Origin of the sequence: Endozoicomonas sp. Mp262 (genome assembly GCF_025643335.1) — a bacterium.
Lineage (GTDB): Bacteria > Pseudomonadota > Gammaproteobacteria > Pseudomonadales > Endozoicomonadaceae > Endonucleibacter.
Genome location: NZ_CP092489.1, coordinates 1,042,501 through 1,100,171 on the forward strand (window position 1 = coordinate 1,042,501; position 57,671 = coordinate 1,100,171).

Sequence of the window (57,671 nt, forward strand, 5' to 3'; positions counted from 1 at the left end):
ATCGGCTTAAAGATATGATCATCAGAGGGGGCTTTAATATTTATCCAAGAGAAGTTGAAGAAGTATTAATTACACACCCGGCTATTCAGATGGTTGCAGTGATTGGTGTGCCCGATGATCACTATGTAGAAGAAATTATGGCCTGCATAGTCTTGAATGACGGAGCTAAAGCCTCTCCTGACAGCATTAAAGAGTGGTCACAAAAACAGCTAGGAAGCTACAAATATCCCCGCCATATCAAAATTTTAGAACAACTCCCCCTGACCTCAACGGGAAAAATATTAAAACGGGAACTGCGTTCCCAGATAATCCCGGAACAGCTATAAACCCAATAAAAAAAAGCCCGGAAATTATCCAGGCTTTTTTATCACTTAATAGCTATCAGGCATTGGTGGCAACAAAGTACCGTGGATCCTCAATCACATTCACTTCAACCAGATTTCCAGCTTTACTCAGAAGCTGCTGACAGTCAAAACTCAGGTGGCGTAAATGCACTCTACGGCCACTGTTCATATAGCGCTCTGCCAACGCATCTATAGCCTCAAGGCCAGAGTGGTCACAAACCCTGGAGTCTGCAAAATCCACAATCACATCCTGGTTATCATCCCTGGGGCTGAATTGCTTAAGGAAATGACTGGTGGCACCAAAAAACAGAGGGCCATGGACTTTATACACAGTAGATCCCTTATCATCTTCAAGCTTTTCTACCCGAATCTGTTTGGCATGCTTCCAGGCAAAAACCAGAGCAGACACAATGACACCGATTAGCACAGCTACAGCCAGATCCGTTACCACTGTTACCGCAGAAACCAGGATAAGCACAAAAGCATCTCCTTTGGGAACCTTGCGAATAATACGGAAGCTGGCCCACTCAAAGGTACCGAGTACAACAATAAACATGACTCCCACCAGTGCCGCAACAGGAATCTTTTCAATCAGAGTGGAACCTACCAGAATAAATACCAGTAAGAACAGTGCCGCAGCAATACCAGAGAGACGACCACGACCACCGGAGTTCACATTAATCATACTCTGGCCGATCATGGCACAGCCGCCCATCCCACCAAAGAATCCGGTAACAATATTGGCAACACCCTGCCCTACACATTCACGGTTACTGCTACCATGGGTTTCAGTGATTTCATCTACCATGCGTAGCGTCAATAGCGATTCAATCAGGCCAATGGCTGCAAGAATCAGGGAGTAAGGAAGAATGATGGTTAAAGTCTCCAGATTGAAGGGCACTAAAGGTATATGAAAGCTGGGTAATCCTCCCGCAATCTTTGCAACATCACCCACATTCCGGGTATCCAGTCCCAGGAAGATGACCAGGCCACTTACAGTAACGATGGCTACCAGAGATGATGGGATAGCTGTCGTCAGTTTTGGCAGGAAGTGAATAATAGCCATGGTCAACGCCACCAGCCCCAGCATCATATAAAGGGACTCACCCTGCATCCAAGCAACATCAATAACACTGCCTTCCATAAGGGTGCCCGTTAACCAGCCGGCTTCCCCGTGGATACCAAACTGTCCCAGCTGGGCCAGGAAGATAACGATTGCCAGGCCGTTAACAAATCCAAGCATGACCGGATGGGGTACCATTCGGATAAACTTCCCCAGCTTTAATAGGCCTGCGAGAATCTGAAAGAGTCCCATGAGGACAACAGCAGAAAAAAGATACTCAACGCCATGGTTAGCCACCAGAGAGACCATAACCACCGCCAGGGCCCCGGTTGCACCGGATATCATTCCCGGACGACCACCAATGGCAGCGGTAATAAGCCCAACCATAAAAGCAGCATAGAGTCCAACCAGGGGTTCTACACCTGCCACAAATGCAAAAGCTACAGCCTCAGGCACTAGAGCCAGGGCAACTGTCAGCCCCGACAATAAGTCATTCTTGAGACTGGCAACCTTACTTGCCTGTAAATCGAACAATGCAGTCCTCCAAAAGACGCTAATATCAATGCAGCGGTGCCTTGTCAGACTATTTATTCACTTGCTCGAAAGCAAAAACGTACAGTCCTCCCGGCAGAGCCCCGCATAGAAATATATATAAAAAGGGATAAATATATGGATACAGGCGTACCCAGCGAATATCTGTCGGCTACATGCTCAATATCTGGTTATCATTATGCTCATGCTAAATGCAGTGACAGCTGAACCCGGATTCAGCTTTGTTGCAAACCAACGACTGAATTCAGGTTAAATAAGGGCGCGGATTCTAATGAACTCCCCAGTTAAAGACAACCAGTGGAATCGCCTAAAATAGAGAAACTGGGAGTAAGATAGGCAGTGAAAAACCTGCAAAAAAAAACAAAAATCTGCGTCAATTAAGCGTTGATGTACTGTAAGTACTCTTCATAAACATCTTTATCGATTTCAACGCCCTTGTTCCCCCCATAAAGACGATCATTTTGATCTTTACGTGGTCCTGAAATCCAATAGTGGTGACCAGACTCGACATCAAAGTAGTTTGCCTTAAACCCACTGCCTTTTAAGCTTTGAAATTTCTTCCCACGGTAGTAAAGCGTTTTTCCTGACTTTGAAGAATAAACCCTACCAATGCGGGCATCACCTTCCAACCCTTCAGACTTATCTTCGATATACATTATTCTAGATCGAGATAATTTAAATTCTGACGGAACTGCTTCTTCGCCGTCGAATTCCTGATCCTGCTGATAATTGCCCATGAAAATATTTAACGGTCAACAGAGCGTAGACTAGATATCTTCCCAGTAGTCATCGCCACACAAAGAACTGAGTCGCTTGGTTTCTTCCCGATCTTCCAAAGCACGTCGAATTTGAAGAGCTCGCTTGGAGCCTTTCTCATGAAGCTCTTCTTTTTGAATCCCCTGATCCAGAAGGAATTCTTTTTCGATTTTACTGTCCTTCGCCATAGCAGCATCCTCTTGTTATATTTTGTCGTATGATGCCTCTCGACGGTTCCAATTTTATTAAATCCAACCTGTACGTACAAGTACTAACTTTGTAGCGAAGTGTAAACCAATAATTACTTTCATGTATCTTTTACTTTTTTAATACCCATTGAGAAGACCCCCTAAAAGCTGCTTTACTGGCAATCAATGATTTCAAGCCTGAACCAAACTTATGGATGTAACACCAATTCTTGACTCCCTGAATGACGCCCAGCGCGAGGCGGTCACTTCACCTGTATCCTCCATGCTGGTTCTGGCCGGCGCCGGCAGTGGCAAGACCCGTGTACTTGTTCACCGTATCGCCTGGCTGGTACAAGCTGAGGCTATGTCCCCCTATTCCATTATGGCAGTAACCTTTACCAATAAAGCGGCAGCAGAAATGCGCTCGCGCATTGAATCGCTACTGGGTATTCCCCCCCGGGGAATGTGGGTAGGCACCTTCCACGGCCTGTCACATCGGTTGCTACGGTCTCACTGGAAAGATGCACGGCTCCCGGAAAGCTTCCAGATTCTCGACAGTGATGATCAGCTAAGGATTATCAAGCGAATTATGCGTTCCATGCAGCTGGATGAGCAGAAGTGGCCTCCCCGGCAGGCCCAGTGGTATATCAATAGTAAAAAGGATGAAGGGCTGAGGCCTGACTACATCGAGCCAGGCTATGATCCCTTTGAAAAGACCATGCTCACCGTTTACCGGGCATACCATGAATACTGTGAACAAGCCGGTGTGGTGGACTTTGGAGAGCTACTGCTCAGGGCTCATGAATTGATGCTGAAACGTTCTGATATTCTCCAGCATTACCAGCAACGCTTTCGCTATGTTCTGGTGGATGAGTTTCAGGATACTAACGCGGTGCAATACGCCTGGCTGAGGCTATTAACCGGTGACCAGGATAAACTGATGGTTGTGGGTGATGATGATCAGTCTATCTATGGCTGGCGAGGCGCCCGGATAGAAAATATACGTCAGTTTTCTGCTGATTTCTCCAAAGCAAAAACCATTCGACTTGAACAGAATTACCGGTCAACTGGCGCTATTCTGAAAGCAGCCAATGCTGTGATAGCCAATAACCCGGACCGCCTGGGCAAAGAACTGTGGACTGACGGCAATGATGGCGATCCCATCAATTTATACGCTGGCTTTAATGAAATGGATGAAGCCCGTTTTATTACCGATCGTATAAAGGACGCCATCAAGAAAGGGACAAGCCGTTCAGACATCGCCATTCTTTACCGCTCAAATGCCCAATCACGTATTCTTGAAGAAGCTATGCTGAAAGCCGCCATTCCCTACCGGATTTATGGTGGACAGCGCTTCTTCGAGCGGGCAGAAATCAAAAATGCCCTCGCCTATCTTCGTCTTACTAGCAACCCCCACGACAACACCTCCATTGAGCGAGTCATCAATATTCCCACCCGGGGCATTGGTGAAAAGACGGTGGAGAAGCTAAGGGAAGTGGCGCGAAGTCAGGATGTATCACTCTGGTCAGCAATTAACCATCTCACAAAACACTCACAAATAGGAGGTAAAGCGGGTCGCTCTTTAGCCAGCTTCGTTGAACTCATCCAATCCCTCAGCAATTCTGGTGATGAGCTGGAGCTGGGAGAGCTGGCAGACAATGTAGTGACCATGACCGGCCTGATAGACCACCACGGTAAAGAAAAAGGGGAAAAAGGAAGGGCCAGAATTGAGAACCTGGAAGAACTGGTCACTGCCTGTCGACAATTCGATATGGATGATATGGATCTGGAGGAAAGCGACGCTCCCATGTCCCCTCTGGATGCATTCCTGGCTCATGCCGCACTGGAGTCAGGGGAAAGCCAGGCCGATCAGTTCTCAGACAGTGTCCAGATGATGACCCTGCACTCAGCTAAGGGACTTGAATTTTCCACCGTATTTCTTGCCGGTGTGGAAGAAGGCCTGTTTCCTCACAAGATGTCTCTGGATGAGGGCAACCTTGAAGAAGAGCGCCGGCTTTGTTACGTAGGTATTACCCGGGCCATGGAGCAACTGTATCTGACCTACGCTGAAACCCGGCGGCTCTACGGCTCAGAAAGCCGTAACCGGCCATCCCGGTTTATTAAGGAAATTCCCGGAGAGCTGATTCAGGAAGTCAGACTAGGTGGCAGAATCACCCGGCCTGTTGCTGTTCGTAAGAACCCCGCATCACCGGATCATGGACTATCCCTTGGCCAGAGGGTTCACCATGATGTTTTTGGAGAAGGCGTAGTAGTCAACTATGAAGGGGAAGGCAAACAAGCCAGAATCCAGATTAACTTTGATACTGAAGGTAGCAAGTGGCTGATGATGGCTTACGCTAACTTGCAGGCGGTTTAATACTAAACCGCGCCCAGTTAGAAAACCACAGGCACACTTAACCAACCTCGGTTTTCTAACTGGACGCGGCTTAGCTCCCCGGTTCTATAATCAATCAATTCCTCTCTCACAGAGCAAGCCATCTATTATGTATAACCTGAATCCGTGATTTCTTGATTTGCCCGGCAGTTTTGAAAATGTGCTGATTAATTTTTTCCTTTGAAAATAACTCGGGTTATTGATTGAAGTGTTTTTATGTCGTTTTTAAGCATAAATGCTGATCAAAATATCATCAAACTTGAAGACAGGTTGAAAGAAGCCCTACCGTTATCAATACAGTACTTTCTCATTTATGGCATTTTTTTCTATCTCGCTATTCAATCAACAAAGTGCATGCTGGCTTATTAATTGATGGAAAGACCTGAAACCAGGACAGTAACGACCAAAGCGTAGCCGGTATTGATGTCCTTTTTTCAGAAGACGGGCAGCCAGGTAGATGAGTTCCTGTATCACGGTTTTTAACCGGCGTCGTTTGGCTTTATGACGTACCGGCGCATCTGGCCCGAGCAAGCAACTCTGCCCCATGTAGCGCAGAATGTTATAGACCAGTGCACCCAAACACATCACCAGGTCGTTGGTGTCAAACTTGCCTGAAGGCAGGCGCTCTAAATCCATATCAGTCTTCAACTCACTGTGAAACTGCTCGCTGGTCGCATGATCCTCATAAAGATTAATGATCTGATCATCGCTGTAGTCAGCTTCGCTGAGTGTTGTCCACCATCCTTCCAGCTCATAATCGGGTGTCAGAAATCTCTGCCCTACAGTATCAGTGGTACGCTTGATAATGCGAATAATCAGACGCTGGTTACCATAGTTGGTTTCATAGACGGTTGAGAGTGTCGCATAACTCTTTCCTGGACGCGACTCCTCCCATTTGACTTGCTTTTCTTCAAAAATGGGGAGCCAGTGTTCCTTGGTGTGATACTTTCTTGGGTTGAGCTTGATAATGTGATTCACACCTTTGAACCCGGCGATTTCCCGGCGCGATTCCTCAGCATCGTGGCCACTATCAAGGCGAACCAGAATAGGCGCTCGGGTCAAACGTCGGCTGCGGTGCAGCACTGCTTGTAAAAAGCCAATAAAATCATTCTGGGAGTGCTGAGAGCCTGGGCGTAATTCACATCCCAGGCACCAGCCTTCGCAGCCAAAGTAAGCGGCAATAGGGGCATAACCAAAGAATTTTTTATACGTGTACTCGACCCCCTCCTTTTTGGTATTGCTGTTATCCATAGGGAATACGTCGATATCCAGTGGTATGTGCTGCTTCTTATCGAGTTTTTTCGGAAGGGGTGTGACGGGCACCTGAAGATTAACCAGGACATCGGTAAGGCTGTCCTCGATGAAAGGAATCAGTTGGGCGGCATCTTCATTGAAACGCTGTCTTAAGCGGCTGGCTGAAGGCATTTGTTTAATGCCCATTGCCAACCGGAACCAGTCGTTATCCCGGTTATTATCAACATTATCAAAATCACTTTTACCCTGAGCCAGTTGGCCGCAGTAAGCTCTGATCAGGTCGATATGAGTGATACGGTGCCTTTTTTTTATTTTGCGCAGGGATTTGCTTAACGCTGTCTTTTTGTTGAGTGCATGACCAACGAAATAAAGCCCTGCGACCGGTGTATAAAATTCCGTCTGTGATTGTTCAATTTTCAGTTTCACAAAAATGCACCCAGGTGGTGAAAATTAGAGTGGGTGCATTTTAACTTGGAACTTACGTTTTGTGGTTGATCCAGAGGAGTTGGGCTACAGTGAACTCACGGATTCAGGTATAAAAAATTAAAATCACTAAGAATTATTATTTTGTTCAGCCTATTTACTTTTTCCAATAACCTCCAGGCTCTAACCTATGATGTTTTTCTACATACAGATAAGATTGGAATAATTGATCTGACTTCAGGCGAATTCATAGATAAAAAACATGATCCCAGAGATAATTCAATGCCCTATCTTGAGCTATACAGAGATCAAATCAATACAGCATTAGAATTAATCCATGCTATTTCTTCTTGTTTTAATAATAAACAATACTCTTATTATGGTTCTCTTAGAGAAGGAAGCGAAAATACAACGCTTACATTTCCTCCCCCATTTCAAAACCTTACTTATTCAATAAAAGATAGATTAGTTACAACTATTGTAGAGGGCTTATCCTTAGACATGATGATATTGCATCCATCAATGGAGGAATGTTCAGGCATATTCTTTCACTTAATCCTGGGATTCAATAGTATCCTTATGGAAAGAGGAGTCCCAATAGCAATCAGCGCTATAGCATCAGAAGAAAAACAACCAATAACTCCAGCAATGAGGGCCATACCCCCAAAGGCCATTACCATTATTCATGAAAAGCTGGAAGGAGCCTTTATTCATACCCAATCAATAACGCAACAGGTTAAAATAGAAATAATTCATAAAATGAGAAAGCTATTATCCCAACATCACAGCATGAATCCCGCACCACAAAATTCCCCGAAGGAAGAACAGACTAAGCCTCCCCTCCAATTTAATGAGCTTCAACAACGACTCGAGCAAATAAGTTTAACGCAGCAGGAAAATAGTGGAGAGGATAGAGTATTTAAAAGCCAAGGCAGAACAAGGCATTACTCAGAACCCTGCACAAAAAGAAAGAAATTTTATAGTGATAGCCCTAAACAAAGTCCTAATTTATCAAAAAAACGACATCATTCAGCATCAGGCTATGACGAAAAATAAGATGCCGCCTTTGCATCAGAATACTTTTAAAACAAACCCTATCTTTAGCAGCAAGGTTTATAAGCTATTTTGGTTCGCCAGGCACCAGCGTGCCCGTTTTAAAATAGCACTCTTTTCATCCTTACCCAACTTGTCCCAATTTTTATACACAAGGGCCACCCTTGGGTTTTTCTCAAGCCGCTTTCGATGCAGGGACATAAAATGCCAATAAAGGCTATTCAAAGGGCAGGACTTAGCCGAGGTTTTATCTTTTACCTGATAATAACAGCCACTACAGTAATCACTCATCTTGTTAATATAATTCCCACTGGCGGCATAAGGCTTAGAAGCCACCAGCCCTCCATCAGCAAACTGGCTCATTCCCCGGGTATTGGGCAGCTCCACCCATTCAATGGCATCTACATAAATACCCAAATACCACTGATCCACCTGGTCAGGGTTGATTCCTGCAAGTAAACAGTAATTACCAGTCACCATCAATCGTTGAATATGGTGGGCATAAGCAAATTCCAACGACTGGGAAATAGCCTGCTTCATACACGCCATACGGGTATTGCCCGTCCAGAAAAAATCAGGCAGATCACCACTGGCCTGCAACGCATTACAATTGCTATAAGCCGGCATATTAGACCAATAAACGCCCCGTATATACTCACGCCAGCCCAGAATCTGACGAATAAATCCTTCCACCTGGGCAAGGGATATGGTTTCTTTTGAACTCTGCCAGGCAGATAACACTGCCTGAATAACCTGCATGGGGTGCAGCATTTTAGTATTTAAGGCAAAAGACAGCCGGGAGTGATAAAGGCTCCATTGGTGGCGACTATTGCCCGTCATGGCATCCTGATACCGGCCAAAACAGGGAAGGCAGTGCTGACAAAAATACTGAAGTAACTGAAGTCCTTGCTTTCTGGTAACAGGCCAAAGAATGGATTCCGCAGTATGGCCGAATGAACGGATATGGTGCCGATGAACCCTCTCCAGAACCTCTTTAACCTTATTTGTGAACAACAGGGGTTCCGGTATATCTTCCAGTGCATCCGCTTTAAGCTTCTGCCGATTATCTGCATCGAAGTTCCAGCGCTCACCAACAGGCTTGCCGTCTTCTATCAATATATCGAAACGCTTTCGCATTTTTCGATAGAAGCTTTCCATCCTGCCGGGCTTGCCCGCTGGAAAATAGTGGGCAAGCTCTGAAAAAGGAACAAGGAAGTGTTCGGTATCACAAGCAGTCACAGTGACATCTTTGCCCAATGTTAACTGCTCCAGCTGTGTTTTTAGTCTGTACTCATCAGGGTGTTGATACTCAAATCGGGCAACACCGTATTTTGCCACAAAGTGCTGAATTAATTCAGGCAAGTCCTTAAAGGCCGCCGTGTCATCCAGAGTCATATGATGAACATGGTGACCCGACTTGGCCAAAGCATCAGCAAACTGTTTCATTGCCAGAAAAAATGAGCAGATTTTCTGTATATGGTGACAGACATAATCTGTCTCTTGCTTCAGTTCAGCAACAAGGTAGAGACAACGCTTATCTTTTTTGGAAAACCAACTGTGGCTGGCATTAAGCTGATCTCCCAGGATTAACCGAAGGGTTTTATAATTTTTCATGAATCCTTCCGGGTTTTCGATTTCTGCGACAGCATTCAGAGCAATATTTCACGCTCTCCCAATAGGGTTAAACCAGCTTAGTGCCAAGTGGGTCGCTTAAACAACCCCGGATATTGGTCGATACAGAATTGACATAATCCTCCATCGACACAGGCTGACAACATGGCAAAACACACCATCCAGCAGGCTATGGTATTGACCGGCAGGGGGCGAAAAACCCTTTACCGTTATATGGAAAAAGGTAAGCTTTCATACAGGGTTGGAGAGGATAACCGGCGCTATTTTGAGTCATCAGAATTACAGCGGGTCTTTGGCCAACTTCACTCCATTGACACACTGGAGGCATCCAGGCGCAAGAACAAAACCGACACACAGATTGACCTGCTCGTTATGCTGGTTGAGGAGCTAAAGCAGCTCACCGAAATGACCCAAAGCCAAATCACGCATTTGGAAGCCATTCAGAAAGCTGTCACACCTTCTGTATCACCAGCTCAGGAAGCACAAATAGAGGATAAACAGGCTGATACTGAAAAACACCACTATTCCGATATTATTCAGCGAATGAAGGAAGGTGTAGTTACCTCTTAAATCAAAGCGCCCTGATAATCAAAACTAATTAGCCTGGCAAAGCCCATAGTTTCCAGGGCCGGGGCTATTTTCCCATTATCAGACAATTCCCCGGTGTGGATGAAGATATCCCTGATCGCTCCCGCTTTTTCCTCAGGAGCCATCCCCAGCAAATAAGAGACCCTGCGAGCAATCGCAGCGCCTGAGTCCACCCAATCCACCGGGCATGGAACCACAGACTGCAGGAGATCCCTGAGCAGAGGAAAGTGGGTACAGCCCAGCACAATGACATCCGGCCGGAGTTTCCCTGCAAAAAAAGGCGCAACAATGGCTTTCAGGACTTCTTGAGCAATGGATTCACCCCGCAAATACTGTTCGGCAAGATGAACCAGTTCACTGGAGCCCACCCTGATCACCTGGCAATCACTGGCAAAATCATGAATCAGCTGATCTGTATACTCCCTGCGAACAGTACCTGGTGTCGCCAGCAGACCTATACACCGTTTTTCTGAACGTTCACTGGCGGTTTTAATAGCCGGTACAACGCCAACTACAGGAATATCGAGGATTTGCCTTACTCGAGGCAAAGAAACGGTACTGGCTGTATTACAGGCAATCACCACCAATGAGGGGTCATATCGACGGGTGAGTTCTGCCAGGTAGTGACAGGTTCGGTCAACCACCTCACTCTCAGAGCGTGAACCGTAGGGAAAACCTGCGCTATCTGAGCAGTAAATCACTTTCAGGGAAGGCAGCATTTGCTTAACCTCCTGATAGATAGTCAATCCTCCCACCCCGGAGTCAAAGATGATAATGGGTTGTGTCTGCTTCTGCATTAAGACTCAGTCATTATTTGTAAATCACTAAACCGCCTAGACTAGATCCTGGGGCATCATTTGCAAATAAGTATTATGAGCGGCTCCCTTCTTCCCTCTGACTTTGACACTTTAGACAATAAGCCGCTTCTGGCCGGGCTTTCAGTCGCGAATAGCCAATGTCTTCGTCACAATCCAGACAATAGCCATAGTCTCCGGTTTCCACCCTTGCTAATGCCGCCAGTACTTTCCTCAACTGCGCCTGATGCTGCTCCTTGTTTGCCAAAGCCATACTCTGCTGCTGAAGCGCATCCACCCTGGAGACCCGGCCATAGGCCTGCTGGTCAAGAACAACCGTCTGGGTTGAGTCTGCTGATACCTCTAAAGCCACCTTCAGCTCATGACGTAAGGTATCCAGAGTCTCCTTAAGTTCTTTCAGCTGTAACTCACTTAGCTCTTCCACTTCTTATTTCCCTTCTGCATAAATAAACCTTATCCGTAGAACTAACATAAATTCATACTGGACAAGTTTGTGAAGTCATGGCAGTTTTCTATGCCCATACACCAGCCGCCCTTGCGAGCCAGAGATCTGTCATGATCGCACCTGCATTTCACGAACAACTTTCCCAATACCCGGCAAACGCTGTTGCTATCCTCAATAATCTCAAAAACCAACAGGGTCGACTTGATCCCGACCAACTTCAGAAGTTGATGGTATGCCTTGACTTGTCTTGGGAACCCTTACTAAAAACATTGCTTACCCTGGCTGCATCCTTGAGCACTAACCCTGTTTCCAGGTTTGCTGTGGGTGCGATTGTTGAAGGCTATAGAGAACATGGACACGGGCCTTTATATTTTGGCGCTAATCTGGAGATGGCAGGCCATCCCCTGAAATATGCGATCCATGCAGAACAAGCTGCCGTCTGTAATGCCTGGCATCAGGGTGAAACCCGAATCCGCCGCCTTATTGTCAATGAAACCCCATGCGGCCACTGCCGCCAGTTCCTCAACGAATTGAATGAAGTGGATAAGACTGAATTTATCGTTAGCCATATTGGTAGCGAGAAAAAATCAGCCTATGGTATTTCAGACCTTCTTCCTGATTCCTTTGGACCAGCGGATCTTGGCCAGGAAGACCGTCTTCTTTCATCAACACCCGTCAAGATTGAGCTACCCTCACAATTGATCGAGGATGAACTGGCTGTTGCCGCTGCCAGGGCTGCATCAGCCAGCTATGCCCCCTATTCCGGATGCAACTCTGGTATTGCGCTTAGACTGAAAGATGGCCGTATAATAACCGGTCGTTATGCTGCTAATGCCGCATTTAATCCGGGAATGCCCGCTATAGAGTCAGCGCTGGTGAACTGGCGCCTTGCTAATCTTACTGCCACTGAAACTGAACTAACAGATGCCGTTCTAGTGGAAAAAAATGATGTCATTTCCCACAAGGCGATGACAGAGGCAGTACTGGCCGATCATGGCATCCGGTTGAGGTACATCGCTGTATAATTGCCAAGGGCTGTTGAGGTTCTTCTCGTTCCCGGCGTCTCGCTGGGAACAAGGGGCACACCTGTACAAGCATTAACGCCTGGTTGCACCAGAGAAGTTCACCCCTTCTTGCAAGATCGGCATATTTGCATAGTACCCTCAACTGGAAAAAGCACCTATAACAGGGTAGTCTGACCCGTTTCTTTCAACGCTCCCTAACTATCGAGACAGGATCATGGTCATAACACGACACTAAGCCACAACATCCTCCAATACGATGTTGTGGCATGATAGCGATAAGACATGCCACAGGTTGATAGCAAACAATCTTATGGTGAAATTGTGTCGTTAAAAAATAGATGGCGCCTTTCTCTTCAGCAGTCCCTGTTGTTAATGGTTCCTTTTGACCTTCTTGCTTCTTTAGGTATGGATGCTTACCTGCCAGCCATACCGGATATTACAGATACATTTTCAGCACCAGCCAGTACCGTTCAGCTAACCCTGTCTCTGTATATGCTAGTGCTTGGCTTAGGACAGCTTTTTTTTGGCCCTCTCTCCGATAGATACGGACGTCGTCCAATATTGCTTGGAGGTAATCTGCTGTTTATTTTCAGCTCCATTGGCCTGACTCTAGCACCCGGTATCGAAGCATTTATTATATTGCGTGTCTTTCAGGGTATCGGGGCTTCCGCCACTCTGGTAGCAACCTTTGCAGCCGTTCGTGATGCATTTGGCCACCAGAAAGAAAGCACTACGATTTATGCGCTACTGGGTGCAATGCTTGCATTTGTCCCAGCCTTCGGTCCAATGATTGGTGCAATCATTATTACCCTTTCTCACTGGAAAGTTATTTTCCTTATTCTGGCCGGTATTGCTATTTGTGCAGGCATACACGCTTTTTTCCGGTGGCCTGAAACCAGTGGAAACCATATCAGGGAACCACTGTTACCTATCTTTAAAAGCGTTATATCATCCCCGAAATTCTGGTTATTCACGCTGGCCTTTTCAGTGGCCATGGGGTCTTTCTTTGTTTATTTTTCCATAGCTCCTTACATTCTGATAGAACGACTGGGTTATTCACCCGCCAGTTTCAGCCTTCTCTTTGCTTGCGCAGCATTGGCAATGATTGTCACAAGCCGTTTTGTAGGACAAGTTGTCGAGCATCTTGGAACCAATAACACATTAAAACTGGGTATGAGCTGTATCCTTTCCGGGGCTATTGCAATGGCAATAGCCGGATATTTCTTAAATACAAGTGCAGCTTCTTTTATTATTCCCATGCTTCTTGTGGCTGTTGGCATCAGTTGTACCTGTGCTGTATCGGCTAACGGCGCTCTGTCTGATTTCCCAAAAACTGCTGGAACTGCGGTAGCTTTCTATTACTGTATTGAGGCAGTGATTGTCAGTGTATTCGGCTCCCTGGTTGTTACCCTGCTTCCTCCCAACACGGTATGGCCTTTGGTTGTATTTTGTGTATTGGGAGTAACCATCGTATTGGCGGCTATACATTTCATTAATGATTAAGCAGCAATTCCCGCAAACCAGATTCCGGCTGGCACATTTTCAGTTAATTAAAAATGATTTTATCGCGGATGAACAGAGCCAGACTGCTGCTATATCGGCAGTCGGTTTTAATGACAGGTAACACAGGTCACAGGGCTAACATCAACGCTCTATGTCGTATCGACAGTCAGCAACTTCAAGCTCACACTTCGCCCTTCAATGATAGCTGTAAATACGTCTGTCCAGTTATCAATGCAGAACCAGTCAAACAGCCCTCGTATGGCATGCCAGAATGCCTTTTTAGACTTTTTTATCTTGAGCGCTTCCTGGAAGAGCTTGCAAGACAGTTGTTCTATCTGGTTGATGAGGAAGGCCGTAAAAGTCAGGCATGCCAGATTGCTGGCCAGATGCTGCTTTCCGTGCCCGTAATTGTGTTCGAGATGGTAGCCCTGTGTTTTCAGTGTATTGAACGTTTCGTTTTCAATTTTCCATTTAGCGCGTGCTCCTCGCATGAATTTATTCACGTTCTCGGCTGAAAGCTCAATGTCCGTGACCCAGGTGTTGACGTACTTCTTGTTGCCCTCTGGATCAATTTCTATATATTCGAGAAAGTTAACCAGCACATCCGGGTGTGACTTGTTAATGGGGGCACCATTCACAAACCGGAACCAGTGCGTAAACCCTTTATCATCGGTATATTCATAGCGCACCACTTTGTCTGCACAATCCAGCTCATCGACGGCCTGGTATAACGACTCATGGGTTGAATCCTTTGCCACCATAATGAAGCTATAGCCAAAGGACTTTACCAACTTGATGGTCGGTCCATCTGAGTACAGGTCATCAAAAGTCAGAACCAGTGGCAGGTGCGGATGCTCTCTGGATAAATTCGCCAATAGCCGCTTGAGCGCTACCTTCTCACAATCATTCTTTGACGCATCAACTTGTTTGATGATGGGTTCAGGCATTAAAGGTAATACTTCTTTCTTGCCCGGCTTTACCAGACAGCAGGCCAGTAACTGATGGTAGTATTGCGGATTTTTGCTGCCTGGCTTTTTTACACAACACTCAGGACAACTAATCTTCCCTGAGCAAAAGTGCCCCGTACCATCGATAGGCGCAAGATACCCTTCCTCAAAATAAGTGAACTGCTTAAGCCGCCCAGATCGTTGCACAAAGGCAAACAGGCGGGTAAAGAACTTCCTTAAATAGCGTGTTTCGATAGGGTCAATCAGATCCCTCAGATAGGTATCACTGGGGACACAGCTGACATTGTACATCGACTTTAAGTTCTTGAGCCTATCTGGGTTATTGACACAATCCTGATCAAAAGCCAGTAATGAAGGGTATTTCAGGTGCATGACTGCCAGGCCACTCATGACCGCATCATGAAGGACAATTTTGTCATGTTGGCTTTTCTTGCGAAAGTCTGGAATTTGACCCGCTTCATCAGAGACTATTTTGAGCAGTTTTTCAGCAATGGTTCTTGGTTTCGTTAGCGGCACAACATGAGCATCGTTATTATTATTGTGGTGAAATTCTACCGGATAGTCTGCGATTTTAGCAAGAGGCTACCAAGCTACAGCCCTTGTTATTAAGGGCTTTAATCAAGTCTGCGGGAATTGCTGATGATTAAGGGAATATTTATAAATTTTTATATAAAAAATAATAATATTGCTTGGGTTTCCATCTTTCCCTCCAGGATGGAAACCTATTTCAAGCCTGATATAAGGAACAAAAATTCATCACCTATTCCTGCCTATAAAACACCTATATTCTTATAGAGAAAAACCCTGAAAAAAGCATAATCCCCATATTCAAAACCAAACAAAAAACATCTGGTTAATATTTATACGATCTTTGATGACAGGAAAAAATCCATTCTTCGAAAGAACTTAATCAGTCAATAAAAGACAAGAAAAAATCTTTTTCACACCATAAGAGACAAGGCATAGAGAAATATTTAATTTCCGTTGAGTAGAAAAATACTACCACAACCACTTATTTTTAATCTGTGGATAACTCCTTTAATTATGTTAATAAAACAGGGAAAAGGCGCACATAACCAAGAGGTTTTTTGATAATAGATACCTTTATAAAAAAGGCAGATGACAACTAAAAAAAACCTCCAGAATCTCTTTAGCTTTTATCCGACTGCCGGTGATAAATGGTTAAACCTCTGGCCTGGTAATTAGCTAATGCACTTGGGTGATCAAGACTGCAAGTATGTACCCAGACCCTTTCTGTTCCCTGCCACCCCCAGGCAGACTGAATAGCATGAGTTAACAAGTACCCACCAAATCCCCGACCGATAAAACCGGGGGCAAGCCCAAAATAGGCAATTTCAACATTACCATCGCCTTGTTTTTGTAATTCATAATACCCTGCAATAGCCCCTTTACAATAAGCTACCCAGGTTCTTAAATTTTCATTTTCAGCATAAGCCTGCCATTCTTCAGCGGTTAGAACCAGCTTATCCGTCCATTGCCAGGCCTCCCCAACAAGCTGATATAAAAAACGGTTAAGCGCATATTGCTTTATTTCCGCTTCAATAATAGCTAGATCCTCCTGAACTTTTTTTGCATTAAGCGCATCAGGAGAATTCATTTCCAGGTAATAAGTTATTACTTCGGACATACTTCTTTCTATGTGTTTTATTAATATCGATCAAACCACAATCAGGCATAACACTAACAGGAGTATTGGTATAAGGCCAGCTAGAGCAGAGCCAGCGATTACAGATGCGCTTTTTCTAAAAAGAGCCTATGCTCAACAGTTCAGGTGTTAGCCTCCCCAAACTATTGAGCATAAAACTGAAGTAAAACTTAAAGTAATGAACTGACTGCCAGTGTCTTTCCTTCCCGACTACTCCTTTCTGCTACCTCCAGGATTTTAATAACCAGTGAAGCCTGGTCACCCGTGACCGGCACAATCTCCCCTTTTTCTATGGCACTGGCTATACCCTCGTAATAAGAAAGGTAGCACCCACCCTCAGTTTCTACACTTTCCCAATGAGTGCCATGATAAAGCACGCCAAAACTTTCTTCTTCCTCTAAGCCAAAATCAGGTGCTTTAGGGCTTATTCCTCCTTTCAGCTGATTTTCCTGAGGGTCCAGACCATACTTAACAAAACTCCCTTTACTGCCCTGAACCTGAAAACGACAATTAGCTCCTGCTGAATAGGGGCTTGAATGCAATACTACCTCTTTATTCTGGTAGTGAAGCATAACATGAAAGTAATCTGTCGCTTTTGATTTATCTCTTAAGGAAAGGCAGCGGCCGGTCACAGACTGGGGAACTCCAAAGAGAACTAAAGCCTGATCTATCAGATGAGCTCCGAGATCAAACCAGACACCACCGCCTGGTACAGGCGACTCTTTCCAGCGATCCCTGACTTCAGGTCGAAAACGATCAAAATGCGACTCGAAGAATCGTATGTCTCCGAGCTGGTTATTATCAATGAGTTTCTTAACCGTTAAGAAGTCACCATCCCAGCGTCTATTATGAAATACTGATAACATCCGATTCTTATGGTTTGCCAGACGTACCAGCGTATCCGCCTCTTTAGCCGTGGTAGCCATGGGTTTTTCCAGAACAACATGCTTACCTTGTTCCAAGCATGATCTGGCTAAAGGAAAATGCACGTCATTAGGTGCTGTAATAACCACAAGCTCTACACTAGGCGCAGAAATCAACTTATCTGGCGTAGCAAATACTTCAACATCAGGATATTCCGACATGACTCTCTCAGTCTGACTTGAACTGATAGCTACCAATTCAAAGTAGTCGGATGCTTCAATAAGTGGCAAGTGAAAAATGGTGGCTGAAAAGCCAAACCCAATAACACCTACTTTTATCATTACAACTTTACCTTTGATAAATAGAAGGCAGTTTATGCTCTTTTAAGATGGTACCCAAGAAAAGCGATAATTGTGAAAAAAACAGGTGATACTTCTCAGCTTCTGAGATTCAGGCCGAAAACTGGCCTGAATCCCATATCTGCATGGACTGCTTTCTGACTTTCCCCCAACGATAATGACCTAACTCACCATTGCCGCGAATCACTCTATGACATGGAATAAGGAAGCCTATTGTATTGGCAGCTAAAGCACTCCCTACAGCACGCTGAGCTTTTGGAGAACCAGCCATTCCTGCAAGCTGACTATAGGAAACCAGTTGTGATGGAGGGATTTTCAATAGCGCCTCCCACACCTTTAGCTGAAAGTCGCTCCCCCGAAGAACAAGGTTTAGTTTTTTCCTTTTCAGCGTCGATGTAAAAATTTGCGATGACATGCTTGCCGCCTGTCCATTATCTCGCACAAGAGTAGCTTCAAGCCATTGCGCTGCCAGCTCCCGCTCTTTCTCCTGATGATCATTATCACAAAATGCTAAATAACATAGTCCATCGGTCGTCCAGCCAAATAAGCCATCACCAAAGGGAGTTTTCGCAATACCAAAACCAATGGTTAACTCTTTTCCATAAGCTTTAATTTTCTCCGGAATCATAGCCTCATAGTTAATCATCAAGCGCTGTAACTGGCCAACATTAGATAGCCTGGTATTCCGGGTAATATTGAGAAGTTCTCTGGATTGATCAAGAGCCCTTAAAGCATGCTCTTTCGAAAAAAACTGCAAAAACTGCTCCAACGATAGCCCTGCCCAGGCCTTAAAGATTCGCTGCAAATGCCCCTCAGCTAAATTTACTTCTGAAGCGATATCCTCAAGACTTGGTTTATGGGGTGCACTGGCCTGAATAAAATAAATGACACGACTAATAGTTTTATACTGTTGGTACTGATCCGATAACTCGTTATTCATCGCTTACACCCTTTAAGAAAATGACTATCGAACTTTGTCGCTCAACTTAATCACAGCTTTCAAACAAGACTGCATCAATAAATGTTCAAGATCATCTGCATCAAATGTTGCGTGAAGTGGTGAAAGCCCCTTGATAGAAAAAACTTTCGATGCAAACACTTTCCAGGGAAGTTTGGATAACACTTTTACCTGATGCAGCGTCTTGTTATTTTTCACCTTATATAATCGTGCTACAACCTGAACTTTGGGGCGCCAAAAAAGAGGAATGCCACCTCCGTGAAAAGAGACAAAAAAAGCGGCACCGGACTGAAACCGAGGAACAAGAATATCAATCGCCATATCATTATCATCCGGCTCACTCATTGAGCTTGCCAAAGGTAAATCAAAAATCTCCTGAAGCTTCAGGAAAAGAGCGTGATCCAGTTTCTCTTCCCCAAACAGACCCCACTGATCCACTTTACTTTTAACATCTTGCCTGTGGACAACATAAATTTCCCCGAGATATAGCTTTTTAACCTTTTTCTTTTTAAAAAAAACAATCAAAGTAATTTTTCCAGTATTAATCTATCCCTATGCTGAATGCCAAGTTCAAAAACAGGCTCAGGGTAATGATTGATAAAAAAATCACGTTCTACTGTACAGACACGGAATCCAGCCCTTTGGTAAAAAACCAGTTGATGACCAAAGCTCGACTTTAGAGTTACCAAAGAACAATAGTACGATTTTCATCTGAAATCGGTTAATAGCAACCATCTCCAAACAAAATACAAAGATGGTTGCTATGCTCACTTCAGATCATAAAGAGATCCTCCGGGAGCTTGCCTTATATACAACGTTTCTTGCTTCAGCGCTATCCCCAACAGCAGTACCTACGTTCTGCGAACTTCTTTTTGGCTGCATGCTATCCGGGCAAGGCTTTGTCACTCAGGCGCTGTTATCTATTAATAACTTTCAATGCGTATGGAGCAGTTACCACCATTGGCTCTCTCAAGGCAAGTGGCGGTGGAGGAGCCTCGCATGCCGGCTCATTCAGCTGGTATGCTCAAAAGTACCACGGGGTGAACTTATCAACATTGGTCTTGATGATTGGGTGGTGGAGCGTTTTTCTGACAAGGCTCCCGCTTGCCGAACCCATCACCAGCACAGTAAAAAAAGGAACCGGCCAACGTATATCTGGGGACAATGCTGGGTATCCCTGGCTGTTGTATTTGAGCGGGCTAAAGATGAAGTATTTACTGCCATCCCTGTGCTTTCCTTTCCATCTCCTGCTTCAGGCAATGCCAGTAAGCTAAAAATCGCTGTTGCCATGCTAAAAGTAGTGAGGCAAGAGGTGAAGGTGCAAGGACTGCGCTTGCTGACAGACTGTTGGTATATGAACTGGACGCTAATGCAACCCGTTCTGGAAATGGGCTATGAAGTAGTAGGGCAAATCCCGTTAAACCGGGCATTGTATGCCTTACCGTTGGAGTCCACTGCAAAAAAACGTGGGCGACCCAAAAAGTATGGCATCAAAATGACGCCCCCGGAAGTGGAGAAGCTACCGGAATATCAAACAACCGTAAGAATATACGGCAGATTTCGAAAGATACGTTATCGCACCCGGGTATGTCGGGCTCGCTTCCTGAAAGGCCGCAAGGTTCGGGTTGTCTGGGGTCGGTTTGAAAATGATAAAGGACTGACAGAAAGCCGTATATTCATTGCAACCAATACTGGACTTGAAGGTATAGACATCCTTCGTATTTATGCGAAAAGATGGCCGGTTGAACCCATGTTTCAGCAAATTAAACATTCATTTGGTTGCCGCCAGTTATGGCAGCAAAAGCTGAGAACTCTGTTGCGGTGGATGCATCTGAAGATGGCTGGATACGCATTATTGCAACTGTTGACCGTCTGTAAAAATCAAGCAAGCGTGGGCATTTCAAGGATTCCTTGGCGGGATCAGGATACAACCACCGCTGGCATGCTAAGATTTGCACTCGCAGGAATTATCCCCAGATTACCTATTCGTGAGGGCTGGAACCGATATAGCCAAAAATATGAGTTCAATTTTAATAGTTTGACTGACGGAATAGTCAAAGAAAAGAAAAAAGCGGCATAAATAGCGGCAACAACGCAATAATCAAGAATAATACCGAATCTGAAAAAACGTTTGGATGTATTTTTGCACACAATTTTTAAAATATAACCAAACGTTCATGTCATACTAACTCTAAAGTTAAGGACCAAAGGTTCCTGTTCCTAAAACCAGCTTTCTACCTCCCAGGGCTTTTGTTTTATCAATAACATACTGCAATAACAAGCTACCTACCCCCTGGGACTGATAATCCTTAGCCACTGCAATATTCATCAACTCAAAAACAGCATTTCCACGTGGTAAAACGGCACAAACAGCAATTATTTCACCCTCTTTTATTACAGCATACACCCTTGATTTTCTCAGATAACCCTGCACAGCATCTTCACAGGGATCAGCGTCAAGCAGTAGGTCTAGAGGTGCTTGTATGTATGATATTTCAGTAACAACCAAGTTACTGAGAGAAGCAATCTTAGTCGCTATTTGCATTCAGAACACCATAAGTTTTTATGAATACCCAATGCGTTAACCACGCTCAGCTAGATAACCCGAACAAAGCCTACTTTAGCAGTATCTTCACTGAGCGAACAGGATATAAATATCCTGTTTTCAAACTGGTTTTGGTTTATTTCACCGCTTTATTTCATATTGAACCAGATCATCAATTGATACTATTGGCAGCCTATGTTCACAAGCAAACTCAATCAGTGCAGGTAGGCGCATCATACTCCCATCTTTATGAGTCAGTTCACACAGCAATCCGTTAGCAGGCAAGTCAGCAAGAGTCATAAGTTCAATGGTACCCTCTGTATGCCCTCGCCGCTGAAGAAGACCTCCCTTATGAGCTATCAAAGGAAACACATGTCCTGGTCGAGCCAGGTCTTCAGGTTTACTGCTTATAGCAATTGCTGTTTTTACTGTGGTAACCCTGTCAGCCGCAGAAACGCCTGTGGTAACGCCTCTTTTTGCTTCAATAGAAACACCTGAATCCGTGATTTCTTGATTTGCCCGGCAGTTTTGAAAATGTGCTGATTAATTTTTTCCTTTGAAAATAACTCGGGTTATTGATTGAAGTGTTTTTATGTCGTTTTTAAGCATAAATGCTGATCAAAATATCATCAAACTTGAAGACAGGTTGAAAGAAGCCCTACCGTTATCAATACAGTACTTTCTCATTTATGGCATTTTTTTCTATCTCGCTATTCAATCAACAAAGTGCATGCTGGCTTATTAATTGATGGAAAGACCTGAAACCAGGACAGTAACGACCAAAGCGTAGCCGGTATTGATGTCCTTTTTTCAGAAGACGGGCAGCCAGGTAGATGAGTTCCTGTATCACGGTTTTTAACCGGCGTCGTTTGGCTTTATGACGTACCGGCGCATCTGGCCCGAGCAAGCAACTCTGCCCCATGTAGCGCAGAATGTTATAGACCAGTGCACCCAAACACATCACCAGGTCGTTGGTGTCAAACTTGCCTGAAGGCAGGCGCTCTAAATCCATATCAGTCTTCAACTCACTGTGAAACTGCTCGCTGGTCGCATGATCCTCATAAAGATTAATGATCTGATCATCGCTGTAGTCAGCTTCGCTGAGTGTTGTCCACCATCCTTCCAGCTCATAATCGGGTGTCAGAAATCTCTGCCCTACAGTATCAGTGGTACGCTTGATAATGCGAATAATCAGACGCTGGTTACCATAGTTGGTTTCATAGACGGTTGAGAGTGTCGCATAACTCTTTCCTGGACGCGACTCCTCCCATTTGACTTGCTTTTCTTCAAAAATGGGGAGCCAGTGTTCCTTGGTGTGATACTTTCTTGGGTTGAGCTTGATAATGTGATTCACACCTTTGAACCCGGCGATTTCCCGGCGCGATTCCTCAGCATCGTGGCCACTATCAAGGCGAACCAGAATAGGCGCTCGGGTCAAACGTCGGCTGCGGTGCAGCACTGCTTGTAAAAAGCCAATAAAATCATTCTGGGAGTGCTGAGAGCCTGGGCGTAATTCACATCCCAGGCACCAGCCTTCGCAGCCAAAGTAAGCGGCAATAGGGGCATAACCAAAGAATTTTTTATACGTGTACTCGACCCCCTCCTTTTTGGTATTGCTGTTATCCATAGGGAATACGTCGATATCCAGTGGTATGTGCTGCTTCTTATCGAGTTTTTTCGGAAGGGGTGTGACGGGCACCTGAAGATTAACCAGGACATCGGTAAGGCTGTCCTCGATGAAAGGAATCAGTTGGGCGGCATCTTCATTGAAACGCTGTCTTAAGCGGCTGGCTGAAGGCATTTGTTTAATGCCCATTGCCAACCGGAACCAGTCGTTATCCCGGTTATTATCAACATTATCAAAATCACTTTTACCCTGAGCCAGTTGGCCGCAGTAAGCTCTGATCAGGTCGATATGAGTGATACGGTGCCTTTTTTTTATTTTGCGCAGGGATTTGCTTAACGCTGTCTTTTTGTTGAGTGCATGACCAACGAAATAAAGCCCTGCGACCGGTGTATAAAATTCCGTCTGTGATTGTTCAATTTTCAGTTTCACAAAAATGCACCCAGGTGGTGAAAATTAGAGTGGGTGCATTTTAACTTGGAACTTACGTTTTGTGGTTGATCCAGAGGAGTTGGGCTACAGTGAACTCACGGATTCAGGGAAACAGTAAAGGCCGTTTTATTTTTACTAGAATTCACATCAACCATGGGAGGTAGCTTCAACTGGGATGCTTTTTCATCAGTTAAGCAAAGACACACAATACCGCTGCATTCCCGAATTAACATCGCCATTTGCTCAATTGTTATTGACGAAGCAGAGAAAATAAGATCCCCTTCATTTTCCCGGTCTTCATCATCAACTAAAATAACGCCTCCCCCACTTCTTAAGTGAGCAATTGCCTTTTCTACTCTGTTTGAATAACTGCCAAATTGGTTGAGTAAAGATTGATTCATGGATATACCTTTCATGATAAAAAATAACCAGAATCAGGGCATGAAAATAACAGCAGCGCAAAGCCGCTATCATAATGAAAACAGCATTAAAACAGATTAAATTCTGTTCATTTCTCTTTCATCCGGACTATAACCGTCGGCTCTGGAGTCACACCAGATCTGCTGACCTAAACAAGCATACCGTTTAGCGCTCGTGGGCTTTTCGTAATTCAACGAATTTACCACCGGTGGGGAATTTCACCCCGCCCTGAGAAGCATTATCAAATAACATAATCATTTTAAAAAATAATTATATTGATACACAACAAAAGTTTATTAATGTCTAATCAGTATAAGAAGAAGCCTCATATATTGTCCCTCCCACACCATAGCCATAAGAACAAAGCTAAAAAGATAAGCGGGAAAAACAGTGGAGTTTATAGCAGTCTTTTATCTACTGTTTTATCTACTTTTTCAATGATATTAATACCAATCCTCCCTAAAAAATAATAAATTTGTGGGTAAATACAGGAAAAATCCTTTTAGTCATTCTCTCTTGCCATAGGTCAACCCATAAATACTTACTAAAAGTAACATGGCTGCGTATTACTCGAAAAAAAGTGAAGAATCTTATGAAATATGAATCTGTTGGCGTGCTGAAACAGCCTCGCCCTTTTTACATGATTTTTTTTGTAGAGTTATGGGAGCGTTTTGGCTATTACGCACTTCAGGGTGTATTAGCGGTTTACTTTGTAAAGCAGCTTGGGTTTTCTGAAGCAGACAGCTTTGTCACCTTTGGTGCCTTTGCAGCTTTAGTTTATGGTTTGATTTCTATTGGCGGCAAAATTGGCGATAAAGTACTCGGTACTAAACGTACCATTATCCTGGGGGCACTGGTGCTTGCCTTGGGTTACTTACTGATGGGCGCTTCAATTTTGTACCCGGATCTGGTATTTCTGTCTCTTGGTTTTGTTGCAGTGGGCAACGGACTGTTTAAGGCAAACCCTTCCAGCCTGTTAGCAAAGTGCTACGACGAGAATGATTCACGCATGGATGGCGGTTTTACCCTGTATTACATGTCCATTAACATCGGCTCATTTATCTCTTTATCCCTGGCACCGGTCATCTCGGAAAAATTTGGTTATACAACGACGTATATTATATGTGCGATTGGCTTGGCAGCCTGTCTGTATAGTTACTATCACTTTCGCGCCAGTGTCCAGAACATTGGCTCACCGGCCGATGATCAACCACTAAACAAACGCCATTTATTTTATGTGTTACTTGGAACAGTCATCGGCGCATTTATCTGTGCCTGGTTATTGCGTCACGTCTTTATAACAAACCTGGCAATCGCCCTGATTTCTCTAGTAGTTGTTTGCGTGTTCTTTAAAGAGACCTTTCAGCTTAAGGGCGTAGAACGAAATAAAATGATTGTTGCGTTTATTTTAATGATCGAAGCCATTGTCTTTTTCTGTCTATACGCCCAGATGCCAACCTCTCTTAATTTCTTCGCCATTAATAATGTTGATACTCACCTGCTGGGTTTCAATATGAACCCGGTGAGCTTCCAGGCTTTTAATCCTTTCTGGATTGTTCTGTGCAGCCCGTTACTGGCAGCATTATACAACAAAGTGGGCGATAACCTGACCATGCCCGCTAAATTTACCATTGGCATGTTTCTGTGTGCTGCAGGCTTCTGGTGTGCCTATCTGCCCGCCTTTTTCCATACATCAGCCGGAATGGTCAGTGCCTGGTGGCTGGTCTTTGTCTACATGTTTCAGTCCATTGGTGAGTTAATGATTTCTGGTCTTGGTCTGGCAATGGTTGCCGCACTGGTGCCACAAAGACTCATGGGCTTTATTATGGGCGCATGGTTTTTAACACAAGCTGCATCTTTTGTTATTGGTGGTTGGATTGCGACATTCACTGCCGTACCAGAAGGTGTCACTGACCCCTTAAAAACACTGCCACTTTACACCGGTACGTTTGGAAAGATTGGTATTGCCACCACCATCGTTGCAGTGTTGATGTTAATAACTAAGTAGGTCATAGTTTGGTTTCAAATAAACTGGATGTTCGGCCAGTACGAGAAATCTACTTCTTGATCTAACGATCAGATAGCTATTGAATGATACATTTACTCTATTATAAAGAGAGTACTGGTCTTTAAATCCCTCTCCCTATGAAGTACGTCACTACAATCACTGATGAAGCTGTTTTATTAACTTTGAAATTCGCCAAACACTACGGACCTCTGAGATGTATAAGGGAAAGAGCCCATAGCCTTTTATTGAGCAATCGTGGCTTTACCCTTGAGCAAATTGCCGAAATACTTGAAATTAGATATCAAACTGCTTCTCAGTGGATTGATGATTGGGAAGAATATGGTATTCGTGCCTTGTACAAGGGGCATGGTGGCGGTAGGCCGTGCATATATGACGAATCCGAAGTGCAACGCATAAAAGAATTAGTGGCTGAAGAGCCTCGTCGCTTATCGTATGTCAAATCCAAGATCGAGGATGAAACCGGTAAATCTTCATCAAAAATTACTCTGGCAAACATTGTAAAAAAGCAGGGCTGGTTTACAAAAGACTCCGTAAATCATGCAAACATAAACGGGACGAAGAGCAATTCCATGACTGTAAAACTGCTCTGAAAGATGCCCAGGAAGCCGAGAGCAAAGGGTTAATCAATTTATTTTATTTTGATGAGTCCGGCTTTACCCAGGAACCTTGTGTGCCATACGGTTGGCAGGAAAAAGGAAAGCAGCTCAGAATACCATCAGTCAAAAGTAAACGCATCAACGTACTGGGGTTTATGAACCGAAGCTGTGAGCTATTTCATTATCCTGTTGTGGGTTCAGTGAATAGCGATACGGTGATTGCGGCCTTTGATGACTTTGCAGAGAAAATGGCAGATGAAAAATACAGCTCAAATGATCGTTACACGGTAGTTATGGTGGATAATGCCAGCATTCACACCAGCAAAAAGTTTTGTGCCAGAATTGATGACTGGATGATTGAAAAGAAATTGCTGGTCTGCTTTCTGCCAACATATTCACCTGAGCTCAACCTGATTGAAATCCTGTGGAGGAAAATAAAGTATGAATGGCTCAACCTCTTGTCAATCAAGAGCTTTGCGGAATTTGAAAAAGAAGTTGAACGGGTGCTTTTTTCATTTGGAGAGGAGTATATGATCTCATTTTCTAATACTGTCCGACTGGATGGTTAAATTATTCGAAAGCAATCTATACACTACTTATTGATCAATAAATGGGTGTCTTTAAAAACAATTACACATTACGTCTACAAAATAGTGCAAATACTTTCCATCAGTTCCTGGTCTCTAAAAGGATAAAAAATACATCCTGTTGGTGTTGTAAAAGTAAAATCATCCATTAACTCCCTCATTTTATTATCTTCATCCCGCATTCGTCTTAGATCCTTCTTTTTTGCTTCAAATTTAAATTCTTCACGTCCATATAGTTTGTTGTTTTTATATGAAACAAGATATTTAAGCAGTAGCTTGCGCGGATCTTTTGTCCTTTCCGCCATACCTAAACAGTCAAGAGGTATTATTTCTTCATTTCCTGAACAGGAAAGTTTCTGTATTTTTTTTCTTTTTAAATTATCAAAAAAAGACAGTACCCTACATCCTTTTCTATCAATAAACTTAACAGCAGACATGGGATTTTCCCGAATAAGACACAACGCCTCTTTATACTTTTTCTTTTTTATTTTGTTATTAATATCAAAAATATTTATATCATCTCTAACTTCCATAAAAACAGCATCTACAGCTGCAATCAAATCTTTATTAGCATCTTTTCCTACAGATAAAAAACCAATAATCGTATGCAATAAACCCAAAATATCAAAATCCTCTTGTATCTTTGCACATCTTCTAACAACGATATAAAGTAACAATGATGTATAGTTCATTGACCCTGACATTTCATCTATTTCTTCCAGATCCTCACTACTTAGGGATTGAACGAGATTGTTCCTTGTATATTGTTTATAGTGTAAAAACATTTGTTTATTTAAATCTTTATCTGTTAGCTGCCAGCTATTCCCGCATGATGAACGTCGATGATCGTTGGTATTGACAATAAGGCAGCAAAAATAATGAAGCCGATCAAAACTGAGCCGCCAATTAACAAAGCGGAGCTTTAAAGAAAAAATGTCACCCCTGAACGTAGCTACGATATGGCCGGTTATGATGTATCGAATGGAATCACCCTTTTCTCTTCAATACCATGAGTTACTGTGTAAAAAAGCCCCTCCCACGTTTTTATCAGCCAATGCAAAAAATAGCCCTGTATCCATTTCCATAATGCTATACGGACTCCTTTTGAGCGGGTTCTTAAAGCTTCCTGAAACTGGGGACAGCACAGTTCCTGTATTTGATCTACGAGAAAAGCAAGCATCGTCAGATAGGCCAGATTTGTGGCTAAGTGCTTCTCACCGTGACCGTAGTTATGTTCGAGATCGTAGCCTTGATTTTTCAGGGTGTTAAACGTCTGGTTCTCAATATGCCATCGGCAGCGCCCTCCTTTCATGACGGGTTCTATGGTTTCTTCGTTAAGCGGAATATCAGTCACCCAGCACCAGATATGCTGTTTACCTTTTTTATCGGTTTCGACAAAATCAAGCACATTAACCTGTTCTGCATATTTTGCCTTGTTCAGCCTGACGTCATTGGCATAGCGAAACCACCACTTAATTCCAGTCTCTTCATTAACTTTTTCAGCACGGTGAACTTTTCCTTCTTTATCCAGCTCATCCATCGCTTCAACCAGCGAGGCATGGTTGCCATCTTTCGCGACAATGATGTAATGCCAGCCATAACTCTTAATCAGTTGGACAGTGGGGTTGTCAGCATAAAGACTGTCCAGAAGAATAACGAACTTTAGACGTGGGTGATGCTCTCGTATGGTGGCAAACAACCGTTTAATGGCATTTTTTTCACAGTCATTTTTGGTCGAACCGTCCTGGCAAACTATGGCTTCCGGTGCCAATGGCAAGACTGTTTTTTGATCCGGGTGAGCAATGCATGCTGCCATTAACTGGTGGTAGTGAGCTTCGTTGGCCTTTCCCTTATTTTTAGTACAGCACTCCTGACAAGGTTTTTTATTATTGCAGGAGTAAAATAGCCCAGTTCCATCGATCGGGAGCAAGTAGTGATTTTTCAAGTTCCCGCAGTGAAATTCGAATGCCTTCAGTAATCCGCCCCTTTGGACGTTAGACAGCAATGTCTTAAAAGGCTTTTTGAACTCTACGGGATCTATTGGATCCAGGATTTCCCGCATACTGGTATCACAGGGAGCACGTTTTTTTATCTGATACAGGTGCTCAAGGTTATGCCTTACTTCTTGCTCTGTTTTATCACGCTCAAACGAGAGGAGCGATGGGTACTTGAGATGCATCATGGCAAAAGCGGACATGGAGGCATCATGTATTGTTATTTTTCTGGAATCCTTGTTTGGTCGGACATCTGGAATTTGCTCATAACTTTCAGAAATCGTAGTAATTAAACTGTTTGCACAAAGATGCTTACGACTTTTTTGGAATGGATAAGCCATGAGAGACAGCCATTGATAAAGTATCCCTATCAAAAGTAGACGTTATTTTGTGCGAAATCACTCCATTTGGAATTTACTGTAAGCCTTGCTGTTGCAGTGATTTAATTGATGTCACGGGAATAGCTGGTTAGCTGCGGATACTTTTTTTTCAAATATAATGACTGAAACTTTTCACTTATAACGGACTTGAATAATAAACATACCTCCTCACAATTAAATAGATCATTTAGTGATAGATTTTTGAAAATTTTTTCTATCATCTCAAAGGGAAGATCTGTAATATTTATAGGGTTTACTATATCTCTTTTTCTTTCATACCTTGTTCCACTTCTAGTATCCAAGAATTTGCCAGGCTCATCCTGAAAAAGTCTTTTATATCTAGCACCACTTCTTGTCACCATAGAGTCCAGCTTGTAACATTTTGATACTGATAATGCACTTTTTTTACTTTTCACTTGTGCAGGCGTACTAATTATAAACAAAGATAAAAGTACGGAAATTAAGAGCTTAAAACAAATATTGTTCAAATGCATATCTTCAGGGATCGACATTCGCTGGATGAGAGCAAGTAACTATTGGCAGCTATTCCCGTGACATCAATTAAATCACTGCAACAGCAAGGCTTACAGTAAATTCCAAATGGAGTGATTTCGCACAAAATAACGTCTACTTTTGATAGGGATACTTTATCAATGGCTGTCTCTCATGGCTTATCCATTCCAAAAAAGTCGTAAGCATCTTTGTGCAAACAGTTTAATTACTACGATTTCTGAAAGTTATGAGCAAATTCCAGAGGGTGAAAGTCTCATATTGACCACAACTAAACACTGCCACCTTTCTCTGGGAATGGTATGACATTGCTTGTAGCAGCCTTGGTGACTTTCCCGCAATAAGTTGCAGCAAATAACTTCCAGCCATTTTCAAACCAGTGGCTCTGAACTAATGACCGAAGCGTCAATACGCCCTGACCACCCGGATTTCGCCAGCGCATACCTGAGCACTTCATCCGCTGGGTAACCAAGGTTTTACAGGCTGCCTCTACCACACCAGAGCCGATCGGAAGGTTATTCGACAAGTGTTCAGCATAGCGCATACGCTGGCGATTTTTTCTGAAATACTCCAGCTCGGTCTTTAATTTTGAGCGGCGCGGATGCTTTTTATGCTGATAAGCCAGGGCTTTAATAATGCGCTCAACCCCATCGAGTTCCTCTTTTAGGACGTGTCGGTAAGTGACAAACTTTTCTTTGGACTTGATGCTGTTTTCTCCATAAGCCTGGTCAAATGCTTTCTTCAGGTGATCGGCTGCGTGGTAGTAATCAATAACCTCAACACCCGCTGGTAGTTCCTGGGAAAGGTATGACCAGTTGTCCTTGGCGCCATCAGCGACTTTGACCAGTGACAGCTGTGGCTTTTGTCGCAACGCTTCTTGCAATAGTGCTGACAAAGACTGCTTGAGTGTGAGTTTTTTAGTTTCTGGCATTCGTCCTATGCGGACTGTTGATAAACGCTCCCCCTGTTGATCGTAAAACGACAAAGTTCCGCAACTGGCCTCCTTGCAACCTGTTGGCCCTTGAGTCCGTTTGCCTTCAGAAGCGCTCCTGGCTCGCTTTTCTACTCGTTTGCCATCTTTCATGGGCAGCATAACGCCATCCAGGGAGGCGGCTACTGTGACCGCATTGGTGGGCACGTTAAGTTTCTCAATAAGCATCTCTTCAAAAGGCTCACGGTGCTGTTCCCACTGAGTATTAAATTGCCTGGGGAAACGAGCAAGACTGCTTTCTGAGGGAGACATACCTCCCATGAGATCAAGGAGGCTTTTTGCTTCACCGGGAGACATTTGAGCAACAACCCAGGCAGCTTGCTTTGCAGCCCGAGGCGTCCAGAAGCCTTCCACGATCCCGGCTTTCAACTCCATGGGCACGATACACGGCTCTTTGCCGTTACGGTAAAGTGTTCGCATAACCCGGACTGAACCAACCGCTGTCTGGTAGGTTTTATAACTGCGCAACACCTGCTTATAAGTGATCCCGCTGACCTCAATAGCTGGGGTATCAATATCAAGCTCAGCCAGCGCCTCTGCTAAAAAATCTTGCTGAGCTTGATTAAAGAGAGCATTAACGGTCTGCTCAAACTCTTCAAAGTGCCTGATAGGATTGCCAGACTCTCGCAGAGCCTGCAATTGGTGGCCTAACCGTTGAATCGCATCACAAGAAATGGTGGCGGCTTCAGTCCGTAGCTGACATACTTCCATGGGGCGGCCTCTCACTGGCAAGGTGTTGTGTGCTATCAACATCATACCTGTGATTGGCTGCCTTCTGTTTAAGCATTGAAAAAATAGCTGCCTACTACTTTCCCCGGTTGGCAAGCTGAAGAAGCTCGGTCAATTTGAGACTTTCACCCACTGGAATTAAGTGGTGGTTTCGCTATGCCAATGACGTCAGGCTGAACAAGGCAAAATATGCAGAACAGGTTAATGTGCTTGATTTTGTCGAAACCGATAAAAAAGGTAAACAGCATATCTGGTGCTGGGTGACTGATATTCCGCTTAACGAAGAAACCATAGAACCCGTCATGAAAGGAGGGCGCTGCCGATGGCATATTGAGAACCAGACGTTTAACACCCTGAAAAATCAAGGCTACGATCTCGAACATAACTACGGTCACGGTGAGAAGCACTTAGCCACAAATCTGGCCTATCTGACGATGCTTGCTTTTCTCGTAGATCAAATACAGGAACTGTGCTGTCCCCAGTTTCAGGAAGCTTTAAGAACCCGCTCAAAAGGAGTCCGTATAGCATTATGGAAATGGATACAGGGCTATTTTTTGCATTGGCTGATAAAAACGTGGGAGGGGCTTTTTTACACAGTAACTCATGGTATTGAAGAGAAAAGGGTGATTCCATTCGATACATCATAACCGGCCATATCGTAGCTACGTTCAGGGGTGACATTTTTTCTTTAAAGCTCCGCTTTGTTAATTGGCGGCTCAGTTTTGATCGGCTTCATTATTTTTGCTGCCTTATTGTCAATACCAACGATCATCGACGTTCATCATGCGGGAATAGCTGAATGGCAAGACTGTTTTTTGATCCGGGTGAGCAATGCATGCTGCCATTAACTGGTGGTAGTGAGCTTCGTTGACCTTTCCCTTATTTTTAGTACAGCACTCCTGACAAGGTTTTTTATTATTGCAGGAGTAAAATAGCCCAGTTCCATCGATCGGGAGCAAGTAGTGATTTTTCAAGTTCCCGCAGTGAAATTCGAATGCCTTCAGTAATCCGCCCCTTTGGACGTTAGACAGCAATGTCTTAAAAGGCTTTTTGAACTCTACGGGATCTATTGGATCCAGGATTTCCCGCATACTGGTATCACAGGGAGCACGTTTTTTTATCTGATACAGGTGCTCAAGGTTATGCCTTACTTCTTGCTCTGTTTTATCACGCTCAAACGAGAGGAGCGATGGGTACTTGAGATGCATCATGGCAAAAGCGGACATGGAGGCCTGTGTACGGGACAAAAATCAGGAAAGCTAGAAAAACCAAGGGGTATGAGCTGACGCCCATGTAGAGTAACCTGTATGGTCTCTAACCTCCGTACAGTTACCGTAGTCGTACATGGAAGACGTCAGCTCATTAGCCCAAGAGCTTAAAGCTCATCTCCCCTGGCATCAAGCCCGGATTATATTTCTTGCCCAGTTCATACTTGCTCTCATAAGGGCACGCTCCTGCAACCTTTGCCGTGTGGCAGAAGAGTTCCAGAGCAAAGCGCTGGAAGACTCCAGCTATCGGCGCATAAAACGATTTTTTTCAGGCTACACATATTGCTATGAGCAGCTCGGACGGTTGATTTTACATTGGCTGAGTCTCACCACCTACACACTCTGCATGGATAGAACTAACTGGAAATTTGGCTCTCATCACGTCAACTATCTGGTGGTTTCAATTGCCTGGCAGGGTGCTGCCATTCCTATCGCCTGGGTATGTCTGGATAAGTCAGGCGGCAACTCTAATACCGCCGAGCGCATAGCCATCATGAAGAGAGTGCTGGCGTTGATCCCGGCAGACAAGATTGATGAACTGCTCGCCGACCGGGAGTTTGTTGGCCGTGATTGGTTTAAGTGGCTGGATGAGCAAGGCATTATCTGTCGGCTTCGAATAAAGGAAGACACTCCTGTTCTTGGTAGCTGTGGTAAAGACATTAATGCCAAACAACTATTCAGGAATGTAAAACTCAATCAGACAGAAACTTGGTTCACCAAGCGTAAAGTATCTGGTGTCTGTTTATATATCGCTGCCAGACGCACGATAAAAGGTCTTTTGATTGTAGTGGCAACGAAGAAACCTGAAACTATGATCGAAGACTATTATAAGCGCTGGTCTATTGAGACTCTGTTTGGCTGCCTTAAAAGCAGGGGATTTGACCTTGAATCGACTCATATGACTGAGCTTGACCGTATGGATAAGCTGATGGGGGTTCTTGCACTGGCATTTGCCTGGTGTCTGATAGCAGGGCATTGGAAATACGGGGAAGCGGAAGGGCTGCCTCTCAATAAGCACTGGCGACCAGCCAAAAGCCTGTTCCGACTGGGGTTGGATATGCTCCGAAGAGTTTTGAAGAATGGATGTTCAAAAAGTGATCAGATTGATTTTCAGATTTTACTTAAAGTTTTGTCCCGTACATAGCATGGAGGCATCATGTATTGTTATTTTTCTGGAATCCTTGTTTGGTCGGACATCTGGAATTTTCTCAAAACTTTCAGAAATCGTAGTAATCAAACTGCTTGCACAAAGATGCTTACGACTTTTTTGGAATGGATAAGCCATGAGAGACAGCCATTGATAAAGTATCCCTATCAAAAGTAGACGTTATTTTGTGCGAAATCACTCCATTTGGAATTTACTGTAAGCCTTGCTGTTGCAGTGATTTAATTGATGTCACGGGAATAGCTGATAATCAGGCTAAGAAAAAATATTCTGCATAACGGATCGGAGGTTTTAACTTAATACTTGAATAGCTATAGAAAATAGACTTTAGTAAATCTCTGTATAAAGTATTTTATGTCCAGTTAAATCGGCATGACTGTTTCTTACAAAAGACAGCTTATTCTAAGCCTATTTTTTACCTTTCTAACTGATCAAGTATCAGCAATTACGCTTACACATTTAACTGGCTGCAGTGATGTATTGGAGTCAGGTATGATAGCAGTCACCTGTAAGCAAAAACCTGCACCCGTGTTTTTATGGCTTGAAAAGCGCCACCCACCATTAGTATGGGAATATAAACATCATCACAGCTACCCTAGCCTGGCAAACCGCACAAAATCAGAACATATTAGAAGAGGGCAGATCTTTTACAATAAGCAGATGCAAAGGATAAAGAGCGGCTATTTACCTGGTTTCAATACCTACACTTTTTCCAGTCTGTCTCAAAAACCAACATTATTTACCTTGAAACAGGTCATAAAAGCCTATGATATGAAGTGGAGTTTGGTTGAAACGCAAGTAATTCCTGACAATTTTATTTCACGGTGGTTATGGGATGTTTTCAGTTGGATTCAGGCGGCCATAAAAAAATACGAGAAAAACCCCCATTTAAAAAATATGTCATTCAATGAAATTCTTTCCGGCTATGATCCGGGCCTTGATATTGTCGCCAGACACACAGTCAGACAGTTGATTGAATTAGAAACTAAGCAAGATGATGTCCGGCTTTATTTATGGTCCCGGTTTATTTTAGCTTGGCTTTATTACATGGCGGCTGAAGTTGGCATTACTTTTAACTTTCTGGATTGGTCTAAAACCGCCCCTACTCTTGATCAATTCAGGCTCGAAGAAACCCTATCAAGGGATCCCCATGAGGATCATAGTCATCTGGTAAAAACCAATAAATTATTAGCTGCCTATTATAGTAATTCACAGCCTGAAAAAATTTTTCGATCACGTTCCCTGTGGGCTCTATTAAATAGAATTTGGATTGGTGCCGAAGATAATATTTTTCACAGCAATTTTTTAATTAAGCAGGATTTTTTACTTGCCACATCTATTCTACCTATATTTCTTGAGGTATTTGGTTCTACCTTGCTAGAGTTAGTTGAAGATGAAATTATTTTATTTGAATTGTGGACTGATAAAGTCTTAAGATACAAACGTATTAAATTTAACTGGAGGAAGGTATTACGGAACTTTCATAATGAGAACCCTGATTTTTTCCAGACAGATAGCGATAACACTCCTGAATCATCAGATGACCAGCCACCATCAATAGGTTCTCGTGCAGTCAAAAAGTACCCAAGCCAGTCATATCCGAGAGGATGTGATATCTAACCTTTATAGTAATTTTTATGCAGGAAAAGAAAACACAAAAGTCAAATAAGAGCTATCTTTACTTTCATTTATATACACGGTTACAGTCAGATGATCCCAATAAAATATAGCACTCCATTTTTTTTATATTTAACACACCTTATTCCATTAATATTATTATCTATACTTCCCTGTAATCCAGCTTGCGCAGGAACTGGAAACATTATAGAAGTTTTCATTGGCCAGAACAATGAGCTTCACGACAATGCTGGCACCATGGAAAAAAAGGGTTTAAGAAATAAAAAACAACGCTCTTCTGATAATACACCCTATATTGAAATTGAAATAAGTGATAGTGACATTCACCATCAAACGATGGCTTTACAACAATCCAAAGAAAGTCATGGTAGCGATCGGGATGATTTAGGAAGAAACTCTCCTTATTCTGAAAGAATGGATGAAGCAATGGAGCAAGAAGAGTCTACCCTGCAAATTCTCCACAATTTGAAAGATACCGCATTAGAAATCCACTCAGGAAATCATAGAATTCGCATAAATACTAAAACTGTCACTTTACAGCAGCATCAAGCAGCCCTTAAAGTACTTTCCTCATTCTCTTCAGATGAAACGGATATTGATTCAAAAGCAAGCAGTACCCAATATAAAGACCCCAAACAAAAAATCCTAACCCTAGTGATTGAAGGAATAATCCCTAATGTCGACATACCAATATATCGTATCTGGGATCCTCATATTTATGGATCGGCGGAAGAATATATTTGGGATACATATCTATTACTGAAAGGAATAACATCAGCCTCTAAAAAAGTTCTATCTCCCTTTGATACTATAGTATTTACTCGGATTAGAAATATGCTCGACTGGTTCTTTAGCAGTTGTTTAAAAGGGAAATCTATAGATGCTAATTCTACTGATTCCATGATACAACACTCATATTCTGAAAGCATTGATTATGAATGTAATGAGCAGTCACCCATGCAGGAAGAATTATCACATTGTGAGGAATTTGCATTCAAAAAATTAAATAACGATACCTTAATGATTTATGGTAGAGCATCTTATCAACTAACATCAGAAAAAAAACTAGGGCTAGTATTTTTAGAACCACCAGACTCTCAATTACCTTTACCAATGGTTGCTAACTTGCTTGGCTGTACGCTAGATCCACCATTCCCGCATGATGAAGATGCATTAGGTTTGGAAATGGAATATGCTTTGCAGCAAATATATAGACTAGCCCGGATATTTCATAAATAAAGGCAAGTTCCGTCCAATCTGTTGGTACGATTGGATTGACAAAAAAATGCTTCGGAAAAAGCAAACCGGAACTTGCCATGACCCAATCTACACAAGAGCAGCTTCGCTTTCATCCTTCAAATGGTAAAACTATCCGTGCGGACTTCAATGGTGGAGAGTTATCTTCAGATTTTGGGGCTCTGCTGTTACGGGAAACCATATTGCATAGCGGACTTATTTCCAGACTGACCCAGGCCATTGATGACAAGCGTCACCCATCCTACATTGACCACTCTCTGCAAAACCTCCTGGTTCAGCGAATTTTGCAAATGGCTTGCGGTTATGAGGATGCCAACGACAGCAACCGCCTCCGTAAAGACCCCATGTTAAAGCTGGCTACCGGACGAAACCCTTTGGATGATGATAACCACCTGGCTTCATCTCCCACCTACACACGGCTCGGGAAGTCCATGCGGCGCAAAGATATCTATCAAATGGCTGAAGCATTTGTGCATCATTTTATCGCCAGTTATGACTTGCCACCTATGGCTATCGTGATCGATCTTGATCACACACCGGCCATTACCCACGGATCGCAGCAAATGAATTTGTTTAATGCCAAATATCAGGACTACTGTTATCTGCCTTTGCTGATTTTTGAAGGTCTCAGTGGCAAGCTGATTACTGCCATCCTCCGTCCAGGCAAAACGCCAACAGGCAGGGAAAATGCCGCTATTATCAAGCGTGTCATCAAGCTTATCCGTAAACGGTGGCCAAAAACCCATTTGCTGGTGCGCGGGGATAGCCACTTTGCTCAACCTGAGTTAATGCATGTTGTTCAGGCTAATACTCATGCTGATTATGTGCTGGGTAAAGGTGCCGGTCACAAGACGGCCTTACGCCCTAAAGCCAAAGAGTTGCTAGATGAGGCTCGTCGAGCTTTCAAGGTTAAAACAGCCTTAGCCAAGTTGAACGATATGCCTGAGCCAGAACGACTCAGGCTGTACGGTGAGGCCGAGTATCAGGCTAAAAGCTGGAAAGGGCTCGATACCCGGATAATCTATAAGGCAGAGGTTAACGAGAAAGGCGACAATCCCCGCTTTATTGTCACCTCAATCAAAGAGGCTTCCCCAGAGGTGATTTATGAGGATCTGTACTGCCCAAGAGGGCAGGATGAGAATTTCATTAAGCACCTGAAAAGTGATCTGTCCGGTGACAGACTGTCAGACCAGACCTTTCTGGCCAATCACTTGAGACTGTTTTATGCCTGTGCGGCTTACGTTCTGCATTACGAGCTGAGAACCAAGGCTTTGAAAGGAACGGAACTGGAGAAAGCCCAGCCATCAACGGTAATCACAAAACTCTGCAAAGTAGCGGTTAAGGTGGTTGAGTACAAGGATCGGATCAAACTGCACCTACCCAGCAGCTGCCCATTCAAGAAGCTTTTGCAGCATGTAACAGAGATATTTTATCAAATGCCGTTGCCTCGGCCTGGGTAGCAGCCTCCACAACGCTTAGCCCGCCTAAATAATAACCAGATGAGAGACGTTTGGAGTATTCATTCGGCCTAAAAAAGCAGAATTGATCGTTAAATGTTCAGATTGGTGTAGTCGGAGCCTGAAGACCTTTAGTCACAGAGTGATAAAACAGCAGCCCCCACAGAAAAGTCAAAATTGAATGGACAGCCTGCTGCTTTATGAAATATCCGGGCTAGGACTTAATTCTAAAAAAGATAGAAATCCTCCCCAGCTTCGCGGAAGCAATAGAAAAAATAAAGGTATAAATAGATTAGAAAGGAAGCATCATTACCAAGCTAATAAACGCCTTCCACGACAAGCACAAGGAGCAACCTACAGCCAAGTTGTCCGCCCCCTTGAGGATAAGAGTGTGTTTAGGGATCAGCATGAAGGTGCATCCCCGGCTGGAACAGAAAAAAGGCATGTTAGAAGAAATATACCTTTCAAGGGTACAACACCTGATACACCCAATAGCTATATCCTGAAAACACAGTGTCATGCAGAGTTTAATAAAAAAATAAAATGGAAAAAGTTAAAAAAAGCCAGCAGGCGACGCGTTAAGAACGCTCTCTTACAAAAAAATAATCCGCTGCCAAGAATTGCAGGGCAACCAGCTTATTGAGCCACCGGAAGCTCTGTGGTTAGATAGTTTCCGTATAGATAACGGGCAGGGCTATGAAAGAGCAGCACTTCGATGTATTGATAGTAGGCGCAGGCATGGTCGGTTCCGCACTGGCCACGGCGCTGGGTAGCCAGAAGCTGAAAGTGGCCGTGTTTGATCGGACTTTACCTGAGCCTTTCCAGCCAGATCAGCTGCCCGACCTGCGTGTCTCTGCCCTCAGTTATGCCTCGGAACACATCCTTCGTCAATTGGGTGCCTGGGAACCCATGAGAAAAATGCGCATGTGTCCCTACCGGAAGATGGCCGTATGGGAAAAACTGGATGGATCCTTGGCTGCAATAAAAGGACGACCAAACCAGACGGTATTCGATGCATCAGCCATCCGCTATGCCCAGCTGGGTTTTATTGCAGAAAATCGGGTGACCCAGCTAGGACTGCATCAAGCCATGGCTCAACACCACAGCATTGAACTGTTTTGTCCGGCAGAGATCGAAAAAATTACCCTTGTTAATAATGCGTCACCCAGAATTCAATTAAGCAATGGTCAGTGCTTTACAGGACGCCTGCTGGTCGGTGCCGATGGTGCAAACTCGAAAGTACGTAAAGCAGCCTGCCTTGGCCTGAGCCAGCAGGACTATCAACAACACTGCCTGGTTGCTACCGCTGAAATTAAAGGCGGTTGTCAGGATATCACCTGGCAGGCCTTTACCCCAACAGGGCCAGAGTCATTCTTGCCTCTTCCCGATATCAACGGTAAAAGCTATGCCTCTATTGTCTGGTATCACCATCCGGAAGTTATTAAACAGCTAAAAGCCTTAAGTGATGATGACTTTATCTCAGAGATTAGAAACACATTTCCTGAAGAGTTACCACCACTGGTCAGACTGCATGAAAAAGGCTCATTTCCCCTGTCAAGGCGCCATGCTCAACGCTACTATCGCCCGGGTGTGGTACTAGCAGGTGATGCTGCACATACCATTAACCCTCTGGCTGGGCAGGGGGTTAACCTTGGCTTTCAGGATATGGCCTGGCTGGCTGAAATTCTGATGGATGCCCATAAAGCTGGAGAAGATATCGGCAGCCCCAAAGTACTGGCTCGCTACGAAGCCGCTCGAAGAGCCGATAATCAGCGGATGATGACCATCATGGACGGTTTCTATCATACCTTTAGTAATGACCATCCCCCTCTGAAGCTAATCCGTAACATGGGTTTGACCCTGGCAGGGAAGATGACGCCTGCGGTCAAGCAAGTAATGAAATACGCCATGGGACTTTCCGGAAAACAGCCCAGACTGGCACGGGGATTACCATTAGTATAAGTGAAAGGACGGGCGTCATAGCTGGCTATAATGGTTTAGACTTATTTGTCTTTCATAATCCAGCAATCAGGTATACATGACCCATTCAGAGCACGTTATTCTAGTCGATGAGAATGGCACTATTTCTGGCCAGCAGGAAAAGCTTCAGGCTCATATTACCGGAGAACTGCACCAGGCATTTTCTGTGATGCTATACCGCTATTCCCGGTCTGGTGAACGAGAATACTTGCTGCAACAACGTGCTGAAGGCAAATACCATAGCGGCAGGCTGTGGACCAATACTTGCTGCTCCCACCCCCGTATTAATGAAGATCTTGAGCAAGCCTGCCTGCGTCGACTTAAAGAGGAACTGGGTATTGATCAGCCTTTGACTCTTCAGGAAATAGGGGTCTTTTGTTACCACGCCCAACTGGATAATAACCTGATTGAACATGAACGAGATCATGTCTGGGTTGGTGAGGCGGTAAAACTGTGTCTAGCACCTAACCCTGTGGAAGTCATGAATTGCCGTTGGTGGTCAACCCATGAGATTGAACAGGGACTTAAAGAAAACCCGGCCCAATTTACCGCCTGGTTTACAGATGTATTTAACAGGGTTAAAAACTGGCTGAACCTGGCTCGGACTTGATGTTGGTCAATATTACTTTTTATAACTGAATTGCACAAAACCAAACGCAGCGCTAGAATCGGAAAACATCAGGTGGATAGCATCACTTGGTGCCTCCAGTTTGCGGGTGTAGTTCAATGGTAGAACAGGAGCTTCCCAAGCTTCTAACGTGGGTTCGATTCCCATCACCCGCTCCATAAAAAGCTCTACAGTCCAGAAAGTCAAAGTCATACACCGAATCAACTAAGTAGTGTATAGATTGCTTTCGAATAATTTAACCATCCAGTCGGACAGTATTAGAAAATGAGATCATATACTCCTCTCCAAATGAAAAAAGCACCCGTTCAACTTCTTTTTCAAATTCCGCAAAGCTCTTGATTGACAAGAGGTTGAGCCATTCATACTTTATTTTCCTCCACAGGATTTCAATCAGGTTGAGCTCAGGTGAATATGTTGGCAGAAAGCAGACCAGCAATTTCTTTTCAATCATCCAGTCATCAATTCTGGCACAAAACTTTTTGCTGGTGTGAATGCTGGCATTATCCACCATAACTACCGTGTAACGATCATTTGAGCTGTATTTTTCATCTGCCATTTTCTCTGCAAAGTCATCAAAGGCCGCAATCACCGTATCGCTATTCACTGAACCCACAACAGGATAATGAAATAGCTCACAGCTTCGGTTCATAAACCCCAGTACGTTGATGCGTTTACTTTTGACTGATGGTATTCTGAGCTGCTTTCCTTTTTCCTGCCAACCGTATGGCACACAAGGTTCCTGGGTAAAGCCGGACTCATCAAAATAAAATAAATTGATTAACCCTTTGCTCTCGGCTTCCTGGGCATCTTTCAGAGCAGTTTTACAGTCATGGAATTGCTCTTCGTCCCGTTTATGTTTGCATGATTTACGGAGTCTTTTGTAAACCAGCCCTGCTTTTTTACAATGTTTGCCAGAGTAATTTTTGATGAAGATTTACCGGTTTCATCCTCGATCTTGGATTTGACATACGATAAGCGACGAGGCTCTTCAGCCACTAATTCTTTTATGCGTTGCACTTCGGATTCGTCATATATGCACGGCCTACCGCCACCATGCCCCTTGTACAAGGCACGAATACCATATTCTTCCCAATCATCAATCCACTGAGAAGCAGTTTGATATCTAATTTCAAGTATTTCGGCAATTTGCTCAAGGGTAAAGCCACGATTGCTCAATAAAAGGCTATGGGCTCTTTCCCTTATACATCTCAGAGGTCCGTAGTGTTTGGCGAATTTCAAAGTTAATAAAACAGCTTCATCAGTGATTGTAGTGACGTACTTCATAGGGAGAGGGATTTAAAGACCAGTACTCTCTTTATAATAGAGTAAATGTATCATTCAATAGCTATCTGATCGTTAGATCAAGAAGTAGATTTCTCGTACTGGCCGAACATCCAGTTTATTTGAAACCAAACTATGACCTACTTACTCTGCCTTTTTATCAATAGCCCTTCAGCTACAATCAACTATAGGGTCACCCAAAAACCAAACCAATAAAAAATCACAGGCCTATGTCCCCGGATACCGTCAATATTTTGTTCCTGTCATTCTGTATTGCTCTTGTATTTATGATGCAGGTGGGTTTTCTATGCTTTGAGGCAGGCGCTGTAAGAAGCAAAAACACTATAAATGTTGCTTCCAAAAACCTGCTTGATTTTATTATCGTCACACTGGCTTATGTGGGACTGGGTTTCTATATCCAATATGGCGCTTTTAATGCTCTGCTGGAAAATAGCCCTCCGGATTCAAAAGGAAGCCTCTATCTATTTCTCATGTTTCAAACCTTATTTGCCGCCACTGCCGCAACCCTGGTTTCAGGCGCTGTAGCCGAGCGCTGCGGGTTAAAAGGTTACCTGATTATCAGCCTTCTGATTGCTGCATTCATCTATCCCGTCGCAGGCCAGTGGATATGGGGAGGCACTCTCGGCACAAAGGCTGGCTGGCTTGCACAAATGGGCTTTATTGATTTTGCTGGCTCAACCGCAGTTCACAGCCTCGGGGGCAGTGTTGCTCTGGCGGCATTACTAATTATTGGCCCAAGAAAGGGCGTCTACGAACAGGAAAATGGTTTCAGGGGGCAGAATATCGTACTGAGCCTGATGGGCTTGTTATTCCTATGGCTGGGATGGTTTGGGTTTAACATGGGTAGCCTGATAAAACTGGGTCCACTGGCACCCGTTATTCTTATAAATACCTTTGTGGCGGCAGCGGCAGGCGGTATCGCTGCAATGATCTGGAGCCATTTTTTTGATAAAAAAGTTAATTTGCTGACTGTAGCCAATGGCATATTGGCAGGACTGGTGGGCATTACCGCCGGAGCCCATGCAATGATTCCTGAAACGGCAATAGTCATTGGCCTGATTTCAGGGCTACTTTACTGTTTTGCCATGGTACTTATGAATTACTTCAAGCTTGATGATGTGGTTGGTGCCGTTCCTGTTCATCTGGCTGCTGGTTTCTGGGGCACCCTTGCTGTGGCTCTGTTGGGAGATCCTGAAGTGCTTGATACCGGCAATGAGTAAGTTCTCAATAACTGCTGGATAGCTGCAAAATTCTGATATACATCTATCCTTCCCTCATGCAACCCCCAATCAATCAAGAGCAAGTGTACTCACCTGCGAGATTACTGAATCTTGTTGCTCAGCAGCAAGGGCAGATTACTCAGCAGCAAGAGCAGATAGCGAAGCTTCAAGCGCTTGTTGAGGCACTGCAAGCGCAGATTCGTCGTCTTAAAAAACTGCCGCCAAAGCCTGATATCAGACCCAATACAAAACCAAAAGATGATGGTAAAAAGGGTGATAATGGTCCCGGTGATGACAACGAACCGCCTGATAATTCAGGGAAACGTAAGGTTGAGAAGCCTGGCGAACGAACACGAAAAAATCGCCAACAGCCTGATAAGCCAGCAACAGAAAAAATCATCACCGTAGAAGTATCTGATGTCCCGTCTGGTTCGACACCAAACGGATTTAGCTCTTTTTCTGTACAAGAGCTGACTATTCAGGCGTTCACGGTCGAGTATCATTTGGAGCAATGGCAGACGCCCGACGGACAAACCATCACAGCAAAACCTCCCGAAAGCCTGCATGGACATCACTATGGACCACAACTCCAGTCCTATTTGTTGTACCAGCATCACGGTTGCTCGGTGACTCAGCCGCAGCTGTTGGACTGGTTGTGGGATATAGGAATCTCAATGTCCGCGGGAGAACTTCATCGGCTACTCACTGAAGGTCATACTGACTTTCATGAAGAAAAAGACGCTTTGCTGGCAACAGGGTTCAAATGCTCCCGCTACATCCAGACCGATGACACCGGAGCTAGGCATAAAGGACAAAATGGCTACTGTACCATTATCAACAATGAGCTATTTGCCTGGTTTGAGAGCACAGGCAGTAAGAGTAGGGAAAACTTCCTGAGCCTCTTGCATCGCCCCTGGAAGACTTATTCCGTCACGCAGGACGCCTTGGACTATCTGGAAAAATTTGATTACCCGGAGAAGTGGCTAAGCATCATCAGGCAATACATGGGCGTTACGTTTTTAAACCGGGAAGCCTGGGAAGCAGCCCTTAACGACCATGGGCTAACGGGAAAGACCCGGCGCAAGCAAGCAGCAGAAGCGCTTATTTACAGCAGCTTAATGGCTCATGGTATGGGACACCTGACCACATTCAGTGATGGTGCTCAGCAGTTCAACGTATTCAACCATGCTCAATGCTGGGTTCATGCGGAGCGGGGATTGGCTAAAGTCCACCCGGTCAATGAGCAGCAAGCCAGTGCACAGTACTGGTGTCGTACATGGTTCTGGGCTATCTACAACGATTTAAAAGTCTTCAAGGCCAGCCCCGATAAAAGTAAAGCTCAAAACATACGTCGCGATTTCAAGGCCCTGACTAATACCCAGGTAGACTTTCCTGATTTACAGGACGCACTGTCAGGGCTGGTCGTTATAGAGAAGGAATTGCTACAGGTACTCGATGCTCCAAGCCTTCCGCTCCATAACAACCTGAGCGAAAGCCAAATACGGGAATACGTGAAACGACGAAAAATCAGCGGCGGCACAAAAAGCAAAGCGGGAAGAAAGTGCCGGGATACGTTTGCCAGCCTGAAAAAAACTTGCCGGTTGTACGGTTTATCGTTTTGGCATTATCTGAAAGATCGAATCATGGGCAGTGGCAGTTTTCCCTGGTTGCCCGACCTGATAGAACAAGCATCCAGCGACTTTTCGTGTGGGTTAACCAGCAGTTATTGAGAACTTACGGCAATGACTATACAACTCAGCTGGGTATTCAAGTATTGGGTTCTCTTATCGTTATTGTTTGGTCTTTTAGTATCAGCTACATAATACTCGGCCTGATCAATCGATTTATCCCTCTAAGGGTTCCGGAAAAAAGTGAACAGATAGGGCTGAATATTGCTGAACATGGGGCCGTTTCTGAGCTGGCCCTGCTTGTGGGGCAGCTTGAAAAACAATCAACCACGGAACAGTTCAGCCCTTTGGGCACTGATTCTTTTTCAGAACTCTATCCCATAGCCCAACAATACAACCTGATATTAAACCGGTTCCTGCACTCCCAGTCCGCTATGAAGCAAAATATTGCAGCACTGGAAGAGTTACGAGATCAGCTACAAAGCCAAAAAGATATCGCCGAGACGGCCAATCAGCATAAAACGGAGTTTTTGGCTAAAATGAGCCATGAAATAAGAACCCCGCTTAACGGAATCATCAGCCTTGCAGAATTGCTCAATGATGAAACATTAACCAGTGAACAAAAACAATATATCACCATTATCCTTCAGTCAGGGCAGTCCTTATTAGCAATAATCAATGACATTCTGGACTTTTCAAAGATAGAGGCCGGCAAATTAGCCTTGAATCAGCAGCCTTATCATCTTAAGCCATTACTTGAACAATGTATCGCTGCCTTTACCGCAGAAACCCTGAACAAACCTATCGAGCTAAAACTGGATATTCAGTCTAAGGCAATGCCTGAGCAGTTCAACGGTGACTCTGGCCGAATCCGGCAAATCATCATGAATCTGTTAGGAAATGCCTTTAAGTTTACAGAACAAGGGCAAATCAAGCTTTCCGCTGATTATGATCCGGTTCAGGAGCTGCTCACTGTAACAGTGTCTGATACCGGCAAGGGCATTGCTGACCATCGACTTGGCGATATCTTCCAGTCCTTCGAACAGGAAGATAATTCAACCCAACGCAAATTCGGAGGAAGTGGGCTGGGCCTGACAATTTCCAAACAGTTGGTGGCGCTAATGGGTGGGGATATCTGGGTTGAAAGCACCCTGGGTAAAGGGTCTTGCTTTTACTTCAGAATCAAAAGCCCGGCCATTAGCCCTGATATTTCCTAAACTCCGCTTACCATCACTGGAATGCGGGAGATAAATCAGTACAGACGCTTCCAGTCGAAGCGCGTTGCATCCTATAGAGTTTACCCTTCCTCGTTCCCACTGGACTTAGGCATTCGATCAAGAATACGATCTGCCAGACGAGAGAAAGGCAGGCTTTGAACCCAAACAGTTCCAGTTCCCTGCAGTGTTGCCAGAAACGCTCCCTCACCGCCAAACACCATGCTTTTTAAACCACCGGATAGCTGAATGTCATAATCAATACCCTGGGTAAAAGCCACCAGGCAGCCGGTATCCAGCCGCAACGTTTCATTATTGAGGGGTTTGGCTATAACAGCTCCACCGGCATGAATAAAGGTCATGCCATCTCCTCTTAGCCGCTGCAAAATAAACCCTTCGCCACCAAAGAAACCACTCCCCAGCTTTTTGTTAAAGGCAATATCGACCTGAGTACCCAGGGCTGCCGCAAGGAATGAGTCTTTCTGGCAGATAACCTCTTCTCCCACCTCTGCCATATTGATTGGGACAACAGACCCAGGAAAAGATGCAGCAAAAGCGACCTTTCTTTTTCCTTCGCCTTCATTAGTAAAGTGGGTCATAAACAGTGACTCACCCGTGATCATCCGCTTCCCTGCACTGAACAGCTTGGAAAAAAGCCCTTGGTCAGCATCAGAGCCATCACCCATTCTGGTTTCAAAAGTGATGTCTTCCTCCATATAATTCATGGCTCCGGCTTCAGCTATCACGGTTTCACCCGGATCTAACTCCACCTCCACAAACTGCATATCATGGCCAATGATTTCATAATCGACTTCATGGCAACGCATAACGGCTTCACTCCCTATTTATTAAAGGTGCTAGGGGCTGTTGAGCCCACTCTATAAAACGGATTGCGTAAAACCCTGATCGCGAGAGCACCACTATGAGGCTAAGATCAAGTGGCTAACAATCATACCGGGGGAAATCATGAGAAATGTTATATCAACAGGCTTCCGACTTACAGCCGTAGCTTCTTTTGGTTTCTGGTGGGTCTGGCTGCTAGGCGGCGCTTCTTATTACTACATCGCTGAACAGTCCTCCTTATGGAACTCACTGACTTCCGGGGCAGGGATCAGCTTGGTTGCTTCCGTCGGTGGTATCTTCAGTGCCTTCTTCTCGGAAATCCTGTCAAGATAAAATAGCAGTGCTTGCCCGGGCCCCTCTCGGGCAAAGATTTTCAGCTGCAATCTTTCTCCTGAAATAGTTAATGGATACCGATACCCATTGATACTAAAAACCATAAGCTATAGAGTTCTGAATTTTTATCCAGCAACAATCCAACCTTGTCAGTTAATAAACGACAAAAGTCTATAACAAGGAATCGATATGACAACGACCCGGGACTACCCAATGTCTGTCCTAGTTGTTTTTTCCCTGTTTTTTTCAGGGATGGCTATTTCAGCGGTATTAGCTTCAAAGATTATTGTTATCGCTGATTATACGGTGCCTGCTGGCGTACTGGCTTATGCCATTACCTTTGCATGTACAGATATTATTGGTGAAGTCTATGGAGAGCGTAACGCCCGTACAATGGTCTTGGCCGGCTTTATTGCCATGCTAGCTGTTGCTGCTCTCGTTGAGCTAGCAGTAGTATGGAAACCAGCCCCATTCTGGGATAATCAAAATATGTTTGAGCAAGTATTAAACAGCAATAGCCGTATTATTTTAGGTAGCCTGGCCGCATATATTTGCAGCCAAATGCTGGATATATGGATTTTTGGACAACTTCGCCATGTCACGAACAGCAAACACTTATGGCTAAGGAATAATTTATCCAGCGTATCTGCACAGCTGGTTGATTCCATCGTTTTTGTATCCATCGCTTATTATGGAAAACTTCCAATACAGGATATAATTATTGGTCAATGGATGGCTAAAATCATAATTTCACTAATAGATACACCCTTCGTATACATAGCCCGGATATTTCATAAATAAAGGCAAGTTCCGTCCAATCTGTTGGTACGATTGGATTGACAAAAAAATGCTTCGGAAAAAGCAAACCGGAACTTGCCATGACCCAATCTACACAAGAGCAGCTTCGCTTTCATCCTTCAAATGGTAAAACTATCCGTGCGGACTTCAATGGTGGAGAGTTATCTTCAGATTTTGGGGCTCTGCTGTTACGGGAAACCATATTGCATAGCGGACTTATTTCCAGACTGACCCAGGCCATTGATGACAAGCGTCACCCATCCTACATTGACCACTCTCTGCAAAACCTCCTGGTTCAGCGAATTTTGCAAATGGCTTGCGGTTATGAGGATGCCAACGACAGCAACCGCCTCCGTAAAGACCCCATGTTAAAGCTGGCTACCGGACGAAACCCTTTGGATGATGATAACCACCTGGCTTCATCTCCCACCTACACACGGCTCGGGAAGTCCATGCGGCGCAAAGATATCTATCAAATGGCTGAAGCATTTGTGCATCATTTTATCGCCAGTTATGACTTGCCACCTATGGCTATCGTGATCGATCTTGATCACACACCGGCCATTACCCACGGATCGCAGCAAATGAATTTGTTTAATGCCAAATATCAGGACTACTGTTATCTGCCTTTGCTGATTTTTGAAGGTCTCAGTGGCAAGCTGATTACTGCCATCCTCCGTCCAGGCAAAACGCCAACAGGCAGGGAAAATGCCGCTATTATCAAGCGTGTCATCAAGCTTATCCGTAAACGGTGGCCAAAAACCCATTTGCTGGTGCGCGGGGATAGCCACTTTGCTCAACCTGAGTTAATGCATGTTGTTCAGGCTAATACTCATGCTGATTATGTGCTGGGTAAAGGTGCCGGTCACAAGACGGCCTTACGCCCTAAAGCCAAAGAGTTGCTAGATGAGGCTCGTCGAGCTTTCAAGGTTAAAACAGCCTTAGCCAAGTTGAACGATATGCCTGAGCCAGAACGACTCAGGCTGTACGGTGAGGCCGAGTATCAGGCTAAAAGCTGGAAAGGGCTCGATACCCGGATAATCTATAAGGCAGAGGTTAACGAGAAAGGCGACAATCCCCGCTTTATTGTCACCTCAATCAAAGAGGCTTCCCCAGAGGTGATTTATGAGGATCTGTACTGCCCAAGAGGGCAGGATGAGAATTTCATTAAGCACCTGAAAAGTGATCTGTCCGGTGACAGACTGTCAGACCAGACCTTTCTGGCCAATCACTTGAGACTGTTTTATGCCTGTGCGGCTTACGTTCTGCATTACGAGCTGAGAACCAAGGCTTTGAAAGGAACGGAACTGGAGAAAGCCCAGCCATCAACGGTAATCACAAAACTCTGCAAAGTAGCGGTTAAGGTGGTTGAGTACAAGGATCGGATCAAACTGCACCTACCCAGCAGCTGCCCATTCAAGAAGCTTTTGCAGCATGTAACAGAGATATTTTATCAAATGCCGTTGCCTCGGCCTGGGTAGCAGCCTCCACAACGCTTAGCCCGCCTAAATAATAACCAGATGAGAGACGTTTGGAGTATTCATTCGGCCTAAAAAAGCAGAATTGATCGTTAAATGTTCAGATTGGTGTAGTCGGAGCCTGAAGACCTTTAGTCACAGAGTGATAAAACAGCAGCCCCCACAGAAAAGTCAAAATTGAATGGACAGCCTGCTGCTTTATGAAATATCCGGGATAGGAGTATCCCTATTAAAAAAAGATACATCCAAAATAAAAACATCTATAGCCGTTTAATTTAAAGTCGACTGCATTATATATGCATGCAGTCGTTTATATGGATAGATGTAAAAACAATAGGAAAATATAATAAAAAGCCGGAAATCGCTGATACAGGAACCATCTGTGCATAACAGGCTTACTTGCATATCTAAACATATCCTTTCAACTGCATTGTGCTGCTTTTTAATCACTCCCAGCTTTGCTAATACGCCTTCATCATTTAGCAAGGCAAAAAAAATAGCCGCTGAGGTATACCAAGACCAGCCAAGCAGCTTCTATTGTGGCTGCAAGATAAACACAGAAGGGAAAAAATTAGTTCCGGACCTTAATTCCTGTGGCTACAAGGTAAGAAAACAGCCTAAAAGAGCCCGGCGGATTGAGTGGGAGCATATCGTTCCAGCCTGGGTCTTCGGCCACCAGTTAAAATGCTGGCAAGAGGGTGGCCGCAAAAATTGTAGCAAAAATAGCGAACAATTCAGACATATGGAAGCCGATTTACATAACCTGGTTCCCGCTGTCGGGGAAGTGAATGGAGACCGTTCAAACTACCGGTTTGCTGTCCTGCCCCAGACCCCGGACATGTATGGCCAGTGTGATTTCAAAGTAAATTTCAAACAGCGGGCTGCCGAACCACCTGTTGAAAAAAGAGGTAAAATAGCCCGAATTTACCTTTATATGTCTGACCGCTACGGTTTCAAGTTAAGCCCTCAACAGAGAAAACTGTTTGAGGCCTGGAACAAGATGTATCCCGTCACAGCCTGGGAGTTAAAACGAAACCGGTATATCAGCAGAATTCAGGGATGGGGCAACCCTTATGTCTCTCAACAAAGCAACCTGGAAAAGGGTTAAATTAGTCCATCCCACAGCAAATGATAGGTTCAGTGGCTGTGGGACAGAGTACTAGTACGTCATTGTATCTATGCCTTATCATGATGATTTGGATTATTTTTAAAAAAGCCTATGCAATCGTATTTCGCATAGGCTCCCTCTGTTAAACAGCCATAGGCTGAAAAGTCGGCGTTCACAGGTTAATGAAAGCAGCTTTTCCCTGAAACAAGGTTAACACATGACGGAACAGACCTTTATAGGAGATGACGGAGTAGAACGTCAAACCCTTAGGTCCTATACAGAAAGCGCATACCTGAATTACTCAATGTATGTCATTCTGGATCGGGCCTTGCCCCACATCGGTGACGGTTTAAAGCCAGTTCAGCGACGTATTGTCTATGCCATGAGCGAACTGGGCTTGAAGAATACAGCCAAGTTCAAGAAATCTGCCCGTACTGTGGGTGATGTACTGGGTAAGTTCCACCCTCACGGCGACAGTGCTTGCTACGAAGCCATGGTTCTAATGGCCCAGCCCTTTTCATACCGTTACCCACTGATTGACGGACAGGGTAACTGGGGATCGGCCGATGACCCCAAATCCTTTGCAGCCATGCGTTACACGGAATCCCGTCTCGCGCCTTATGCCGATAGCCTTCTAAGCGAACTTGGGCAGGGGACTGTTGACTGGACTCCTAATTTTGATGGTTCCCTTGAAGAGCCTGCTACCCTTCCTGCCCGCCTTCCCAATCTGCTCCTTAATGGAACCAGTGGTATTGCCGTAGGCATGGCCACAGACATTCCGCCCCATAACCTTCAGGAAGTGGCTGAGGCATGCATTCATAAACTGGACAACCCGAATGCGTCTGTAACTGAGTTATGCCAATATATTCAGGGACCCGATTTCCCCACATCAGCAGAAATCATCACGCCCAGGGAAGATATTCTCAAGCTCTATCAACAGGGGCGCGGCTCTTTACGTATGAGGGCTGTATACCAGATGGAAGGAGGGGATATTGTTATAACAGCCTTGCCTCACCAGGTATCCGGAGCAAAAGTACTGGAACAAATTGCCTCTCAAATGCAGGCAAAAAAACTCCCGATGGTTGCAGACCTGAGGGATGAATCCGACCATGAAAATCCAACCCGGCTGATTATTGTTCCCAAATCAAACCGGATCGATAGTTCTGCCCTGATGCAGCATCTTTTTGCCACCACCGACCTGGAACGCACCTATCGTGTTAACTTTAATATGATTGGTACTGATGGCCGGCCACAAGTTAAGCCCCTGGATAAGATGCTGGGCGAATGGTTGTGCTGGCGGTCAGAAACTGTCAAACGTCGGCTGCAATTTCGTCTTGATAAAGTACTTAATCGATTACATATCCTGGAAGGTTTACTGACAGCGTTCCTTAATATCGATGAAGTTATAGAAATAATTCGTACTGAAGATAAACCCAAAGCGGCCTTGATCGAACGCTTTGGCCTCTCCGAAATTCAAGCAGAGTCCATTCTGGACCTAAAGCTTCGTCAACTGGCAAAGCTGGAAGAACAAAAAATCCGTGGAGAACAGGATGAGCTTGAAAAAGAACAGCAAACACTGGAATTAACTTTAGGTTCCGAAAGAAGACTGAAAACACTGATTAAAAAAGAGTTGAAGGCCGATGCCAAACAATACGGCGATGCCCGACGTTCACCCATTACTATTCGTAAAGAAGCCAGGGCACTGACAGAAACAGACTTACTGGCCTCAGAACCGGTAACCGTGATTTTGTCAGAAAAGGGTTGGGTTCGTTGTGCCAAAGGTCATGAGGTAGACCCCAAAAACCTTAATTATAAATCAGGCGACAGTTATCGAATGTCAGCCCAGGGTAAGAGCAATCAACAATCAGTTTTCATTGATTCCACAGGAAGATCCTATACGATTCAGACTCATACCTTACCCTCTGCCCGAGGCCAGGGAGAACCCTTAACAGGCCGAATCAGTCCACCTTCCGGTGCAACCTTCGAGGGTTTATGCCTGGGTGATAGCGATGACTGCTATTTATTAAGCAGTGATGCAGGTTATGGCTTTATTGCACAACACTCCGATTTGGTTAGCAAAAATAAAGCAGGTAAGGCGCTCCTCACTCTCCCTAAAGGATCTAACGTCTTATCACCCATCAAAATAAAAAACACACCACAGCTCATCGTTGCCATCAGCAATGAGGGAAGAATGCTGGTCTTTCCTTTGACAGAGCTTCCCAAGCTGGCTCGAGGAAAAGGCAATAAAATTTTAAATATTCCCGCCAGTCGCGCTGCTGAGCACCTGGAGTTCGTCTGTGCACTGGCAGTTATCTGTGAAAATGACTCCTTAATCCTTCGTGCAGGAAAAAGACATTTGACACTTAAACCCACCGATCTTGAACATTACAAAGGTGAGCGAGGCCGACGTGGCAATAAACTGCCCCGTGGATGTCAAAAAGTCGATAGCATTGAGGTAATAGAAGCCAGTCAGAATCATTCATAAGTTACTTCAGCCTTATACCAATTGCTCACTCTAACCATAGTGCTCACTACATGTGAGCAATTGGTATAATCATCAGGTTTGCAGGCTACTTCAAGGTGTCAAATTACCCTCTATTCATAGGATAAGATGATAACCAAGCCTCTATTTAGGTCTCTTTAATACCACACCCTTTAATAATCAGCCGACTCAGGCTTTCTGTAGCCGCTTCTATATCGCTATCTTCAAGCTCTGTCTTACCTAAAACAGAAGCAACCTGTGGGCGAAAATCAATGTAATATTGCGTTGTGGCCCAAATGGTAAATAGTAGGTGCAAGGGATCAACAGGGTCCATTTTCCCCTGTTCAACCCAGGCATTAATCACACTGGATTTTTCATTAATCCAGTCAGTAAAGTAATGGAAGTGTTCTTTAAGGTAGTGTCCTCCATGAATAATTTCGCTACTGAATATTCTGGAAGCATTTGAATGAGCCTGGCAGTATTGCATCTTGGCACTAATATAGGTTCGCAAGGCTTTCGCAGGCTCATCATCAGGACTAAGTCCACTAAACACTGCCTCCCAAAGCTCCATAATGTGCTTCAGGACAGCGCTGTACAAATCCAGCTTACTATTGAAGTAATAGTGCACATTCGCTTTTGGAAGCCCTGCCCGGTTAGCAATATCTCTTATTGATGCTCCTTTAAAACCGCTTGTAACGAACTCATCTTCAGCGGCTTGCAAAATAATCTGTATATTTTTTTGCCTCACTCGGCTGGTCTTTAAGCCTGGCTGTGCAGGCTTGGTAACAGATGGTTGCATGGCTATTTCCGTGTTAAGTTTGAGTAAGAGGCTATGCATGTCGTTCAGATAAGAAATATAGACAACAGTGCGGTAAATGCCATGCCAAGTAATTATTTTAATACACGTCAACGTTCAATTATGAGGCAGCCTCTATTTATCTAACACTTAAGTCATAGTAATTTACTTTTTTCCCCTGGGTGCATACTCAAAAACATCTGAGTGTATATTTTCCTGAGCAAATCCTACCTTTGTTATTGCATCCACCGTCGCATATACCATACCAGGGGAGCCACTGATATAGACTTCAGCATTTTTCAATTCATCCTTATCTGCCAGTATGGCCTCATAAAGCAGCCCATAGCGTCCACACCAATCATCACTACCACTCACATCGCTAACAACAGGATGATAATGAATCCCCCTCTCTACCCACTGTATAGGAAGGCTTGGCAAATAAAAGTCAGTCGGTGCCCTGGCCCCCCAATAGAGATGGATACCCTGTTGATGTCCCAGATTAAGGCAGTGCTCAGCAATACTTTTCATCTGTGCAAAACCAGTGCCTGCTGCAATAAGTAATATTGGCTTATCTGGTAGCTGATCTGCATAACAGAACCCTTTCGGCATTCTTACCGTAACCTTCCCTGATTCAAGAATGGTAAAAAGTCGGTCAGAATTTTCACGGCCCACTAACCGCTGAATATGCAGCTCTAGTTCTCTCTGTCCTGCCAAAGGAGCTGACGCTATGGAAAAAGCGCAGGCATCTCCTCCTGGAAGGAGGATTTCAAGATACTGCCCAGCAGAATAAACGGGTACTTCGCCCTCTTCGCAGCACAGGTTCACCCTGTATGTATTAGCACCCAATAACTGTATGTCTGTTACTAAAAAAGGTTTTGTCACTACATTATTACTCAGCACGCACCGACATCCTCTATTGTGAGAATTCAAGGTCTGTTGACATAAGCCTGTATATTTCATTCAACTTGGAAATACCCTTTGGCTTGATTGATATCAACTTATAATGTTTATGAAATATCCGGGCTAGAACCCGGTGTTATACCAAGATCATCCCATATGGCATCAACACGTTCCTTCACCTCAGCTGACATGGCAATGGTTTTCCCCCACTCTCTGTCTGTCTCACCCTGCCATTTATTGGTGGCATCAAACCCCACCTTCGAACCCAAACCCGCCACAGGTGAAGCAAAATCCAGGTAATCAATGGGTGTATTCTCTACAAATACCGAGTCACGCTTAGGATCCATGCGAGTGGTCATGGCCCATATAACATCATTCCAGTCCCTGGCATTGATATCGTCATCAGTAACAATGACAAACTTGGTATACATAAACTGACGCAGGAAAGACCACACACCCAACATAACCCGTTTAGCATGCCCCGGGTATTCTTTCTTCATGGTGACAATGGCCAGCCTGTAGGAACACCCTTCCGGCGGAAGGTAAAAATCGACGATTTCAGGAAATTGCTTTTTAAGGATGGGGACAAAGACTTCATTAAATGCCAGCCCCAAAATAGCCGGTTCATCCGGTGGGCGCCCGGTATAGGTACTGTGATAAATGGGGTTCTTTCTATGGGTTATGCAATCAACGGTAAAGACAGGGAAGCGCTCAACCTCATTATAATAACCGGTATGGTCACCATAAGGGCCTTCATCTGCCATTTCTCCCGGAGCAATATGCCCTTCCAGGACAAACTCAGCGCTCGCAGGTACCTGCAAATCATTTGTTTTACAGGCAACCAGCTCTGTTTTTGATCCCCTCAGCAACCCCGCAAAGGCATATTCAGACAAAGTATCGGGTATCGGGGTTACCGCCCCAAGAATTGTTGCCGGATCCGCTCCCAGTGCCACAGACACAGGAAATGATTCCCCTGGGTGTTTTCTCTGCCAGTCCCTGAAATCCAGCGCACCACCACGATGGGAAAGCCAGCGCATAATTAACTTGTTAGGCCCAAGCAACTGTTGCCGGTAAATACCCAGGTTTTGCCGTTCTTTTTCTGGCCCCCTGGTAATAACCAGCGGCCAGGTCACCAGGGGCGCCACATCACCAGGCCAGCATGTTTGAATGGGCAAACGGGTGAGATCCACCTGGTGGCCTTGAAGAACAACCTCCTGACAGGGCGCGGAATTAACTACTTTTGGCCCCATATTCATTACTTTTCGAAATAGCGGCAGTTTTGACAAAGCATCCCGAAAACCTTTGGGAGGCTCTGGCTCCCTTAAAAAAGCCAATAGCTCGCCCACCTCCCTGAGAGCCTCAACATTCTCCTGTCCCATACCCATTGCCACACGGCGAGCCGTTCCAAACAGGTTGGTTAATACCGGAATATCATAGCCCTTAGGGTTTTCAAAGAGTAACGCAGGCCCTCCCTGTTTTAAGGTTCGGTCGCTCACCTCTGTCATTTCCAGACAGGGGTCTACTTCGGCCTGAATGCGCTTCAGTTCCCCCTGTTGCTCAAGCTGTTGAATAAAATCTCGAAGATCCCTGTATTTCATGTGGTTTTTCAGGTGCTTAATAGACATATGGCCCGATAACCGGGCCATATTTGGAACTCCAAAAGAGAAAGCTTTACTTTCTCTTCATGGACTGGAAGAACTCTTGATTGGTCTTGGTGTGCTTCATCCGATCCAGCAGGAATTCAACGGCAGCAATTTCATCCATCGGGTGCAGGATCTTGCGAAGGATCCACATACGCTGCAGCTCTTCTTCAGATGTCAGAAGATCTTCACGGCGGGTACCGGACTTGTTGATATTGATGGCGGGGAATACGCGCTTTTCAGAACACCTGCGATCCAGGTGCAGTTCCATGTTACCGGTTCCCTTAAACTCCTCAAAGATGACTTCATCCATTTTGGAGCCAGTATCCACAAGAGCCGTCGCCATGATCGTCAAGCTGCCACCCTCTTCAATGTTACGGGCGGCTCCGAAGAAGCGCTTGGGTCGTTCCAAGGCGTGGGCATCCACACCACCCGTTAACACCTTGCCAGATGAAGGAATAACCGTGTTATAAGCCCGTGCCAGTCGAGTGATGGAGTCCAGCAGGATAACAACATCCTTCTTGTGCTCAACCAGTCGCTTGGCTTTTTCCAGCACCATCTCGGCAACCTGGACATGGCGGGACGGTGGCTCATCAAAGGTAGAGGCCACCACTTCACCACGAACAGAACGTGACATCTCGGTTACTTCTTCAGGGCGCTCATCAATCAACAGTACGATTAGGTGGCATTCCGGGCTGTTTTTCGTCACATTCGCTGCAATGTTTTGCAGCATCAGGGTTTTACCTGCTTTTGGAGGAGAAACAATCAATCCCCGCTGCCCCTTGCCAAAGGGGGCAACCAGGTCAATAATCCTTGCCGTTAAATCTTCTGTGGAGCCATTCCCCATT

56 protein-coding genes, 1 tRNA gene, 1 pseudogene and 1 riboswitch (2 of these 59 only partly in view) are annotated in these 57,671 nt (G+C 44.5%); of the genes and pseudogenes, 27 read left to right on the top strand and 31 right to left on the bottom strand.

Translation table 11 applies throughout. The features are described from left to right. A protein-coding gene (locus MJ595_RS04535) for a long-chain fatty acid--CoA ligase (RefSeq protein WP_263081308.1) crosses the window boundary here: on the top strand, window positions 1–326 show its 3' portion. Its footprint begins 1,240 nt before the window's first position; 326 of the gene's 1,566 nt are visible here — the last part of the coding sequence; its start codon lies beyond the left edge, outside the window; it ends in the stop codon at window positions 324–326. Between the two features lie 55 nt (window positions 327–381). Here the strand turns inward: MJ595_RS04535 and MJ595_RS04540 are convergent, their stop codons facing one another. The 3 genes from MJ595_RS04540 to MJ595_RS04550 all read right to left on the bottom strand — a co-directional run bounded on the left by MJ595_RS04540 (window position 382) and on the right by MJ595_RS04550 (window position 2,903). Then, complete coding sequence (locus tag MJ595_RS04540; RefSeq protein WP_263081309.1) at window positions 382–1,941, bottom strand: SulP family inorganic anion transporter; 1,560 nt, start codon at window positions 1,939–1,941, stop codon at window positions 382–384. A 395-nt stretch (window positions 1,942–2,336) separates the two neighbouring features. After that, on the bottom strand, window positions 2,337–2,696 hold the full coding sequence (locus MJ595_RS04545; protein WP_263081310.1) for a 1-deoxy-D-xylulose-5-phosphate synthase: 360 nt from the start codon (window positions 2,694–2,696) through the stop codon (window positions 2,337–2,339). A 30-nt stretch (window positions 2,697–2,726) separates the two neighbouring features. Continuing rightward, the gene (locus MJ595_RS04550) at window positions 2,727–2,903 is read right to left on the bottom strand and encodes a hypothetical protein (RefSeq protein WP_263081311.1); all 177 of its coding nucleotides are present in this window, start codon (window positions 2,901–2,903) and stop codon (window positions 2,727–2,729) included. A 211-nt stretch (window positions 2,904–3,114) separates the two neighbouring features. Here MJ595_RS04550 and uvrD point away from each other — a divergent pair, with 211 nt between their 5' ends. After that, window positions 3,115–5,280: a DNA helicase II gene (gene uvrD / locus MJ595_RS04555; protein WP_263081312.1), complete on the top strand. Its 2,166-nt coding sequence runs from the start codon at window positions 3,115–3,117 to the stop codon at window positions 5,278–5,280. 360 nt (window positions 5,281–5,640) lie between these two features. Here the strand turns inward: uvrD and MJ595_RS04560 are convergent, their stop codons facing one another. Then, window positions 5,641–6,978, bottom strand: a complete 1,338-nt coding sequence (locus tag MJ595_RS04560) for an IS1380 family transposase (protein WP_263078015.1) — start codon at window positions 6,976–6,978, stop codon at window positions 5,641–5,643. A gap of 141 nt (window positions 6,979–7,119) precedes the next feature. On the opposite strand from MJ595_RS04560, the gene MJ595_RS04565 reads away from it, so the two are divergent. After that, the gene (locus tag MJ595_RS04565; protein WP_263081313.1) at window positions 7,120–8,031 is read left to right on the top strand and encodes a hypothetical protein; all 912 of its coding nucleotides are present in this window, start codon (window positions 7,120–7,122) and stop codon (window positions 8,029–8,031) included. Between the two features lie 57 nt (window positions 8,032–8,088). Here MJ595_RS04565 and MJ595_RS04570 read toward each other — a convergent pair whose 3' ends face one another. Then, complete coding sequence (locus MJ595_RS04570) at window positions 8,089–9,642, bottom strand: cryptochrome/photolyase family protein (protein WP_263081314.1); 1,554 nt, start codon at window positions 9,640–9,642, stop codon at window positions 8,089–8,091. Between the two features lie 162 nt (window positions 9,643–9,804). Between MJ595_RS04570 and MJ595_RS04575 the strand changes: the two genes are divergently transcribed. After that, on the top strand, window positions 9,805–10,230 hold the full coding sequence (locus MJ595_RS04575; protein WP_263081315.1) for a hypothetical protein: 426 nt from the start codon (window positions 9,805–9,807) through the stop codon (window positions 10,228–10,230). On the opposite strand, the gene murI is transcribed toward MJ595_RS04575, so the two are convergent. Continuing rightward, window positions 10,227–11,045, bottom strand: coding sequence for a glutamate racemase (gene murI / locus MJ595_RS04580; protein ID WP_263081316.1), 819 nt, complete (start codon window positions 11,043–11,045; stop codon window positions 10,227–10,229). The two genes, MJ595_RS04575 and murI, sit on opposite strands and share 4 nt — an antisense overlap. 73 nt (window positions 11,046–11,118) lie before the next feature. Continuing rightward, entirely contained in the window at window positions 11,119–11,487 is a 369-nt protein-coding gene (locus MJ595_RS04585; protein WP_263081317.1) for a TraR/DksA family transcriptional regulator, read from the bottom strand. A gap of 131 nt (window positions 11,488–11,618) precedes the next feature. On the opposite strand from MJ595_RS04585, the gene cdd reads away from it, so the two are divergent. Together cdd and MJ595_RS04595 are read left to right on the top strand one after the other, a co-directional pair. Next, window positions 11,619–12,533 carry a cytidine deaminase gene (gene cdd / locus MJ595_RS04590; RefSeq protein WP_263081318.1) on the top strand — a complete coding sequence of 305 codons (915 nt, stop codon included), beginning with the start codon at window positions 11,619–11,621 and terminating at the stop codon, window positions 12,531–12,533. 282 nt (window positions 12,534–12,815) lie between these two features. Next, window positions 12,816–14,036, top strand: a complete 1,221-nt coding sequence (locus MJ595_RS04595; RefSeq protein ID WP_263081319.1) for a multidrug effflux MFS transporter — start codon at window positions 12,816–12,818, stop codon at window positions 14,034–14,036. A gap of 149 nt (window positions 14,037–14,185) precedes the next feature. Here MJ595_RS04595 and MJ595_RS04600 read toward each other — a convergent pair whose 3' ends face one another. From MJ595_RS04600 to MJ595_RS04625, 6 genes and pseudogenes are all read right to left on the bottom strand, one after another. Next, window positions 14,186–15,520, bottom strand: a complete 1,335-nt coding sequence (locus MJ595_RS04600; protein WP_263078000.1) for a transposase — start codon at window positions 15,518–15,520, stop codon at window positions 14,186–14,188. Between the two features lie 634 nt (window positions 15,521–16,154). Further along, window positions 16,155–16,652 carry a GNAT family N-acetyltransferase gene (locus MJ595_RS04605; protein ID WP_263081320.1) on the bottom strand — a complete coding sequence of 166 codons (498 nt, stop codon included), beginning with the start codon at window positions 16,650–16,652 and terminating at the stop codon, window positions 16,155–16,157. A 188-nt stretch (window positions 16,653–16,840) separates the two neighbouring features. Continuing rightward, the gene (locus MJ595_RS04610; RefSeq protein ID WP_263081321.1) at window positions 16,841–17,875 is read right to left on the bottom strand and encodes an oxidoreductase; all 1,035 of its coding nucleotides are present in this window, start codon (window positions 17,873–17,875) and stop codon (window positions 16,841–16,843) included. Window positions 17,876–17,984: 109 nt separating this feature from the next. Further along, the gene (locus tag MJ595_RS04615; protein WP_263081322.1) at window positions 17,985–18,833 is read right to left on the bottom strand and encodes a bifunctional helix-turn-helix domain-containing protein/methylated-DNA--[protein]-cysteine S-methyltransferase; all 849 of its coding nucleotides are present in this window, start codon (window positions 18,831–18,833) and stop codon (window positions 17,985–17,987) included. A gap of 24 nt (window positions 18,834–18,857) precedes the next feature. Then, window positions 18,858–19,376, bottom strand: a complete 519-nt coding sequence (locus tag MJ595_RS04620; protein ID WP_263081323.1) for a hypothetical protein — start codon at window positions 19,374–19,376, stop codon at window positions 18,858–18,860. After that, a pseudogene (locus MJ595_RS04625) lies at window positions 19,373–19,522 on the bottom strand (GNAT family N-acetyltransferase); the annotation flags it as partial. The gene MJ595_RS04620 and the pseudogene MJ595_RS04625, both read right to left, overlap by 4 nt. 83 nt (window positions 19,523–19,605) lie before the next feature. On the opposite strand from MJ595_RS04625, the gene MJ595_RS04630 reads away from it, so the two are divergent. Next, window positions 19,606–20,931 (top strand): transposase, encoded by a 1,326-nt coding sequence (locus MJ595_RS04630; protein WP_263078492.1) that lies wholly within the window; start codon window positions 19,606–19,608, stop codon window positions 20,929–20,931. A 117-nt stretch (window positions 20,932–21,048) separates the two neighbouring features. On the opposite strand, the gene MJ595_RS04635 is transcribed toward MJ595_RS04630, so the two are convergent. The 4 genes from MJ595_RS04635 to MJ595_RS04650 form a co-directional block, all read right to left on the bottom strand. Further along, window positions 21,049–21,396, bottom strand: a complete 348-nt coding sequence (locus MJ595_RS04635; RefSeq protein WP_263081324.1) for a GNAT family N-acetyltransferase — start codon at window positions 21,394–21,396, stop codon at window positions 21,049–21,051. A gap of 141 nt (window positions 21,397–21,537) precedes the next feature. Beyond that, window positions 21,538–21,903, bottom strand: coding sequence for a 3,4-dihydroxy-2-butanone-4-phosphate synthase (locus tag MJ595_RS04640; protein WP_263322457.1), 366 nt, complete (start codon window positions 21,901–21,903; stop codon window positions 21,538–21,540). Window positions 21,904–22,114: 211 nt separating this feature from the next. Next, window positions 22,115–23,452 carry an IS1380 family transposase gene (locus MJ595_RS04645; RefSeq protein ID WP_263078015.1) on the bottom strand — a complete coding sequence of 446 codons (1,338 nt, stop codon included), beginning with the start codon at window positions 23,450–23,452 and terminating at the stop codon, window positions 22,115–22,117. 95 nt (window positions 23,453–23,547) lie between these two features. Further along, the gene (locus MJ595_RS04650; protein ID WP_263081325.1) at window positions 23,548–23,853 is read right to left on the bottom strand and encodes a 3,4-dihydroxy-2-butanone-4-phosphate synthase; all 306 of its coding nucleotides are present in this window, start codon (window positions 23,851–23,853) and stop codon (window positions 23,548–23,550) included. Between the two features lie 106 nt (window positions 23,854–23,959). Beyond that, a riboswitch (FMN riboswitch) is annotated at window positions 23,960–24,112 on the bottom strand. A gap of 352 nt (window positions 24,113–24,464) precedes the next feature. Between MJ595_RS04650 and MJ595_RS04655 the strand changes: the two genes are divergently transcribed. From MJ595_RS04655 to MJ595_RS04665, 3 genes are all read left to right on the top strand, one after another. Next, window positions 24,465–25,880 (top strand): oligopeptide:H+ symporter, encoded by a 1,416-nt coding sequence (locus MJ595_RS04655; protein ID WP_263081326.1) that lies wholly within the window; start codon window positions 24,465–24,467, stop codon window positions 25,878–25,880. A 137-nt stretch (window positions 25,881–26,017) separates the two neighbouring features. Continuing rightward, a complete protein-coding gene (locus tag MJ595_RS04660; RefSeq protein WP_263078037.1) occupies window positions 26,018–26,491 on the top strand; it encodes a helix-turn-helix domain-containing protein in 474 nt (157 codons plus the stop codon). Next, on the top strand, window positions 26,413–27,066 hold the full coding sequence (locus MJ595_RS04665; protein ID WP_263322427.1) for an IS630 family transposase: 654 nt from the start codon (window positions 26,413–26,415) through the stop codon (window positions 27,064–27,066). The genes MJ595_RS04660 and MJ595_RS04665 overlap by 79 nt, the downstream gene beginning before the upstream one ends. A 74-nt stretch (window positions 27,067–27,140) precedes the next feature. Here the strand turns inward: MJ595_RS04665 and MJ595_RS04670 are convergent, their stop codons facing one another. From MJ595_RS04670 to MJ595_RS04680, 3 genes are all read right to left on the bottom strand, one after another. Continuing rightward, a complete protein-coding gene (locus MJ595_RS04670) occupies window positions 27,141–27,869 on the bottom strand; it encodes a hypothetical protein (protein WP_263081327.1) in 729 nt (242 codons plus the stop codon). Between the two features lie 182 nt (window positions 27,870–28,051). Further along, a complete protein-coding gene (locus MJ595_RS04675) occupies window positions 28,052–29,419 on the bottom strand; it encodes a transposase (protein WP_263078002.1) in 1,368 nt (455 codons plus the stop codon). A 101-nt stretch (window positions 29,420–29,520) separates the two neighbouring features. Then, the gene (locus MJ595_RS04680; RefSeq protein WP_263081328.1) at window positions 29,521–29,970 is read right to left on the bottom strand and encodes an F-box protein; all 450 of its coding nucleotides are present in this window, start codon (window positions 29,968–29,970) and stop codon (window positions 29,521–29,523) included. Between the two features lie 154 nt (window positions 29,971–30,124). On the opposite strand from MJ595_RS04680, the gene MJ595_RS04685 reads away from it, so the two are divergent. Next, window positions 30,125–30,274: a hypothetical protein gene (locus MJ595_RS04685; protein WP_263081329.1), complete on the top strand. Its 150-nt coding sequence runs from the start codon at window positions 30,125–30,127 to the stop codon at window positions 30,272–30,274. Here MJ595_RS04685 and MJ595_RS04690 read toward each other — a convergent pair. Then, window positions 30,240–31,715: a hypothetical protein gene (locus MJ595_RS04690; RefSeq protein ID WP_263079044.1), complete on the bottom strand. Its 1,476-nt coding sequence runs from the start codon at window positions 31,713–31,715 to the stop codon at window positions 30,240–30,242. The two genes, MJ595_RS04685 and MJ595_RS04690, sit on opposite strands and share 35 nt — an antisense overlap. A gap of 89 nt (window positions 31,716–31,804) precedes the next feature. Between MJ595_RS04690 and MJ595_RS04695 the strand changes: the two genes are divergently transcribed. Then, window positions 31,805–32,335, top strand: a complete 531-nt coding sequence (locus MJ595_RS04695) for a hypothetical protein (RefSeq protein ID WP_263081330.1) — start codon at window positions 31,805–31,807, stop codon at window positions 32,333–32,335. Window positions 32,336–32,443: 108 nt separating this feature from the next. Here the strand turns inward: MJ595_RS04695 and MJ595_RS04700 are convergent, their stop codons facing one another. Beyond that, window positions 32,444–32,935, bottom strand: coding sequence for a hypothetical protein (locus MJ595_RS04700; protein WP_263081331.1), 492 nt, complete (start codon window positions 32,933–32,935; stop codon window positions 32,444–32,446). 97 nt (window positions 32,936–33,032) lie between these two features. Here MJ595_RS04700 and MJ595_RS04705 point away from each other — a divergent pair, with 97 nt between their 5' ends. Next, window positions 33,033–34,100, top strand: coding sequence for an IS4 family transposase (locus tag MJ595_RS04705; protein WP_263079463.1), 1,068 nt, complete (start codon window positions 33,033–33,035; stop codon window positions 34,098–34,100). Here the strand turns inward: MJ595_RS04705 and MJ595_RS04710 are convergent. Continuing rightward, the gene (locus MJ595_RS04710) at window positions 34,074–34,241 is read right to left on the bottom strand and encodes a hypothetical protein (protein WP_263081332.1); all 168 of its coding nucleotides are present in this window, start codon (window positions 34,239–34,241) and stop codon (window positions 34,074–34,076) included. The two genes, MJ595_RS04705 and MJ595_RS04710, sit on opposite strands and share 27 nt — an antisense overlap. A gap of 372 nt (window positions 34,242–34,613) precedes the next feature. Here MJ595_RS04710 and MJ595_RS04715 point away from each other — a divergent pair, with 372 nt between their 5' ends. From MJ595_RS04715 to MJ595_RS04745, 7 genes are all read left to right on the top strand, one after another. After that, entirely contained in the window at window positions 34,614–35,741 is a 1,128-nt protein-coding gene (locus MJ595_RS04715) for a hypothetical protein (protein WP_263081333.1), read from the top strand. A gap of 90 nt (window positions 35,742–35,831) precedes the next feature. Then, the gene (locus tag MJ595_RS04720) at window positions 35,832–36,998 is read left to right on the top strand and encodes a hypothetical protein (protein WP_263081334.1); all 1,167 of its coding nucleotides are present in this window, start codon (window positions 35,832–35,834) and stop codon (window positions 36,996–36,998) included. A 77-nt stretch (window positions 36,999–37,075) separates the two neighbouring features. Next, window positions 37,076–38,476: an IS1380 family transposase gene (locus tag MJ595_RS04725; protein ID WP_263322433.1), complete on the top strand. Its 1,401-nt coding sequence runs from the start codon at window positions 37,076–37,078 to the stop codon at window positions 38,474–38,476. Between the two features lie 178 nt (window positions 38,477–38,654). Then, complete coding sequence (locus MJ595_RS04730) at window positions 38,655–39,116, top strand: hypothetical protein (RefSeq protein WP_263081335.1); 462 nt, start codon at window positions 38,655–38,657, stop codon at window positions 39,114–39,116. Window positions 39,117–39,169: 53 nt separating this feature from the next. Then, window positions 39,170–40,435: an FAD-dependent monooxygenase gene (locus tag MJ595_RS04735; RefSeq protein WP_263081336.1), complete on the top strand. Its 1,266-nt coding sequence runs from the start codon at window positions 39,170–39,172 to the stop codon at window positions 40,433–40,435. 76 nt (window positions 40,436–40,511) lie between these two features. After that, window positions 40,512–41,063, top strand: a complete 552-nt coding sequence (idi, locus tag MJ595_RS04740; protein WP_263081337.1) for an isopentenyl-diphosphate Delta-isomerase — start codon at window positions 40,512–40,514, stop codon at window positions 41,061–41,063. Window positions 41,064–41,165: 102 nt separating this feature from the next. Further along, window positions 41,166–41,239: transfer RNA gene (locus MJ595_RS04745), tRNA-Gly, on the top strand. A gap of 77 nt (window positions 41,240–41,316) precedes the next feature. Here the strand turns inward: MJ595_RS04745 and MJ595_RS04750 are convergent. Further along, window positions 41,317–41,970, bottom strand: coding sequence for an IS630 family transposase (locus MJ595_RS04750; RefSeq protein WP_263322427.1), 654 nt, complete (start codon window positions 41,968–41,970; stop codon window positions 41,317–41,319). Then, window positions 41,892–42,365 carry a helix-turn-helix domain-containing protein gene (locus MJ595_RS04755; protein WP_263078037.1) on the bottom strand — a complete coding sequence of 158 codons (474 nt, stop codon included), beginning with the start codon at window positions 42,363–42,365 and terminating at the stop codon, window positions 41,892–41,894. The genes MJ595_RS04750 and MJ595_RS04755 overlap by 79 nt, the downstream gene beginning before the upstream one ends. A 227-nt stretch (window positions 42,366–42,592) precedes the next feature. Here MJ595_RS04755 and MJ595_RS04760 point away from each other — a divergent pair, with 227 nt between their 5' ends. Genes MJ595_RS04760 through MJ595_RS04770 form a run of 3 tightly spaced genes read left to right on the top strand, consistent with a single transcriptional unit; the run spans window position 42,593 to window position 46,448 of the window. Beyond that, window positions 42,593–43,603: an ammonium transporter gene (locus tag MJ595_RS04760; RefSeq protein WP_263081338.1), complete on the top strand. Its 1,011-nt coding sequence runs from the start codon at window positions 42,593–42,595 to the stop codon at window positions 43,601–43,603. A 56-nt stretch (window positions 43,604–43,659) separates the two neighbouring features. Beyond that, window positions 43,660–45,333 carry a transposase gene (locus MJ595_RS04765; RefSeq protein ID WP_263078486.1) on the top strand — a complete coding sequence of 558 codons (1,674 nt, stop codon included), beginning with the start codon at window positions 43,660–43,662 and terminating at the stop codon, window positions 45,331–45,333. Beyond that, the gene (locus MJ595_RS04770; protein WP_263081339.1) at window positions 45,309–46,448 is read left to right on the top strand and encodes an ATP-binding protein; all 1,140 of its coding nucleotides are present in this window, start codon (window positions 45,309–45,311) and stop codon (window positions 46,446–46,448) included. Before MJ595_RS04765 ends, MJ595_RS04770 begins: the two co-directional genes overlap by 25 nt. An 80-nt stretch (window positions 46,449–46,528) precedes the next feature. Here the strand turns inward: MJ595_RS04770 and MJ595_RS04775 are convergent, their stop codons facing one another. Next, window positions 46,529–47,272 carry a TIGR00266 family protein gene (locus MJ595_RS04775; protein WP_263081340.1) on the bottom strand — a complete coding sequence of 248 codons (744 nt, stop codon included), beginning with the start codon at window positions 47,270–47,272 and terminating at the stop codon, window positions 46,529–46,531. Between the two features lie 231 nt (window positions 47,273–47,503). Next, window positions 47,504–47,671 (bottom strand): hypothetical protein, encoded by a 168-nt coding sequence (locus MJ595_RS04780; protein ID WP_263081341.1) that lies wholly within the window; start codon window positions 47,669–47,671, stop codon window positions 47,504–47,506. Between the two features lie 163 nt (window positions 47,672–47,834). On the opposite strand from MJ595_RS04780, the gene MJ595_RS04785 reads away from it, so the two are divergent. The 4 genes from MJ595_RS04785 (at window position 47,835) to parC (ending at window position 53,490) form a co-directional block, all read left to right on the top strand. After that, window positions 47,835–48,422, top strand: a complete 588-nt coding sequence (locus MJ595_RS04785; protein ID WP_263081342.1) for a queuosine precursor transporter — start codon at window positions 47,835–47,837, stop codon at window positions 48,420–48,422. Window positions 48,423–48,499: 77 nt separating this feature from the next. After that, window positions 48,500–49,900: an IS1380 family transposase gene (locus tag MJ595_RS04790; protein ID WP_263322433.1), complete on the top strand. Its 1,401-nt coding sequence runs from the start codon at window positions 48,500–48,502 to the stop codon at window positions 49,898–49,900. Between the two features lie 412 nt (window positions 49,901–50,312). Further along, a complete protein-coding gene (locus tag MJ595_RS04795; RefSeq protein WP_263322458.1) occupies window positions 50,313–51,005 on the top strand; it encodes an endonuclease in 693 nt (230 codons plus the stop codon). A gap of 217 nt (window positions 51,006–51,222) precedes the next feature. Then, window positions 51,223–53,490, top strand: a complete 2,268-nt coding sequence (parC, locus tag MJ595_RS04800) for a DNA topoisomerase IV subunit A (RefSeq protein ID WP_263081343.1) — start codon at window positions 51,223–51,225, stop codon at window positions 53,488–53,490. Window positions 53,491–53,635: 145 nt separating this feature from the next. On the opposite strand, the gene MJ595_RS04805 is transcribed toward parC, so the two are convergent. From MJ595_RS04805 to rho, 4 genes are all read right to left on the bottom strand, one after another. Then, window positions 53,636–54,286, bottom strand: coding sequence for a TetR/AcrR family transcriptional regulator (locus MJ595_RS04805; RefSeq protein WP_263081344.1), 651 nt, complete (start codon window positions 54,284–54,286; stop codon window positions 53,636–53,638). 162 nt (window positions 54,287–54,448) lie between these two features. After that, window positions 54,449–55,183: an NAD(P)H-flavin reductase gene (locus MJ595_RS04810; RefSeq protein WP_263081345.1), complete on the bottom strand. Its 735-nt coding sequence runs from the start codon at window positions 55,181–55,183 to the stop codon at window positions 54,449–54,451. Window positions 55,184–55,290: 107 nt separating this feature from the next. Then, window positions 55,291–56,781: a 4-hydroxy-3-polyprenylbenzoate decarboxylase gene (ubiD, locus tag MJ595_RS04815; protein WP_263322459.1), complete on the bottom strand. Its 1,491-nt coding sequence runs from the start codon at window positions 56,779–56,781 to the stop codon at window positions 55,291–55,293. A gap of 73 nt (window positions 56,782–56,854) precedes the next feature. Next, window positions 56,855–57,671, bottom strand: partial view of a transcription termination factor Rho gene (gene rho, locus MJ595_RS04820; protein ID WP_263081346.1) — the 3' portion only. Its footprint extends 443 nt past the window's final position; 817 of the gene's 1,260 nt are visible here — the last part of the coding sequence; its start codon lies beyond the right edge, outside the window — the gene reads right to left on this strand; its stop codon occupies window positions 56,855–56,857.

Bases quoted from the DNA above. Each gene is read 5' to 3' on its own strand.
- MJ595_RS04655 (WP_263081326.1), top strand. From the start codon at position 24,465: ATGAAATATGAATCTGTTGGCGTGCTGAAACAGCCTCGCCCTTTTTAC.
- MJ595_RS04725 (WP_263322433.1), top strand. From the start codon at position 37,076: ATGACCCAATCTACACAAGAGCAGCTTCGCTTTCATCCTTCAAATGGT.
- MJ595_RS04720 (WP_263081334.1), top strand. From the start codon at position 35,832: ATGATCCCAATAAAATATAGCACTCCATTTTTTTTATATTTAACACAC.
- MJ595_RS04650 (WP_263081325.1), bottom strand. From the start codon at position 23,853: ATGAATCAATCTTTACTCAACCAATTTGGCAGTTATTCAAACAGAGTA.
- MJ595_RS04775 (WP_263081340.1), bottom strand. From the start codon at position 47,272: ATGCGTTGCCATGAAGTCGATTATGAAATCATTGGCCATGATATGCAG.
- idi (WP_263081337.1), top strand. From the start codon at position 40,512: ATGACCCATTCAGAGCACGTTATTCTAGTCGATGAGAATGGCACTATT.
- MJ595_RS04670 (WP_263081327.1), bottom strand. From the start codon at position 27,869: ATGTTTTTACACTATAAACAATATACAAGGAACAATCTCGTTCAATCC.
- MJ595_RS04605 (WP_263081320.1), bottom strand. From the start codon at position 16,652: ATGTCCGAAGTAATAACTTATTACCTGGAAATGAATTCTCCTGATGCG.
- MJ595_RS04710 (WP_263081332.1), bottom strand. From the start codon at position 34,241: ATGGCTTATCCATTCCAAAAAAGTCGTAAGCATCTTTGTGCAAGCAGT.
- MJ595_RS04675 (WP_263078002.1), bottom strand. From the start codon at position 29,419: ATGGCTTATCCATTCCAAAAAAGTCGTAAGCATCTTTGTGCAAACAGT.
- MJ595_RS04610 (WP_263081321.1), bottom strand. From the start codon at position 17,875: ATGATAAAAGTAGGTGTTATTGGGTTTGGCTTTTCAGCCACCATTTTT.
- MJ595_RS04730 (WP_263081335.1), top strand. From the start codon at position 38,655: ATGGACAGCCTGCTGCTTTATGAAATATCCGGGCTAGGACTTAATTCT.
- MJ595_RS04550 (WP_263081311.1), bottom strand. From the start codon at position 2,903: ATGGCGAAGGACAGTAAAATCGAAAAAGAATTCCTTCTGGATCAGGGG.
- MJ595_RS04785 (WP_263081342.1), top strand. From the start codon at position 47,835: ATGTCTGTCCTAGTTGTTTTTTCCCTGTTTTTTTCAGGGATGGCTATT.
- MJ595_RS04685 (WP_263081329.1), top strand. From the start codon at position 30,125: ATGGCTTATCCATTCCAAAAAAGTCGTAAGCATCTTTGTGCAAACAGT.
- cdd (WP_263081318.1), top strand. From the start codon at position 11,619: ATGATCGCACCTGCATTTCACGAACAACTTTCCCAATACCCGGCAAAC.
- parC (WP_263081343.1), top strand. From the start codon at position 51,223: ATGACGGAACAGACCTTTATAGGAGATGACGGAGTAGAACGTCAAACC.
- MJ595_RS04595 (WP_263081319.1), top strand. From the start codon at position 12,816: ATGCCACAGGTTGATAGCAAACAATCTTATGGTGAAATTGTGTCGTTA.
- MJ595_RS04690 (WP_263079044.1), bottom strand. From the start codon at position 31,715: ATGATGTTGATAGCACACAACACCTTGCCAGTGAGAGGCCGCCCCATG.
- MJ595_RS04615 (WP_263081322.1), bottom strand. From the start codon at position 18,833: ATGAATAACGAGTTATCGGATCAGTACCAACAGTATAAAACTATTAGT.
- MJ595_RS04635 (WP_263081324.1), bottom strand. From the start codon at position 21,396: ATGCAAATAGCGACTAAGATTGCTTCTCTCAGTAACTTGGTTGTTACT.
- MJ595_RS04735 (WP_263081336.1), top strand. From the start codon at position 39,170: ATGAAAGAGCAGCACTTCGATGTATTGATAGTAGGCGCAGGCATGGTC.
- MJ595_RS04660 (WP_263078037.1), top strand. From the start codon at position 26,018: ATGAAGTACGTCACTACAATCACTGATGAAGCTGTTTTATTAACTTTG.
- MJ595_RS04680 (WP_263081328.1), bottom strand. From the start codon at position 29,970: ATGTCGATCCCTGAAGATATGCATTTGAACAATATTTGTTTTAAGCTC.
- MJ595_RS04790 (WP_263322433.1), top strand. From the start codon at position 48,500: ATGACCCAATCTACACAAGAGCAGCTTCGCTTTCATCCTTCAAATGGT.
- MJ595_RS04630 (WP_263078492.1), top strand. From the start codon at position 19,606: ATGGTTGCTATGCTCACTTCAGATCATAAAGAGATCCTCCGGGAGCTT.
- MJ595_RS04570 (WP_263081314.1), bottom strand. From the start codon at position 9,642: ATGAAAAATTATAAAACCCTTCGGTTAATCCTGGGAGATCAGCTTAAT.
- murI (WP_263081316.1), bottom strand. From the start codon at position 11,045: ATGCAGAAGCAGACACAACCCATTATCATCTTTGACTCCGGGGTGGGA.
- MJ595_RS04575 (WP_263081315.1), top strand. From the start codon at position 9,805: ATGGCAAAACACACCATCCAGCAGGCTATGGTATTGACCGGCAGGGGG.
- MJ595_RS04715 (WP_263081333.1), top strand. From the start codon at position 34,614: ATGATAGCAGTCACCTGTAAGCAAAAACCTGCACCCGTGTTTTTATGG.
- ubiD (WP_263322459.1), bottom strand. From the start codon at position 56,781: ATGAAATACAGGGATCTTCGAGATTTTATTCAACAGCTTGAGCAACAG.
- MJ595_RS04705 (WP_263079463.1), top strand. From the start codon at position 33,033: ATGGAAGACGTCAGCTCATTAGCCCAAGAGCTTAAAGCTCATCTCCCC.
- MJ595_RS04545 (WP_263081310.1), bottom strand. From the start codon at position 2,696: ATGGGCAATTATCAGCAGGATCAGGAATTCGACGGCGAAGAAGCAGTT.
- MJ595_RS04805 (WP_263081344.1), bottom strand. From the start codon at position 54,286: ATGCAACCATCTGTTACCAAGCCTGCACAGCCAGGCTTAAAGACCAGC.
- MJ595_RS04765 (WP_263078486.1), top strand. From the start codon at position 43,660: ATGCAACCCCCAATCAATCAAGAGCAAGTGTACTCACCTGCGAGATTA.
- MJ595_RS04755 (WP_263078037.1), bottom strand. From the start codon at position 42,365: ATGAAGTACGTCACTACAATCACTGATGAAGCTGTTTTATTAACTTTG.
- uvrD (WP_263081312.1), top strand. From the start codon at position 3,115: ATGGATGTAACACCAATTCTTGACTCCCTGAATGACGCCCAGCGCGAG.
- MJ595_RS04760 (WP_263081338.1), top strand. From the start codon at position 42,593: ATGTCCCCGGATACCGTCAATATTTTGTTCCTGTCATTCTGTATTGCT.